This is a genomic window from Polaromonas sp. P4_F4 (genome assembly GCF_056401355.1).
The window spans coordinates 1-57,671 of sequence record NZ_JBFUJO010000024.1 but is presented as its reverse complement, the minus strand read 5'-3'; the positions used below and the strand labels follow the sequence as shown (position 1 = coordinate 57,671).

The 57,671-nt window shown below is 59.4% G+C and carries 49 protein-coding genes and 1 pseudogene (1 of these 50 running past the window's edge); 19 read left to right on the top strand and 31 right to left on the bottom strand.

Annotated elements, in window-relative coordinates:
* Positions 1-1,163, bottom strand: the 5' portion of a protein-coding gene (locus AC1DUR_RS20960) for an ABC transporter permease (RefSeq protein WP_477720008.1). 235 nt of this gene lie to the left of the window's left edge; 1,163 of the gene's 1,398 nt are visible here — the first part of the coding sequence; its start codon is at positions 1,161-1,163; its stop codon lies off the left edge, out of view.
* Complete coding sequence (locus tag AC1DUR_RS20955) at positions 1,160-1,819, bottom strand: ABC transporter ATP-binding protein (RefSeq protein WP_477720051.1); 660 nt, start codon at positions 1,817-1,819, stop codon at positions 1,160-1,162. Before AC1DUR_RS20955 ends, AC1DUR_RS20960 begins: the two co-directional genes overlap by 4 nt.
* Positions 1,820-2,190: 371 nt before the next feature.
* On the opposite strand from AC1DUR_RS20955, the gene AC1DUR_RS20950 reads away from it, so the two are divergent.
* On the top strand, positions 2,191-2,661 hold the full coding sequence (locus AC1DUR_RS20950) for a low molecular weight protein-tyrosine-phosphatase (RefSeq protein WP_477720009.1): 471 nt from the start codon (positions 2,191-2,193) through the stop codon (positions 2,659-2,661).
* Here AC1DUR_RS20950 and AC1DUR_RS20945 read toward each other — a convergent pair.
* Positions 2,649-3,656: an NAD-dependent epimerase gene (locus AC1DUR_RS20945; RefSeq protein ID WP_477720052.1), complete on the bottom strand. Its 1,008-nt coding sequence runs from the start codon at positions 3,654-3,656 to the stop codon at positions 2,649-2,651. The genes AC1DUR_RS20950 and AC1DUR_RS20945 overlap by 13 nt on opposite strands.
* A 431-nt stretch (positions 3,657-4,087) precedes the next feature.
* Here AC1DUR_RS20945 and galE point away from each other — a divergent pair, with 431 nt between their 5' ends.
* The 3 genes from galE to AC1DUR_RS20930 all read left to right on the top strand — a co-directional run bounded on the left by galE (position 4,088) and on the right by AC1DUR_RS20930 (position 7,353).
* A complete protein-coding gene (gene galE, locus AC1DUR_RS20940; RefSeq protein ID WP_477722079.1) occupies positions 4,088-5,107 on the top strand; it encodes a UDP-glucose 4-epimerase GalE in 1,020 nt (339 codons plus the stop codon).
* 176 nt (positions 5,108-5,283) lie between these two features.
* Entirely contained in the window at positions 5,284-6,192 is a 909-nt protein-coding gene (locus tag AC1DUR_RS20935) for a transglycosylase SLT domain-containing protein (protein WP_477720011.1), read from the top strand.
* 210 nt (positions 6,193-6,402) lie between these two features.
* Positions 6,403-7,353 (top strand): hypothetical protein, encoded by a 951-nt coding sequence (locus tag AC1DUR_RS20930; protein ID WP_477720012.1) that lies wholly within the window; start codon positions 6,403-6,405, stop codon positions 7,351-7,353.
* 550 nt (positions 7,354-7,903) lie between these two features.
* Here the strand turns inward: AC1DUR_RS20930 and AC1DUR_RS20925 are convergent.
* The gene (locus AC1DUR_RS20925) at positions 7,904-8,341 is read right to left on the bottom strand and encodes a response regulator (protein WP_477720013.1); all 438 of its coding nucleotides are present in this window, start codon (positions 8,339-8,341) and stop codon (positions 7,904-7,906) included.
* 401 nt (positions 8,342-8,742) lie between these two features.
* Between AC1DUR_RS20925 and AC1DUR_RS20920 the strand changes: the two genes are divergently transcribed.
* Positions 8,743-9,012 carry a hypothetical protein gene (locus AC1DUR_RS20920; RefSeq protein ID WP_477720014.1) on the top strand — a complete coding sequence of 90 codons (270 nt, stop codon included), beginning with the start codon at positions 8,743-8,745 and terminating at the stop codon, positions 9,010-9,012.
* A 116-nt stretch (positions 9,013-9,128) separates the two neighbouring features.
* Positions 9,129-11,303, top strand: coding sequence for a catalase (locus tag AC1DUR_RS20915; protein WP_477720015.1), 2,175 nt, complete (start codon positions 9,129-9,131; stop codon positions 11,301-11,303).
* Positions 11,304-11,370: 67 nt separating this feature from the next.
* On the opposite strand, the gene AC1DUR_RS20910 is transcribed toward AC1DUR_RS20915, so the two are convergent.
* The 3 genes from AC1DUR_RS20910 to AC1DUR_RS20900 form a co-directional block, all read right to left on the bottom strand.
* Complete coding sequence (locus tag AC1DUR_RS20910) at positions 11,371-13,938, bottom strand: penicillin acylase family protein (protein ID WP_477720016.1); 2,568 nt, start codon at positions 13,936-13,938, stop codon at positions 11,371-11,373.
* Between the two features lie 135 nt (positions 13,939-14,073).
* Positions 14,074-15,000, bottom strand: coding sequence for an adenylate/guanylate cyclase domain-containing protein (locus AC1DUR_RS20905; RefSeq protein ID WP_477720017.1), 927 nt, complete (start codon positions 14,998-15,000; stop codon positions 14,074-14,076).
* A 103-nt stretch (positions 15,001-15,103) separates the two neighbouring features.
* Positions 15,104-16,543 (bottom strand): aldehyde dehydrogenase family protein, encoded by a 1,440-nt coding sequence (locus AC1DUR_RS20900; RefSeq protein WP_477720018.1) that lies wholly within the window; start codon positions 16,541-16,543, stop codon positions 15,104-15,106.
* 260 nt (positions 16,544-16,803) lie between these two features.
* Between AC1DUR_RS20900 and AC1DUR_RS20895 the strand changes: the two genes are divergently transcribed.
* Positions 16,804-17,193 carry a hypothetical protein gene (locus tag AC1DUR_RS20895; RefSeq protein ID WP_477720019.1) on the top strand — a complete coding sequence of 130 codons (390 nt, stop codon included), beginning with the start codon at positions 16,804-16,806 and terminating at the stop codon, positions 17,191-17,193.
* A 106-nt stretch (positions 17,194-17,299) separates the two neighbouring features.
* Here AC1DUR_RS20895 and AC1DUR_RS20890 read toward each other — a convergent pair whose 3' ends face one another.
* From AC1DUR_RS20890 to guaB, 7 genes are all read right to left on the bottom strand, one after another.
* On the bottom strand, positions 17,300-18,280 hold the full coding sequence (locus AC1DUR_RS20890; protein ID WP_477720020.1) for an LD-carboxypeptidase: 981 nt from the start codon (positions 18,278-18,280) through the stop codon (positions 17,300-17,302).
* 17 nt (positions 18,281-18,297) lie between these two features.
* On the bottom strand, positions 18,298-19,683 hold the full coding sequence (gene tadA, locus AC1DUR_RS20885) for a tRNA adenosine(34) deaminase TadA (protein WP_477720021.1): 1,386 nt from the start codon (positions 19,681-19,683) through the stop codon (positions 18,298-18,300).
* 65 nt (positions 19,684-19,748) lie between these two features.
* On the bottom strand, positions 19,749-20,006 hold the full coding sequence (locus AC1DUR_RS20880; RefSeq protein WP_477720022.1) for a hypothetical protein: 258 nt from the start codon (positions 20,004-20,006) through the stop codon (positions 19,749-19,751).
* A gap of 1 nt (position 20,007) precedes the next feature.
* A complete protein-coding gene (locus AC1DUR_RS20875) occupies positions 20,008-20,646 on the bottom strand; it encodes an FMN-binding negative transcriptional regulator (protein WP_477720023.1) in 639 nt (212 codons plus the stop codon).
* 100 nt (positions 20,647-20,746) lie between these two features.
* On the bottom strand, positions 20,747-21,337 hold the full coding sequence (locus AC1DUR_RS20870; RefSeq protein ID WP_477720024.1) for a 2'-5' RNA ligase family protein: 591 nt from the start codon (positions 21,335-21,337) through the stop codon (positions 20,747-20,749).
* Between the two features lie 12 nt (positions 21,338-21,349).
* Positions 21,350-22,969: a glutamine-hydrolyzing GMP synthase gene (gene guaA, locus AC1DUR_RS20865; protein WP_477720025.1), complete on the bottom strand. Its 1,620-nt coding sequence runs from the start codon at positions 22,967-22,969 to the stop codon at positions 21,350-21,352.
* 144 nt (positions 22,970-23,113) lie between these two features.
* Entirely contained in the window at positions 23,114-24,583 is a 1,470-nt protein-coding gene (gene guaB / locus AC1DUR_RS20860; RefSeq protein WP_477720026.1) for an IMP dehydrogenase, read from the bottom strand.
* Positions 24,584-24,728: 145 nt separating this feature from the next.
* Between guaB and AC1DUR_RS20855 the strand changes: the two genes are divergently transcribed.
* On the top strand, positions 24,729-25,268 hold the full coding sequence (locus AC1DUR_RS20855; RefSeq protein ID WP_477720027.1) for a DUF4124 domain-containing protein: 540 nt from the start codon (positions 24,729-24,731) through the stop codon (positions 25,266-25,268).
* A gap of 87 nt (positions 25,269-25,355) precedes the next feature.
* On the opposite strand, the gene AC1DUR_RS20850 is transcribed toward AC1DUR_RS20855, so the two are convergent.
* Together AC1DUR_RS20850 and AC1DUR_RS20845 are read right to left on the bottom strand one after the other, a co-directional pair.
* Positions 25,356-25,685, bottom strand: coding sequence for an RnfH family protein (locus AC1DUR_RS20850; protein ID WP_477720028.1), 330 nt, complete (start codon positions 25,683-25,685; stop codon positions 25,356-25,358).
* Between the two features lie 53 nt (positions 25,686-25,738).
* On the bottom strand, positions 25,739-26,185 hold the full coding sequence (locus AC1DUR_RS20845) for a type II toxin-antitoxin system RatA family toxin (protein WP_477720029.1): 447 nt from the start codon (positions 26,183-26,185) through the stop codon (positions 25,739-25,741).
* Between the two features lie 56 nt (positions 26,186-26,241).
* Between AC1DUR_RS20845 and smpB the strand changes: the two genes are divergently transcribed.
* Entirely contained in the window at positions 26,242-26,790 is a 549-nt protein-coding gene (gene smpB / locus AC1DUR_RS20840) for an SsrA-binding protein SmpB (RefSeq protein WP_477720030.1), read from the top strand.
* A gap of 241 nt (positions 26,791-27,031) precedes the next feature.
* On the opposite strand, the gene AC1DUR_RS20835 is transcribed toward smpB, so the two are convergent.
* The gene (locus AC1DUR_RS20835; protein WP_477720031.1) at positions 27,032-27,517 is read right to left on the bottom strand and encodes a hypothetical protein; all 486 of its coding nucleotides are present in this window, start codon (positions 27,515-27,517) and stop codon (positions 27,032-27,034) included.
* A 762-nt stretch (positions 27,518-28,279) separates the two neighbouring features.
* On the opposite strand from AC1DUR_RS20835, the gene AC1DUR_RS20830 reads away from it, so the two are divergent.
* From AC1DUR_RS20830 to AC1DUR_RS20820, 3 genes are all read left to right on the top strand, one after another.
* Positions 28,280-29,974 carry a hypothetical protein gene (locus AC1DUR_RS20830; RefSeq protein ID WP_477720032.1) on the top strand — a complete coding sequence of 565 codons (1,695 nt, stop codon included), beginning with the start codon at positions 28,280-28,282 and terminating at the stop codon, positions 29,972-29,974.
* 109 nt (positions 29,975-30,083) lie between these two features.
* The gene (locus AC1DUR_RS20825; RefSeq protein WP_477720033.1) at positions 30,084-30,614 is read left to right on the top strand and encodes a hypothetical protein; all 531 of its coding nucleotides are present in this window, start codon (positions 30,084-30,086) and stop codon (positions 30,612-30,614) included.
* 234 nt (positions 30,615-30,848) lie between these two features.
* On the top strand, positions 30,849-31,511 hold the full coding sequence (locus AC1DUR_RS20820) for a response regulator transcription factor (RefSeq protein WP_477720034.1): 663 nt from the start codon (positions 30,849-30,851) through the stop codon (positions 31,509-31,511).
* A gap of 183 nt (positions 31,512-31,694) precedes the next feature.
* On the opposite strand, the gene AC1DUR_RS20815 is transcribed toward AC1DUR_RS20820, so the two are convergent.
* The 12 genes from AC1DUR_RS20815 to AC1DUR_RS20760 all read right to left on the bottom strand — a co-directional run bounded on the left by AC1DUR_RS20815 (position 31,695) and on the right by AC1DUR_RS20760 (position 48,467).
* Entirely contained in the window at positions 31,695-32,843 is a 1,149-nt protein-coding gene (locus tag AC1DUR_RS20815) for an enoyl-CoA hydratase/isomerase family protein (protein ID WP_477720053.1), read from the bottom strand.
* Positions 32,844-32,884: 41 nt separating this feature from the next.
* A complete protein-coding gene (locus tag AC1DUR_RS20810) occupies positions 32,885-33,760 on the bottom strand; it encodes a DMT family transporter (protein WP_477720035.1) in 876 nt (291 codons plus the stop codon).
* 123 nt (positions 33,761-33,883) lie between these two features.
* The gene (typA, locus tag AC1DUR_RS20805; protein ID WP_477720036.1) at positions 33,884-35,707 is read right to left on the bottom strand and encodes a translational GTPase TypA; all 1,824 of its coding nucleotides are present in this window, start codon (positions 35,705-35,707) and stop codon (positions 33,884-33,886) included.
* 33 nt (positions 35,708-35,740) lie between these two features.
* A complete protein-coding gene (gene truB / locus AC1DUR_RS20800) occupies positions 35,741-36,754 on the bottom strand; it encodes a tRNA pseudouridine(55) synthase TruB (protein WP_477720037.1) in 1,014 nt (337 codons plus the stop codon).
* A gap of 92 nt (positions 36,755-36,846) precedes the next feature.
* Positions 36,847-37,215, bottom strand: coding sequence for a 30S ribosome-binding factor RbfA (rbfA, locus tag AC1DUR_RS20795; protein ID WP_477720038.1), 369 nt, complete (start codon positions 37,213-37,215; stop codon positions 36,847-36,849).
* A gap of 77 nt (positions 37,216-37,292) precedes the next feature.
* Complete coding sequence (gene infB / locus AC1DUR_RS20790; RefSeq protein ID WP_477722078.1) at positions 37,293-40,190, bottom strand: translation initiation factor IF-2; 2,898 nt, start codon at positions 40,188-40,190, stop codon at positions 37,293-37,295.
* Between the two features lie 28 nt (positions 40,191-40,218).
* Positions 40,219-41,739 carry a transcription termination factor NusA gene (gene nusA / locus AC1DUR_RS20785; RefSeq protein WP_477720040.1) on the bottom strand — a complete coding sequence of 507 codons (1,521 nt, stop codon included), beginning with the start codon at positions 41,737-41,739 and terminating at the stop codon, positions 40,219-40,221.
* Between the two features lie 22 nt (positions 41,740-41,761).
* On the bottom strand, positions 41,762-42,364 hold the full coding sequence (gene rimP, locus AC1DUR_RS20780; protein WP_477720041.1) for a ribosome maturation factor RimP: 603 nt from the start codon (positions 42,362-42,364) through the stop codon (positions 41,762-41,764).
* 398 nt (positions 42,365-42,762) lie between these two features.
* Positions 42,763-44,454, bottom strand: coding sequence for an ABC transporter ATP-binding protein (locus AC1DUR_RS20775; protein WP_477720042.1), 1,692 nt, complete (start codon positions 44,452-44,454; stop codon positions 42,763-42,765).
* Positions 44,451-45,530 carry an ABC transporter permease gene (locus AC1DUR_RS20770; protein WP_477720054.1) on the bottom strand — a complete coding sequence of 360 codons (1,080 nt, stop codon included), beginning with the start codon at positions 45,528-45,530 and terminating at the stop codon, positions 44,451-44,453. Before AC1DUR_RS20770 ends, AC1DUR_RS20775 begins: the two co-directional genes overlap by 4 nt.
* A 46-nt stretch (positions 45,531-45,576) precedes the next feature.
* Positions 45,577-46,611, bottom strand: a complete 1,035-nt coding sequence (locus AC1DUR_RS20765) for a microcin C ABC transporter permease YejB (RefSeq protein WP_477720043.1) — start codon at positions 46,609-46,611, stop codon at positions 45,577-45,579.
* Positions 46,612-46,637: 26 nt separating this feature from the next.
* Positions 46,638-48,467 carry an extracellular solute-binding protein gene (locus tag AC1DUR_RS20760; protein WP_477720055.1) on the bottom strand — a complete coding sequence of 610 codons (1,830 nt, stop codon included), beginning with the start codon at positions 48,465-48,467 and terminating at the stop codon, positions 46,638-46,640.
* A 162-nt stretch (positions 48,468-48,629) separates the two neighbouring features.
* Between AC1DUR_RS20760 and fabI the strand changes: the two genes are divergently transcribed.
* Both fabI and AC1DUR_RS20750 read left to right on the top strand, forming a co-directional pair.
* Positions 48,630-49,427 (top strand): enoyl-ACP reductase FabI, encoded by a 798-nt coding sequence (gene fabI / locus AC1DUR_RS20755; protein ID WP_477720044.1) that lies wholly within the window; start codon positions 48,630-48,632, stop codon positions 49,425-49,427.
* A 342-nt stretch (positions 49,428-49,769) separates the two neighbouring features.
* Positions 49,770-51,215: a DUF3943 domain-containing protein gene (locus AC1DUR_RS20750; protein ID WP_477720045.1), complete on the top strand. Its 1,446-nt coding sequence runs from the start codon at positions 49,770-49,772 to the stop codon at positions 51,213-51,215.
* Positions 51,216-51,264: 49 nt separating this feature from the next.
* Here AC1DUR_RS20750 and AC1DUR_RS20745 read toward each other — a convergent pair whose 3' ends face one another.
* On the bottom strand, positions 51,265-52,014 hold the full coding sequence (locus AC1DUR_RS20745) for a GNAT family N-acetyltransferase (RefSeq protein ID WP_477720046.1): 750 nt from the start codon (positions 52,012-52,014) through the stop codon (positions 51,265-51,267).
* Positions 52,015-52,252: 238 nt separating this feature from the next.
* Here AC1DUR_RS20745 and AC1DUR_RS20740 point away from each other — a divergent pair, with 238 nt between their 5' ends.
* A complete protein-coding gene (locus AC1DUR_RS20740; RefSeq protein WP_477720056.1) occupies positions 52,253-53,116 on the top strand; it encodes a DNA ligase in 864 nt (287 codons plus the stop codon).
* A gap of 104 nt (positions 53,117-53,220) precedes the next feature.
* Here AC1DUR_RS20740 and AC1DUR_RS20735 read toward each other — a convergent pair whose 3' ends face one another.
* Positions 53,221-55,518, bottom strand: a complete 2,298-nt coding sequence (locus AC1DUR_RS20735) for an Orn/Lys/Arg family decarboxylase (protein WP_477720047.1) — start codon at positions 55,516-55,518, stop codon at positions 53,221-53,223.
* A 194-nt stretch (positions 55,519-55,712) separates the two neighbouring features.
* On the opposite strand from AC1DUR_RS20735, the gene AC1DUR_RS20730 reads away from it, so the two are divergent.
* The 4 genes and pseudogenes from AC1DUR_RS20730 to AC1DUR_RS20715 form a co-directional block, all read left to right on the top strand.
* On the top strand, positions 55,713-56,141 hold the full coding sequence (locus AC1DUR_RS20730) for an NfeD family protein (RefSeq protein ID WP_477720048.1): 429 nt from the start codon (positions 55,713-55,715) through the stop codon (positions 56,139-56,141).
* A 130-nt stretch (positions 56,142-56,271) separates the two neighbouring features.
* Positions 56,272-57,183: an SPFH domain-containing protein gene (locus AC1DUR_RS20725; protein ID WP_477720049.1), complete on the top strand. Its 912-nt coding sequence runs from the start codon at positions 56,272-56,274 to the stop codon at positions 57,181-57,183.
* 25 nt (positions 57,184-57,208) lie between these two features.
* Positions 57,209-57,424, top strand: a pseudogene (locus AC1DUR_RS20720) (DUF2237 family protein); the annotation flags it as partial.
* Positions 57,425-57,478: 54 nt separating this feature from the next.
* On the top strand, positions 57,479-57,671 hold a 193-nt coding region (locus AC1DUR_RS20715), incomplete at its 3' end, for a helix-turn-helix domain-containing protein (RefSeq protein ID WP_477722077.1).

Below are 57,671 nucleotides of genomic sequence, written 5' to 3'. Positions count from 1 at the left end.
GCGCCGAATAAGCCAAGCAGTGCGCCTTCGGTCACGAACAGCCTGAGAATACCGGAACGTCTCAAGCCCATCGCACGCAGGGTACCAATCTCGACGGTGCGTTCGACAACCGTGGTATTCATGGTGTTGCTGACAGTGAACAGGACGATACCCCCAATCAGCACAAAAACAAAACCAAATATGGTGTCGAACATCAGCATGGTCTGGACATAAAAAGGATTCAGCGCCCGGAAGTCCAGCATGGCCAGCGGTTGCTTGGTGGAAAAACTGGCCAGGATAGGCGCCAGACGCGCCTTTGCCGCAGGAATCTGGTCGGAGTGCCGCAGCTGGAGCATGATCGAAGTTGCTTTGGGCGGTGTTTGCCCATAGATCAACTGTTGTAGCTGCGCAAGACGCATCATGAGGGAGACTTCATCAAGCTCCTTGATGCCCTGGTCTTCTGCACGAATTACCTCCAGGGAGGTGACATTCGGTGCGCCTCGAGCGTTGACGACCAGCACTTCGATCCTGCGTGGATTGGCCCTGGTGGCGCTGGTCGCAGCAGGTGTTTCCTGCAGGCTGAGTTGAGCGATGTCATCGGGAAGCGCCAGGCTGTCGGCCTTCCGCTCCTTTTCGGGCTTGGGACACCGCTCAATTTTCAATGCGTCGCATAACTGCAGTACCCTGGCCACGCCGGTACCGACGACGGCAGCATCTGCGGCCGCCCCCTCCAGCGCGGACAGCGGAGCCTTGGTGCGCAGATCAAAGTCGTTCCAGTGCCGCATACGGTTGATGTCTTCTGCGACGAACCCGGTCCCCATGATGGTCCGGGACACACCTGCCGGGTAATTCCCGGCAATACCGCTGAACTGCAAGGTCGGTGTCGCTACCAGCACCATTTTTTGCAATGCTTCATCGCTTTGAATGGCCGCCAGGATGCTGGTGTAGTCGGCAATGCCATAGGCTGTCGGGTTTCCGCTACCGTAAAGATAAAAATCCCGATGCTGAATCTGCAGATGTCCACCCTTTTGCACGTGTCTCGTGTGCAACTCGTAATTGACATTGGTGCTGAAGCCGCCGAACAAGAGTATCGAGGTGGCGCCAATCGCCATAGCCAGCAAGGTGGCCAACGAGCGGCGACGGTTACGCAAAAGATTTCGCACCGCCAGGGTCAAGGTCATCATGGCACGTCATCCGCGCCTTTGCGACGAACCCCGCGAATCGTTCCGTCGGTCAGGAAAATCGTGTCGTCTGCGGCATTGATCACATGGGGGTCATGAGACGAGAAAATAAAAGAAACTTCATAACGCTCGACCATCCTGCGCATCAAGGCCAAAATGGCAGCCCCGGTCTGGCTGTCCAGATTGGCCGTCGGTTCGTCGGCGATAACCAACTTTGGCTTTCGGGCCAAGGCACGGGCTATTGCAACCCGCTGGCGTTGCCCGCCAGACAATTGACCTGGAAAATTCTTTGCCTTGTCGCCCAAGCCCACTGCATCCAGCAATTTAAGGACCCGTTCACTCCGTTTTTTTGCCGAGGCGCCCGCCAGCAACAAAGGGTATTCGATATTTTCGTATGCACTCAGGACCGGCAGCAGGTTGAAGTTCTGAAAAATGAACCCGATGTTTTTGGCACGGAAGTCCGACAGCGCGTCGTCTGTCAAATTGCCTACCTTGCAGTCGGCCACGATGACTTCGCCTTTGTCAGGCTTGTCAATACATCCGATCATGTTGAGCAGGGTCGTCTTGCCGCTGCCGGATGGGCCCATCAGCACAGTGAAACATGCACGGCGCACCACAATATCGACCCCGTTGATCACCGGGACGCGTACTGAATCCATGTGATAGGTTTTTTCGACCTGCGTGAGAATAGCCACAGGTCGGTGATTTCCCGTTTGTTCCGCTGAAATTTCCAGCACCTCTCGCCCCTATTCATGCACCTGACGGCTGCTGCCTGTCTACAGGCCTGGTTCACGCGAATCTCCAGTGCCGCCGAGTTAAATATTACGGCATTCCAGGCTGTGGAGAACAAATCATTTATCCGATTCTGCAACAGGCTATCGGCCCGGTTCTTGAGGAAGTTCCATGGAGTACCTGCAATGAGCTGCAAGAATGTGATTGGAAAAAACAGGCTCATGTCATTTGAAGAAATCGGCCAACCCTGGCGAGCAAAGCTGGCGAGCAAGGCTGGCAACTACCTAGAATCTTCACCATGATGAAGATTTTGATGGTCTGCATGGCCAATATCTGCCGTTCTCCCATGGCGCAGGCCGTGGCGAGGCAGGTGACACACGACGCAGGGCGATCGCAAGAGCTTGAGTTCGACTCGGCGGGATTACTTGCGCAACATGCCGGCGAGCTAACGGACGCCCGGGCCAGATTCGTCCTTTTAAGCCGGGATTACGAGCCCGGAAATACGCGAGCGCGCTGCGTGAATGATCAGGACTTCGAGCACTTTGACTTGATTTTGGCCATGGATCGGCCCAATCTGGCAGCGCTGCAGCGCCTTTGCCCGCCACAGCATCTCGGCAAACTGCACCTGCTGCTGGAGTTTGCTCCCTCGGCTGGTGTGGACGAGGTGCCCGACCCCTATTACGGCAACCTGGCCGGCTTCGAGCGGGTGCTGGATCTATGCGAGGCCGGCGCGCGGGGCCTCATCAAGGCGCAGGCTCAGATTTTGTAGTAACCGCGGAACCAGGCCACGAATCGGCCAACACCCTGCTGGACCGTGGTACCAGGTACAAAACCCACCCATTCCTGCAGCGCGTCAGTATTGGCATAGGTAACAGGCACATCACCATCCTGCAAGGGCAACAGGCGCTTTTCTGCCTTCTTGCCCAAGGCCTCTTCAATGCAGCCAATGAAGTCAAGCAGGGCAACCGGATTGTTGTTGCCGATGTTGAACACGCGGTAAGGTACGTTGCTGGTGGCCGGGTCAGCCAGAACTGAGTCATAGGCCGGGTTGGAGACGGCCGCGCGGTCAAGCACCCGGATGACGCCTTCGACGATATCGTCCACATAGGTGAAGTCGCGTTTCATATCGCCGTGATTGAACACATCGATAGCACGTCCTTCCAGGATAGCTTTAGTGAACAGGAATAGCGCCATGTCGGGCCGACCCCAGGGACCGTACACCGTGAAGAAGCGCAAGCCGGTGGTTGGCAGACCATAGAGATGGCTATAGGTATGGGCCATCAGTTCGTTGGTTTTCTTGGTGGCGGCGTACAGGCTGACTGGGTGGTCCACGGTGTCATGCTCGGAAAACGGCATTTTGGTGTTGCCGCCATACACGCTGGAGCTTGACGCGTATACCAGGTGCTGCACTTTGGCGTGGCGGCAACCTTCAAGGATATTCACAAAACCCACGATATTGCTATCGACATAGGCATGCGGGTTTTGCAGGGAATAGCGAACACCCGCTTGGGCGGCAAGGTGGATGACACGATCAAATTTTTCAGCTGCGAAAAGCAAAGCCATGCCGTGCCGATCAGCCACATCCATTTTGACAAAGCGAAAACCTGCGTGTGGTGTCAGCTGATTGAGACGGCTTTCTTTCAGGGTGACGTCGTAGTAGTCGTTGAGGTTGTCCAACCCCACCACTTCGTCCCCGCGCGCCAGAAGGCGCAACGCTGTGCTCATGCCAATGAAGCCCGCCGCTCCGGTCAATAGTATTTTCATGGTCCGAGGTTCGACACGACGTTGATTTGACTTGATCTTAACTTGGGCGTGAATCCATAAAAAAGAACTTATGAGACCGAAATCCGGACAACGCCTGGAACACGCCTTACGCAGGGCATCGGTTATCAAGCTGCTTCATATGTGGGCGTGCATGCTCCGGCCCACGAACTGCCAGTTGAACGGGTTAATGACGCCTGCCAAGTACAGCCATCCCTCGGAGGTGGCGATGTAGGGGATATGGCCCGTCTGCATCAGATGTCTAGTCTTGGGTGGGAGCGCTGACAGTGAAATGGCGTTGCAGCAATCCGTTTCGTGTGTCCGACCACAAAATAGCATTTTTTGAACCAGCCCCTTTTTCGGCCATCCACTTCAGCTCTTGTTCTCCGTATCGCCTTAAACTTGTAGCAACATCACAACCCAGGCAACAGACCATGATTCTTGTCACTGGTGGAGCCGGCTATATTGGTAGCCACACCTGCGTTGAACTGCTCAACGCGGGCTTTGATGTCACTATTTTTGACAATTTTTGCAACAGCCACCCCGAGGCAGCGGTGCGGATGAAACGCATCACCGGTAAAAAGCCGGAGATGATCCAGGGTGACGTACGCGATCGCCCTGCGCTGGTAGCAGCCCTCAGGGAAAGCAAGGCCTCTGCCGTCATCCATTTTGCGGGACTCAAGGCGGTAGGTGAGTCGGTGGACAAGCCACTGATTTATTACGACAACAATGTTGTTGGCACCGTTCGCCTGCTTGAGGCGATGCGCGAATGCGGTGTCAACACGCTTGTGTTCAGTTCTTCAGCCACAGTCTACGGCGACCCACAGCGGCTGCCGTTGACTGAAGATCACCCGCTTTCCGCCACCAATCCCTACGGACGAAGCAAGCTTGTCATTGAGGAGATGTTGTGGGATGTCTATCGAAGTGATCCTGCATGGCGGATTGGCATCCTGCGCTACTTCAACCCGGCAGGCGCACACGCCAGCGGCTTGATTGGAGAAGACCCGCAAGGCATCCCCAACAACCTCATGCCCTCTATTGCCCAGGTCGCGGCTGGACGCCGTGATTTTTTGAACGTATGGGGTAACGACTACCCTACGCCGGATGGTACCGGCGTACGTGACTACATCCATGTGGTCGATCTGGCGCTGGGTCATCTCAAAGCGCTGGAACGCCTGCAGGGCCTCCCCGGTTGTCTGACGGTTAATTTAGGCACCGGGACCGGCTACAGTGTGCTGGAAATGGTGCGCGCTTTCGAGAAGGCCAGCGGCAAGCGTGTGGCGTACCAGATCGCCGAGCGGCGGCCCGGTGACATTGCTTCTTGCTATGCGGATCCCGCCCGGGCATTTGAATTGCTGGGATGGCGCGCCGAAATGGATTTGGATGCCATGTGCGCGGACACTTGGCGCTGGCTGCGCAGCAACCCAAGAGGCTATTTGTCAAATGAAGACTAATTCTGTTCGGGACACCTTTTCTTGCTGATGAGGCCTTCGCAAGCGCCCTGACATGCGGCAATAAGCGTTGGCTGCAATGACAGGCCAGGCTCAATCCCACCACGTCGGATAAAGCTGCAGCAGTAGCGTGACAGACATGCGAAAAGCGAAGATACTGGCATTTATTGCTGGCATTTATGCGCTTGCGCTTTTTACCCCTGCTGCCGATGGCGACATTCTGTGTTGCGGGGGCGGTGCAGGGGCAAGACGTCTCGCCCGAGACGTCCGCTGACAGCAGCCTGGTTTCCAAGCTGCGCCTGGAGGCCATCGCCTACGAGCATGGCGAAGGCGTGCCGCGCAACCCTGTTCTGGCTGCAAGCCTTTACTGCAAGGCCGCACGCTTGGGCGACGCGGAGGCGCAATACAACCTGGGATGGATGCACGCCAACGGGCGCGGGGTGGAACGCAGCGACCCGCTGGCTGCTTTCTTTTTTCATGCGGCCGCGGAGCAGGGGCTCGAAGCCGCCCAGCGCATGTTGAAAGTGGTGGGCGTTCCCTCCGCCGAAGTACCCGACTGTATGCGCGATCCTGCACCGCCACCCTCTTCGCCCGGGGCGGTGGGGACGAGCGTGGACTATCGGGCGATTGCCCCACGGAAAATTTTCGATCTGGTGATGAAAATGGCGCCTCAGTATCAGGTAGAGCCGCAGCTGGCGCTGGCAATCATTGCCGCAGAATCTAACTTCAACAGTCTGGCGGTGTCACCCAAAAAGGCCCAAGGACTGATGCAACTTATCCCGCAGACCAGCGTACGCTTCAATGTGAAGGATCCCCACGACCCAGTCCAGAATATTCGGGGTGGCCTGACCTATTTGCGCTGGTTGCTGGCCTATTTTGAGGGCGATGTGGCGCTGGTGGCCGCCGCCTACAATTCGGGCGAACGCACGGTCGAGCGTTACCGGGGTGTTCCGCCGTATCTGGAAACCCGGGCCTATGTGCAACGCATACTCAAGTCGGTTGGCGCCTCGGCCCACCCGTTTGACGGCACTGTGGCCAAGCCCTCCCCCTCACTGCCGCTCATCCGCTTAGCTTGGCGCATGAAATGATGGCCTGCACCGCCTGGCTCTAGCTGCCAGCGCGGCTTCCATGTCGCGCGCCAGGTACAGCGGGCGGGGTTGCGTGCCGTTGAAGACAATTTTGTTCACCATGGGAAGGCCGACGCCATAGCTGAGCTGGCATAGGAGGTTCCCATTGACACCTGTAGGACGATATAGTCTCTTGCCAGAATCTCATTTGTTTGCGTGCAAACTAGGCAAATGGAAAAGATTAAAACCTTTCTCTTGAAACTCGCACTGCCCGCTGCATGGTCTTTGTTGTTGGCGGTTTTGGCTGCGGCTGATCCGGCGCTTGGTGCCAGCGACAACGCCTTGGCGCCAGGCACATCAGAGATGCCTGCCGAATCGCGAGCTGCTACGCTACTTAACAAGCACGCGGCACTGGCTGGGCAATTGGCTAGTAACCCCTACGGCAGGCCGCTGTTTCTGCAGTCCTCCGAGACCACCAACATGGTCAGCGGCGATGCCTACGCCGTGCTGGAATCGCCTTTTGCCACATTCAGCGCCACCTTCAAAAGCCCCAGTCACTGGTGTGAAGTGCTGATCCTGCACATCAATACCAAGTACTGCCGCGCAGGTGCAGACACCAGCCCAAGCACGCTGAAGATGAGGATCGGAAAAAAAACCGCACAGGAACTCCATGATGCTTTTGCACTTGAATTTACCTACCAGTTGGTGGCTGCCTCACCCAACTACATCGTCGCACACCTCAACGCTCCCGAAGGGCCTCTAGGCACAAGCAATTACCGTATCGAGCTTCAGGCTGTCCCTCTTGGAGAGGGCAAAACCTTCATGCATTTGCGCTACTCCTATGGGTATGGCGTGGCTGGCCGGCTGGCCATGCAGGGTTATCTGGCAACGGTGGGAAGCGGAAAGATCGGCTTTACTCAAATTAATGAGGGCCAAAAATCCCGATACGTGGGGGGCATGCGAGGCACTGTTGAGCGAAACACCATGCGCTACTACCTGGCCATCGAGGCTTTTCTCGCCTCGCTGGGCCACCCCACGGCACAGCAACTCGACAAGCGCCTGCAGTACTGGTTTGATGCCACTGAAGAGTATCGCCCGCAGTTGCATGAAGTGGATCGGGATAGTTACCTGACCATGAAAAAGGCCGAATACCAGCGTCAGAAGAGTTCTTCTTCAAGCTGATCGACATAGACATGGGGGTCTCGGGCCACCCGGCGGCACGATCAGCGGCGGAATTTCATTGGGTACATAAATTCCGGGGCCTGGCTGCGGGACGGTGGCAGCGGTGGCGGCACTCATGGAGTCCCCAGGGAAATGGGTAGAACCCGGTATCAGCGTGTGCGAGGGCCCCACTTCACCGCCCTGCGGCCGTGGCGCCAACCTGTATGCAGTGCCAGCGCAACCAAGGCACCGGCCACCGCGGCCAGCAAGGCCGACTGATACGGTTGAGCCGCCACGTACCGCCTCACTGTATCCTCGTAGTGGGACGGGAGGTTTTGATGATAGCGGTCACCAACGGTTTCAGGGACAGTTCGCGAGGCGGAAAAGTCTTCCGGTTCCACCGCGCCAGCTTCGACAAGGACAGCCTCTTCTGCCGACTGGAGCACCTCATCTTTGAGTTGCCTGGGAGCGTCTGCCGTAGCCGAAAAGGCAGAGCCGCCTGGGTTGGCGGAGTTGGTGGAGTCAGTGGAGTAAGTGGGAAAAGGCATTGAAAAATAGAATTCGAAGGGTTTCACGCCTTTTGGAATCTGGAGGAACGCTGATAGCCCTGGTTGCCCCTGCTCGCGGCCACGTCGAGGTTTTCGCTTTGGGCCACGCAGTAATCCAGCAAGGCGTCGATTTCTGTTGACTTGTCAAAGACAGCATCCACGCCCAGCTGGATACACCGCAGGCGCATTTCACGGCTTGTGTAGTTGCTGAAGACCACCATTTTTTGCAGCGTGCCCCGGGTGCGGCAAGCTTCAAGCACCCCCAGTCCACTGCCACTTTTGAGAAACACGTCAACGATGGCAAGGTCCCATTGGGCATCGTGACCCGTGAGCCAGGCGGTGCCCTCCTCTTCAGTATCTGCCGTACCCACGGTTTCAACCGGCGCGAGCTCTTCCAGCGTGCTGATCAGGTTTTCTCGAATGGTCGGGTTGTCTTCGACCAGGTAGGTTTTCATCTTCATTTTTAGGACTAAGCGCGGGCGCCCGGCGGGAATTAACCAAAGTAACCCCGCCAATCTAAGTGACGACCGGCCACTCAACTGCCGGAGTTGCCAGCGAGTGCGTGTAGGAGAAAGCGCCATTGCCGTTCGAAAGTCGATAAGCGACAGGCGAGAGGTAAAAGGCAAAAGGCCGGCCTCGCGGCCCTGCGTGGACTTGCTCGATGCAAGGCCCGAACTCCTTTTTCCAAACCCAACCGGGATGGTTGCGATGGCCTTGTCCAGTAAGCGACGTCTTACGCCAGAAAAAGACAGGCCTTACACACAACACGGATGTCCGGCTACCAACATGTGCGCTGCAGGCTTGTATGGTGTTCTGTAGGGCCTTGTGTTGCCCCCTTATGTTGACCTCAACAGGAATTGCCATGAAATCTGGAGCGGGACTTTTGAACAGCCTGGCGGCGGGAATGCTGACGGTGTGGAGAATTCACGCCAACCCTAAACAGACAGATTTTCTACATATCTTTCTGACGGTGCTTGTCTGGGCAGCAGGACTGTTCCTGATGTCGCTGCTTTTGCCCGACGATTTGGCCGAGGGCACCCAGGAGTTCATAGGCTGGTGTCTGGCCGGCACGGTTGCAACGCTGGCACTTTTGGCGAGCGTGAAGATGCTAGAAGGGCTGCTCGATTCATAAATTCCCCAACAGCGTTGTTTCTGCCTTGGCCGCACAAGGCGGTTTTCCAGGCCGCTGAGGCGGGTCTTCTTTTTTTCCTCGTTTTAATTCTCAAGCCCTAAAAATAAGGAATTTACATGCCGCCACCCAAGCGCAAAGCCGCTGGCCCCATCCGGCCCGCGGAGGGCGCCCGAGACAAGCAAACCCAGCTTGATGCTTTTACTCCCGGCACAGCCAGTGTTTTGACGACCAACCAGGGGCTACAGATTCCGGACAACCACAACTCCCTCAGGAGTGGTGTTCGCGGCCCGACCTTGCTGGAGGACTTCATCCTCCGCGAAAAAATCACGCATTTTGACCACGAACGTATTCCCGAGCGCGTCGTCCACGCCCGGGGGGCGGGTGCGCACGGCTATTTCAAGCCTTACAAGTCGATGGTGCAGTACACCCGCGCGGCCTTCTTGCAGGACCCTGCCATTGAAACACCTGTGTTTGTGAGATTTTCGACAGTGGCAGGATCCAGAGGATCGGCAGACACGGTGCGTGATGTCCGCGGATTCGCGGTCAAGTTCTACACCACCGAAGGTAACTACGACCTGGTGGGCAATAACATTCCGGTTTTCTTTATCCAGGACGCGATCAAATTTCCTGACCTTATCCACGCCGTCAAGCCCGAACCACACCATGAGATGCCGCAAGCGGCGAGTGCCCACGACACGTTCTGGGATTTCGCATCCCTGATGCCAGAGTCCACCCACATGTTGATGTGGACGATGTCAGATCGCGCATTGCCGCGCAGCTTTCGGATGATGGAAGGGTTTGGCATCCACGCCTTCCGCTTTATCAATGCCCAGGGAGATTCTCACTTTGTGAAGTTTCACTGGAAACCCAAACTCGGGGTGCACGGCCTGGTGTGGGATGAGGCGCAAAAGATTGCCGGCAAGGACCCTGACTTTCACCGTCGCGACTTGTGGGAGGCCATTGAGAGCGGTCATTTTCCCGAGTGGGAGTTGGGTGTTCAGATCGTGAACGAAGGCCAGGAGACCGAGCTTGGCTTTGACATCCTGGACGCCACCAAACTTATTCCGGAGGAGCAGGTTCCCGTCCAGATCATCGGCAAGCTGGTGCTCAACCGCAATCCGGATAATTTTTTCGCGGAAACCGAGCAAGTAGCATTTCACCCGGGCCACCTTGTACCGGGTATTGATTTTTCAAACGACCCCCTTTTGCAGGGACGGCTCTTCTCGTACACCGATACCCAGCTGTCCAGATTGGGTGGTGCCAACTTCCATGAAATTCCCATCAACCGGAGCGTGTGCCCGATGCATAACTTCCAGCGGGATGGAATGCACCGCCAGACCATCAGCAAGGGACGCGTGGCTTACGAGCCCAATACACTGGGCAGTGGCGCGGAATACCGGGTGGATGGCGCTGCGCAAGGTTTCCAGTCCTACCCCGAACAGCTGGGGTCACCTAAAATCCGCCAGCGCAGCCCCTCGTTTGACGATCATTTCTCGCAGGCCACCCTGTTTTGGAACAGCCAGAGCGTTGCCGAGAAAGACCATATCGTCGCAGCGTTCAGGTTTGAGCTGTCCAAAGTGGACGTGCCTGAAATCCGGCAGCGCATCGTGGACAACCTGGCGCATGTGGACCTGAAACTTGCCAGCCGGATTGCCGCGCCATTGGGCATCGCCGCCCCGGACCCCAAAGCCGCGGCGGGCCGGCTAGGCTTTCGGGATTATCGAATCACCAACAAGGTCGATGAAGATCCCGCCTTGCGCATGGCCGGAAGGCCTGGCGGCGGGGTGAAGACCCGCAAGGTGGCCATTTTGGTGGCGGATGGCGTCGAGGCCGCCACCGTCAGGCGCATCCAGCACGATTTGACGGAAGCAGGCGCCTTGTGCAAACTGGTTGCACCGCACTTGGGCACGGTAAGCACCGCCAGCGGCCGTCAGCTAGCGGTCGACCATACCTTTGCGAATATGCCGTCCGTCATGTTTGATGCCGTTCTGATCCCCGGTGGTGCGTCCAGCGCCGCAGCATTGAGCGGGCTTGGCGAGGCGGTTCACTTTGTGCTGGAGGCTTACAAACACTGCAAAACCATTTGCGCGGTGAACGATGGGGTGCAGTTGCTCGGCACGCTGGGTTTCGGCCACGGGAAAAATCTCGAGTTGATAACAGTGCCCACGGCCGGTGTTCTGATTGCCGATGGGCGCAAGGTGCTGGATGGACAGGTGTCGCAAGACTTCATGGCCGCCATCGCATTGCACCGCCATTGGGATCGCCTCAACGTCGACGCCATTCCGGCTTGACGCTTGACACCCGGTAATGGGGACTCGATATGGTGTCCTCCGCACAGCGAGCCTCGAGCCTCGGGGATCAGGGGGACAACGTCAACTGGTGTGCAAATCCCGCCGGGTTCATTTGCAAAGGCCGGTACTCTACCTGCGCCCAGCTGTCACGCATGTCGCGATAACGGCTTGAAAACACCAGCCCGCTCTGGCCGGTCTGGTAGATAAATCGGGAATTTTCCAGATCTGCCAGGTCGTACACGGTCCGCAGCGACGCGGCCTGCCGGTTGGCAAAAGGCGTTTTGTCTCCGTTGGGCCAGTACTGGCCCACATTGACCGTGAAGGTATCGCCACCCGTGGGAGCCCGGACATCGAAAAACGGCGCCAGCCATGGAACATTGCCAAAGGGCTTGTGCGCCGACAGCGCGTAGTGCGCCCTGCCCCACGCCCACTGGCTGACGTCGTCACCATAGGCGGCCTGCAGGCGCGTGAGGGCCCGGTCCAGCGCGGCGGCGGATTGCGCCGTGCATCCTGCGCTGCCGCACCAGCTGGCGTCATTGCTTTCCAGAATGTTCTCGAGGGTGCTTCTGAAATGGCGTTTGCCATAGAGCGCTGCGAATGTCCTCTCGCCGAGTCTTGCGCCAATGACGCCCCGCGTGAGTTCGTCCGCCCACGCCGCAAAAATGAGCGGCGCCGCCCTGTCAGCCTGCATGATGCCGTCAAAGCCTTCCATGACGCGCCGGGCGGCACCGGCCAATGGGTGCGCGGAAGATTGCGACAGTGCTTTTTGTATGAAGGGCAGTAGCCGAACCGTGGCTGCCGACATTTGGTCGCCCTGTATTTTCTGCATCGAATCCACGTCGTGTGTTGGCTTGGCGGCCAGCAACTGCTCAATGCGGTCATAGCGGTAGGGAACGGTCCAATCCTGCCCCATGAAGATGGGGTAGCCTGGCGGGGTGATGCGCTGGTTGGCCGTAGACCACCAGCCTTTGGCGGCAATGGCGGCATGGTTTGTTTGAGGTGTTTGCGCGTAAGGCACCCAGCCGGCCCAGTCGTAACGGGCGTCCCATCCTGGTGAAGGCGCTATTCCCAGAATGTCGTTGTCGGGCTTGCGCAGCGGTATCTTGCCGACAGCCTTGAAGGCCGTACGGCCTGCCATATCGGCCGCCACAACGTTTTGCATGGGGGAGTGATAGGCCGAATACGCCGCAATCAGATCATCAACCGACTGCGCCCGATTTGCCCGCAGTCCCGCGAGTACGGTCTGATTGTCTGCGTCGAGGGCGCTCCAGCGCAGTGCAATCACGTATTTTCGGGTGTCCACAAGATCGGCATGCGACTTTTGAACATCGCTGAGCACGGGACCGTGACGGCTTTCTCGCACCCTCAAGCGCAGATCCGGTTCTCCTTTGACCAGGATGGTTTCCTCATGGACGGTGAAGTCCTCCCAGCGCGTCCCACTGCCGGTATCGCCCGTCCCCGGCACCCTGTATTGCCGGGGATTGGCAGGGTTGAGCTGCTCGAGGTACAAATCCTGTACGTCTGGCGCGGTGTTGGTAAAGCCCCAGGCCACCTCGCCGGTGCGGCCCAGCACCACGAACGGCAAGCCTGGCAAGGTCGCACCCACGACGTCCATACCGGCGGTGGCCTGGCTGTCCGGTGCCTGCAGCCGCGCGAAGTACCAGGTGGCCGGCGCCGACAATCCCAAATGGGGATCATTGGCGAGCAGCGGCTTGCCGCTGCTGCTGTGCTTGCCTGCCACCACCCAGTTGTTGGACCCCTTGCCATCGACCTGGCCCAGCGACTCCATCCAGTCACCGATGCCTGGCGACAGGGCGAATATCTTTTTTGCGGCGAGTCCAGTATCAAAAAAAGTACCAACTTCCGACGTACGAACAGCTGGAGCTATTATTTTAGGAGCATCCGCCGAGCCCGTCCGGTACACCCCCAACCCGGCGTACAGCCTGGAGAGGTCGACCCGGGAGGCCGGTTTCTCGCCGGGATAAGGTGGGAACAACTCCCACAGCTGGCGGGTGTCCAACACCCTGGCGGCAGCCAGACGTGCAAATTCGGTTCCCCAGTTGCCACCCAGGTCGAGGGCCATCATCAGCGACCAGCCCAGGCTGTCTACCGGCGACCAGGCCTTGCCGGAGGCACCACCAGGCTGGACCCCCAGCATGTGGAATTCGGGTGAGAGTGCCTGCGATGAACTCGCATAAAAAGCATTGACGCCATCGCTGTAGGACTGCAGCGCCACCCGCCCCTCTTCCGGCAGGCTTTGCCATTGCCGCGCCGCGGCTCGCACAATCCCCAGTGTGCGCATCAGCTTGTCGGTGTCCACAGTTGACGGGCCAAACACTTCTGACAACTCGCCATGCATCAGCCGGCGGTTGAACTCCATTTGCCAGCCTCGCTCCTGCGCATGTACATAGCCCAACGAGAACCACACGTCATGCGGCGACTGGGCCCGTATGTGCGTTACATCGGCTTGGTCTCGCGCCACGGTCACCCGGCTGCGCAGGCCAGGGACCTGCAACTCGCCATCCAGATCAGGAAAAGCCCGGTAGACATAAAAGCCTGCGGCAGCAAGGAGCAGTACAAGCGCCACCACCAGTAACCGGGCCAACGCCGCAAAAACAAGTTTGAACCAGATCAAGGTTGGTGCCCGCTGAAGGATAAGGTGTTGTCGCCGGCAGTCCCAAGCCTCGTTGGCGGCCAGGGGGCCAAGGTCTGGATTCGATATCCCGAGGATACGCCGGACGCCCGGCCCGGCGCGCAGATCCGATGGTCTTTAAGCCCCCGGCTGATCGGCAGAGAATTTGAAACGGACAGAAGGAATCGTGGCATCCTCGAAAGACGCACCCAACGCAATTTCGCCGTCGACCAGCAACGCACATTCCTGCCGGCGCAGGGACACGGCAGCCGCGCTGTCGGTGAACCGTACCCAGGTTCCGTAACTGCTGAAATCCTCAAGATAAAACTTGCCGGCCCGCCACTCGATTTTGGCGTGCATGCGGGACACCCGCGGATCCGGCACGACAAATTGCGCCTCAAGATCGCGGCCGATAAAAATTGGCAACTGTGTCGAGCTAAAAGTTGAATTCGCCTGCCTCCAGGACAGTTCGATGGCACCCGCGGGCGCCACCGGCTCGGCAACATGAGGTGGACCCAGATTGTCTGCCACGGTAAAAAACTCGGACAGCAATTCGTTTTGCCATTCGATCCGATGCACCGTGCAAGCCTGGCTGCGTCCCCGGATCTCCATGGCGCCCAGGTTACGGGACCGCACGGTGCTGCCCGGCGCCAGCTGGCTGATCACCGTCTCGGTGGCAAAAATCTGGCCCGGCCCGGACAAATCACTGAGCCGGGAGGCCACATTGACCGCATCGCCAAAGCAGTCGCCGTCCTGCTCCACGATTTCGCCGTGTGCCATGCCAACCTGCAGCCGCATTTTGAGCAGTTCAGGCCAGTTACGAATGCGTTCCCGGTGCACTCGCTGCAGTTCTGTGACGGCCTCAATGGCGTCATTGTTCTCGGGAAACACAATGAGCACGCCATCGCCGAGGTATTTCACGACGCGCCCACTGTGGGCATTACAGACCTTGCCGATCCAGTGAGTCAGGCGCGTAATGGCGCGGGTAGCTTTTTCATTACCCAGTGATTCGAAAACTCCAGTGCTTCCTGCGAGATCGGCAAAAACGACGGTGACTTCTGCCATAGTTATTTTTGGTATTTTGTAGTTGTTTTGGGTTACTCAATCATACGCACACAGCTTGAAATTACAAATAGGCACAACTGAAAGCAACCGTCTTGCCGTTACATCAGCTTGTACCAGATTTGAATTGCAGCGCCTTGAATTCCAGAAACTCCTCAAACCCATAGACGCCATTCTCCCGCCCATTGCCCGACTGCTTGTAACCTCCAAAAGGCGCACTGCCATTGAAGGGGCCGCCATTGATATCCACCTGGCCGGTGCGAATACGGCGGGCCACTTTCATGGCATGTTCGTCGTTACCACTCCAGACGGCGCCCCCGAGGCCGTAGATGGTGCTGTTGGCTATCGCCACGGCCTCTTCCTCATCTTGATAAGGAATGACAACCAGCACGGGGCCAAATATCTCTTCCCGCGCCAGTGTGTCGGTGGCCTTGATGCCCAAAATGGTGGGCTGCACAAAATAGCCCTTGTCCATTGCAGGCGCTTCGGCGCCACCGGCAATCACCTCGGCACCTTCTTCGATACCGGTGCGGATAAACGCGAGCACGCGGTCGCGTTGCGCCGCGCTGACCAAGGGCCCCAATTTGCTGGTGCCATCCAGGCTGGGACCAATATTGAACCTGGCGATGGCCGCTTGCGCCAGTGCCTTCGCTTCATCATAACGATGGGCCGGCACGAGCATGCGGGTATGAGCCGAGCAGGTCTGGCCACTGTTGAGCATGCAGGCTGACACCGTGCCTTTGACGGCGGCTTCCAGATTGGCATCGTCCAGTATGACGCTCGCCGACTTGCCACCCAGCTCCAGCGCCACGCGTTTGACAGTCTGGCTGGCCAGCTCGCTCACCCGCTTGCCGGCGCGGGTCGAGCCGGTGAAGCTCACCATGTCGACTTCAGGATGTGTGGCCAGCACCTCACCCACGACCGGCCCCATGCCATTGACCAGATTAAAAACACCGGGCGGCAGGCCGGCTTCGTGAATGATCTCGGCCAGGATCATGGCATTGACAGGTGCAATTTCGCTGGGTTTGAGCACCACGGTGCAACCGGCCGCCATGGCCGGGGCAATCTTGAGCGTGATCTGGCTGAGCGGGAAATTCCACGGCGTGATGCAGCCCACGACGCCCACTGCTTCGCGCACGACGAGGGAGTTGCCGACTTTCTTCTCCCACTCAAAGCTGCGCGCGACTCTGGCAAAGTTGCCCCAATGCCAGGCCGGGCCACCGACTTGCACAGCCCGCGCCATTTTCAGCGGCATGCCCACTTCGCGGGCAATGGCGAGCGCCAGGTCTTCCGTGCGCGCCTTGACGCCGGCCGCGACCTTGTCGAGGTAAGCCGCGCGGGCTTCCACCGGCAGCGTGGACCAGCCGTCAAAAGCGGCACGTGCCGCCAGCACGGCAGCTTCAGCTTCGGCGGCGGTGCCGCTGGGCACCGTCGCCATCAGGGCTTCGGTGCTCGAGTCGTACACCGGCAGGGTTTCCGAAGACCTGGCGGTGACCCACTGGCCGTTGATGTAGTGGGCTGGATAGGCAATCATGGGCATGGTCATGTCGGTCTTGAACGGCGGGGAAATGCAGAGGAAATTCAGGGGAAATGTGGGGAAATGTAATTAAGCGGACGGGGGAACTTTTAGTTACGCGCGGGGTACGGCTGTAGTGCTAAAGAGTTAGATAGTGTTTAAAACCAGAATCGACTTGACATTTGGTTACTAACTCCTTGATTCATTTGTTGTTTTGCATAACCATTTCGCGCGAAAAAACTTGCGCTAAAGCTGTAGCGCTCTTAATCTACCAGAACAAGTGATCAGACGTGAACGTAGGCACAACCCGGATAACCCGGCAGAAAGTTTCGAACTCCATGGATTGGTTAAAAACCCATTTGAAAAGCAGTTTGATGGTCTTGCTCGGCTCTGGCGAGGTTTCACCGTCTCTGCTGGAAGACCGTACCGAGGATATTCGCCAGTTCATTCTGGATGAGCTGGGTGATTTCGGCGAGCAACACTATCCCAAAATTACACGCCGAATACGGTATGCCCAGGATCCGCAGGGCCTGTGGTACGCGCGCGGTGACGTGATGGCTGTGCTGGCCGCCATCCACGGAGAAACCATTGCGCGCGAAAAAATCAATCGTATCAACGACAAATTCAAAGGCCTGTTGCCGCGCGGCCTGAGTTCACGGCCGAGCTCCCTCACTGCCTGACACCTGACACCATCAACCAGCCTTGTGCTGGTTTATTTTTGGGTATTTTGGGGTTTTCTCGCGGGTAGCATGGCCTCAGTGGCGGTTGACCACCAACCTCATCAATCTAATGCTGGTGGCCCCACAACAAAAATGCATCCCTGTCCTCAACAGCCAGCGTGGTTTTACAACCCACTGGCAGCAGCACTTTGGTCGCCACGTGGCCAAACGGCAATCCGGTCAGCACCGGCGCCTTGATCTGGCTCTGTAGCCAGGCTGCCACCGAAGGTAATTTGAAACCCTTGTCATGCGGCACCAGCCTGTAATTGGTGAACTGCCCAAAAATGACCGCCTTTTGCTGTGCCAGCACACCCGCATACAGCAGTTGCGTGAACATGCGCTCCACCCGGTAGGGATGTTCGCCAACATCTTCGACAAACAAAATACCGCCCTTGACGATGGGCAGATAGGGCGTTCCCACCAATGACGACAAAATCGCCAGGTTGCCTCCCCACAGCACGGCATTCTTGATGCTGAATTGAGTTTCAGCCCCCTTCAAACCCGGGTTGTCGGCTATTGAATTCATGGCGGATTTCGGGAGTTGCCAGCCGGTGCCCTCGCCCTGACCCGTGATCAGGTCGTCAAAACAGGCTTCCATGATGTCGTCGGGAGGGACTTCGGTACCAAAGTCTTCGCCCAGCGCCGGCCCCGCCCAGGTGACCGCGCCGGTTTTGGCCAGCACAGCCGACTGAAACGCCGTGAAGTCACTGAGGCCCACAAATTGCGTGCCCTTGTCGATGGCCTTGGCCACAGCCTTGTAGTTGATGCCCGGCAGGATGCGCGTAAGGCCGTAGCCGCCACGGGTAATGAGGGCCACATCGGCGCCGCTGGCAGCCGCGCGGTGGATGGCCGCCAGCCGGGTTTCGTCATCGCCGGCAAAACGCTGGTGCCTGGCCAGCGCAGCCTCGTCAATTTCAACCTCGTGGCCCAGCGCCGTCAGGCGCCGCACGCCGCGTTTGAAGCTCGCTTTGTCCCGCACGGCGCTGGAAGGCGAGTAAATGTAGATATGTTTTTTCACAGGCAGGAGTATCCCATTGCTGATCTGCATCCATGCGGGGTTTCAGGTCACCGTTTGAAGAAGCCGACCGCATGCCTGGCAATTGGCTCACCGTGCTCCTGCACGAAATGCCCAGCCTGCTCCAGCACCATGGGTGCGTCGCAGCCGCGAATAATGCCTTGCAACGCCTGCATGACCGGCAGGCCGAGGACTGGGTCCTGGGCGCCGACAGCCATGAAGGTCTGCCCCGTCCAGCGGTTCTGCCAAAACTCGCGCGCCTCCCTGGAGATGGCTGCGCCATCGGCGTCTTCGGATTCCGGCACCATCAGCGGAAAGGCGCGCAAGGCGGCACGATGGCCTTTATCCGGGAAGGGGGTGTTGTAGGCCGCGCATTCTTCAGGACTCATCTGCGGGTTGCCACGGGCAAACAGGCGAGCCACATCGAAGTCCGGGTTTTTGGCACACATCTCGCGCCAGGCTCTGAAACCAGGTGACAGCGGCACATCACCGGTAGCCAGCATGGTGTTCATGACCAGCAGGCCCTTGTAGCGCAACGGAGCAACCATTGGCAATGTCAGGCCAAGCAACCCGCCCCAGTCCTGTAAGACGAGCACGACGTTTTGCAGGTCTAGCCGATCCACCAGTTCCAGGAGGATCTGGCGATGGACGCCAAAGCTGTGAAAGCTGTCTTTCTTGGGTTTGTCGCTTTTGCCAAAACCGATCAGGTCAGGCGCGACCACCCTATGGCCTGCCTGCAAAAAGACCGGGATCATTTTCCGGTACAGGTAGCTCCAGGCGGGATTGCCGTGCAAGCACAAATAGGTCAAGCCCCCCGGGCCGCCCTCGCCTTCGTCAAGGTAGTGCATGCGCAGCCCGTCCAGCGCCGGCAGGTCGCTGACATAGCGGGGCGGCCACGGATAGCCCGGCAAATCATCGAAAGCCGCATCGGGCGTGCGCAGCGCATCGTCACGCAGTGGATGATTCAACCGGGACTCTTCGCGCTTGTCGGCCCGGCGCCGGCGAAAAAACGCCTGCAGCAACTCGCCGCATTCCCCCGCCAATACGCCACCTTGCCACCCGGTTTGATGGTTCAGCCGGGATTCTGCAAACAGGTTGATGACCGAGCCTGCCGCACCAGTTTTGGGGTCGGTCGCGCCGAACACCACGCGCTGGAGCCGGGCGTGCAGCATCGCGCCGCTGCACATGGCGCAGGGCTCCAGCGTGACAAACAGTTCGCACTCATCCAGCCGGTAGTTGCCCAACGCCTGCGCTGCCGCGCGCAGGGCGATGATCTCGGCATGTGCCGTCGGGTCATTCGCGTCAACCGGCGCGTTGCGACCCGTGGCAATGACCTCGCCATGTCGCACCACCACAGCACCCACCGGCACTTCCCCCACCGCCGCGGCTTCACGGGCCTGCGCCAGCGCGAGTTGCATAAAGAAGGCGTCATCCATGATTGCTATGATTTTAATAGCTGCATGAGCCTGTCCTGCGTGGGCAGGTCATGTTTTTTAACTGCTTACTTGTCATCGGGCATGGGGCGGGCCTGCTGCAGGGTGCCCTCCACCGTTTGCAGGACCTGCTGCTGGATCTGCTGGCTCTGCGCCTGGGGTGTCGCACCCGGAGGTGGCACCGGCACGGACGCCATTGGGTCAATAGCCATCGGCGACTGTGCTCTGGTGGGGGCGGCCGACAAGCCGCTCATCTGCTTTTTCGCCAGCAATCCGACCGTAGCCAGCACGATCACCAGGCTCAAAATTCCAAGGGCAATACGCATTTCAATCTTTCAGGGGCTGGAGGGTGTCGGCGTTCATACCCAGCTGATCCATCCAGCGGGCCAGGGCCCGCTCATTTTCATTGCCAGAGGCATAGATCGCTTTCATCGCGGCATGCGCTTCGGGCCTGTGCTGGTTGATTTTCAGCTTGCACTGCACGTCGGTCACCTGCAGCTCGAACGCCACAATACCGGCCAGCATTTTCTGGGCAAACTCGTCACCCAGGCCGCGCCACTGTTCGGCATAAGGCGGCTCATGGTCACCGATCAGCTTTTTTAGCAGGCGGTCTTTGCCCTCGGGCTCTTCAATCAGGCTTGACTGGACGGTGCAGTGCACGGCGAGGTAGTTCCAGGTCGGTACACGCGCCAGGTCGGGGTAGACCTTGGGCGACATGTATGCGTGCGGACCGAGAAACGTTGCCACAGCCTGCGGGCGGGCCTGCAGGTAACGCCAATGCTGATTCGGCTTGGCCACATGGCCCAGCAACACCAACTGGCCGTTTCGCTCTTCCAGATGCAGCGGCAAATGGGTGACGTAAGGAAGACCCGTGTCATCCACGCTGATCAGGCTGGCGAAGGGATGGTCCTTGATCAGCGCCGCGGCCTGCGCGCGGTCGCCCTTGAATTGGGGGGACAAGTACATGTCCCAAAGCATAGGCGAAAAATGGCAGCGTGGCTTGTCACACCGAGAAGGCCTGAACCTTGGCTCATCCCTCCGGTGGGGAGCTCTTGCCTGTGATCCGTCAGCCGTGCAACGGCCAGCGTGCGAGGGCCACATGCCGGGTTTTACCGAGCAGGCTGTGCACGAGGACGAACTCGCGCGCGGTCCAGTTGATCGTCTCGACGGCCTGCTCGGCGACACAGTGGTCATCGTAAAGCAAGGTCACGTGTGGCGTGTAACCCGGTTTGGCCCAGCGCCCGAGCCCGGCCTTGTTCATTGCCATCCCCAGCGCCTGCTGGAATTCCATCAATGCGGCGAGGCCATCGCCCCCGCGCAACACGAAGGGCCGGTTGCGCGGGGCGCTGGAGAAGCTCGCCGTGCGGTCGAACGCGACCTCGAACGGCGCCATGCTGGTGACGGCCGTTGCCGCTTTGTCCGCCATGGCGACGACGTCACGCGGCACACCCAGGTAATCGCCAAGGTGATGCAAGGTGACATGGAAACGCTCCGGCGCGAGCGGCCGGCCATGTAATTCATGCTCGCCGCGCAGCTGCTGCGCAAGCTGTGCGATGCGCGCGGAGGCGTTCGCGTCGGGGAAGATGGCAAAGAACAGCCTGTCCGTCGGCTGCTGCGGCACGGCATCGAACCCCGGTAATGACGATTGCTCGGGCATGGGGTCAGCCCTTTATTCCCACTCGATCGTTGCGGGCGGCTTGCTGCTCACGTCGTAAGTGACGCGATTGATGCCGCGCACTTCATTGATGATGCGGCTGGAGACCTTTTTGAGCAAGGCGTAAGGCAGTTCCGCCCAGTCGGCTGTCATGAAGTCGCTGGTCTGCACAGCGCGCAGCGCCACCACATAGTCGTAAGTGCGGCCGTCGCCCATCACGCCCACGCTTTTCACCGGCAAGAAGACGGTAAAGGCCTGGCTGGTCAGGTCGTACCAGGTCTTGCCGGACTCGGCATCCTTGAAGTTGCGCAGTTCTTCGATAAAGATGGCATCGGCCCGGCGCAGCAGGTCAGCGTACTCTTTTTTGACTTCGCCCAGAATGCGCACACCGAGGCCCGGCCCGGGGAAAGGATGGCGATACACCATGTCGTGCGGCAGGCCCAAGGCCACGCCCAGCTCACGCACTTCGTCCTTGAACAGCTCACGCAGCGGCTCGAGCAGCTTCAGGCCCAGCTGCTCGGGCAGGCCACCGACGTTGTGGTGGCTTTTGATGGTGACGGCTTTTTTGCTCTTGGCGCCGCCGGACTCGATCACATCGGGGTAAATCGTGCCCTGAGCCAGCCATTTGGCACCTTTGTGCCCGCCGTCGCCGGCCTTGAGCCTGGCCGCCTCGGCCTTGAACACTTCGACAAACTCGCGGCCGATGATCTTGCGCTTGGCCTCCGGCTCGCTGACACCGGCGAGATGCCCCAGAAACTGGTCGCTGGCATCCACCCGGATGACCCTGGCGTGCAGCTTGCCGACAAACATGTCCATGACCATGTCGCCCTCGTTCAGCCGCAGCAGGCCGTGGTCGACAAAGACACAGGTCAGCTGGTCGCCGATGGCGCGGTGAATCAGGGCCGCCGCGACGGATGAGTCGACGCCGCCCGACAGGCCGAGGATGACTTCCTCATCGCCGACCTGCTGGCGGATCTTCTCGACGGCTTCGCTGATGTAGTCGCCCATGACCCAGTCCTGCCGGGTGCCGCAGATGTCGAGCACAAAGCGCTTGAGGATGGCATTACCCTGCTTGGTATGCGTGACTTCGGGGTGGAACTGCACTGCGTAGAAACGGCGGTCTTCATCGGCCATGCCGGCGATCGGGCATGAATCGGTGGAAGCCATGAGCTTGAAGCCTGACGGCATTTCGGTGACCTTGTCGCCGTGGCTCATCCAGACGTCGAGCATGCCCTGGCCTTCGGGCGTGGTGTAGTCGGCGATGTCCTTGAGCAGCGCCGTGTGGCCGCGAGCCCGCACGTCAGCCGAGCCGAATTCGCGCTTGTGCCCGCCTTCGACCTTGCCGCCCAGCTGGTGCGCCATGGCCTGCATGCCGTAGCAAATGCCCAGCACGGGGATGCCCAGCTCGAAGACCGACTGGGGCGCCTTGTCGGTGGTTTCTTCGTAGATGCTGGCATGGCTGCCAGAGAGGATCACGCCTTTGAGCGCGCCGTCTTTGGCGTAGTTACGGACCCATTCGTCGCTGACGTCGCAAGGGTGGACTTCACAGAACACATGAGCGTCGCGTACACGGCGGGCAATCAGCTGGGTGACCTGGGAGCCGAAATCGAGGATGAGGATTTTCTGGTGTTGCATTTGATTGAGTCAGTTGCTACGGACAAGGGCAAACCTGGGGAAACGTGAAAGCCAACTGCGGCCGCCGCGCCGGGCCGCCCCAAGCAAGGCCAGCCCCCTCGGGGGGCAGAGAGCTACACGAAGTGAGCGAACGTGGGGGTCACATCAATCGGCCCGATAGTTCGGCGCTTCCTTGGTGATCTGCACGTCGTGGACATGGCTCTCGCGAATGCCCGCGGAGGTGATTTCCACAAATTCGGCCTTGTTGCGCATGTCGTCAATGGTGGCGCAGCCGCAGTAGCCCATGCTGGCACGCAGGCCACCGGCCATCTGGAAAACGATGGCGACCATGGAGCCTTTGTAAGGCACGCGGCCTTCGATGCCCTCGGGCACCAGCTTGTCGGCATTGGGGTTGCCTGTGCTGGATTCCTGGAAATAGCGGTCCGCACTGCCCTGCTGCATGGCTCCAATGCTGCCCATGCCGCGGTAGCTCTTGTAGCTGCGCCCCTGGTACAGGATGACTTCGCCCGGCGCCTCTTCGGTACCTGCGAACATGCCGCCCATCATGACGGTATTGGCGCCCGCGGCAATGGCTTTGGCGATGTCGCCGCTGTAGCGGATGCCGCCATCCCCAATCAGGGGAACGCCGGTGCCCCGCAAGGCCATTGCCACGTTGTCGATTGCCATGATCTGCGGCACCCCGACACCGGCAACGATGCGGGTGGTACAGATGCTGCCGGGGCCAATACCCACCTTGACGCCATCCGCACCGGCTTCTGCCAGCGCCAGCGCGGCGGCGCCGGTGGCGATATTGCCGCCAATGACATCAACCTGGGGGTAGTTCCGCTTGACCCAGCGCACGCGGTCGATCACGCCCTTGCTATGCCCATGGGCGGTATCCACCACGATGGCGTCCACCCCAGCCTTGACCAGCGCTTCAACGCGCTCTTCGGTGCCCTCACCCACCCCGACGGCGGCGCCCACGCGCAACTGGCCATGCGCATCGCGCGCGGCATTGGGGAAAGTGGTTTGTTTGGTGATGTCCTTGACGGTAATCAGGCCCTTGAGCTCGAAGTTGTCATTGACCAGCAGCACGCGCTCCAGGCGGTGCTTGTTCAAAAGCGCCTTGGCATCGGCCAGCGAGGCGGTTTCGGAGATGGTGATCAGGCGCTCGCGCGGCGTCATGATGGTGCTGACCGGCACATCCATACGGGATTCGAAGCGCATGTCGCGCCCCGTCACAATGCCGACAACCCTGCCGCCATCGATCACGGGGAAGCCGGAAATGCCGAGCTGCTCGCTCAGGGCCATGACCTGCCGTACGGTGTGGGTTGGGGTGATGACCACCGGGTCACGTAGCACACCGCTCTCGTAGCGCTTGACTTTTGCCACTTCTGCGGCCTGCTGCTGGGGCGTCAGGTTTTTATGGACGATGCCGATGCCGCCCTCCTGCGCGATGGCAATGGCTAGCCGGGCTTCGGTGACCGTGTCCATGGCCGCCGACACGAGCGGCAGGTTCAGGCGGATGTTGCGGGAGAACTGGGTGGAAAGTGAAGTGTCCTTGGGCAGGACCTGGGAGAACGCTGGCACCAACAATACGTCGTCGAAGGTGAGCGCTTTGCCGAGTAGGCGCATAGGGATAGCTCCAAAAACACGATTGTACCCTTGTCCCAAAAGCCCTCGGTACTAACCCTTGTGCCCATTTTTTGCCCAAGTTGCAAAAATACAGCATGCTTGGCAAACATGTGGAAACCGCACCCGGCAGCGCTACACTGACCGGATGGACTTCAAACTTGCTTCAAAAACCCTGATTTTGGCGCTTGCCGGCGCATCATTTGCGCTCACGGCGGCGGCCCAATGGCAATGGATCGACAAGGACGGCCGCAAAGTCTTTAGCGACCGCTCGCCGCCAGCCGACATCAAGGAAAAAGATATTTTGAAACGGCCTGGCAGCAGCACGCGAATGGCCGCCACAACAGTCCCTGCCCCCGCGGCCGAGGCGGCCGTGTCGCCCGCTGCGGCAGCGTCGGCAGCAGGCAAGGCCGGCGCACCCCAGCTGTCAGGCAAGGATGCTCAGCTGGAGGCCAGGAGAAAGCAGGCGGAAGACGAACAAGCCGCCAAAAAGAAGGCTGAAGAAGAGAAACTCGCCAAGGTCAAGGCTGAAAACTGCGATCGGGCCAAGCGTGGCCTTGTTACCTTCGATTCAGGTGTCCGGGTATCCATCACCAATGCAAAAGGTGAACGGGAATTCATGGATGACAAGGCCCGCGCTGCTGAGACCAAACGGCTGCAGGACATCACTGCTGCCGATTGCAAATAAGGCGAAGTTTATGGACCTGCGGGCCAAGCGCGGTAAACACATGCCATCCCCGCAAGAATCCTCCTGTCGGGATCACATTTTCCCCCGTCAGTAACCTGCTTTACCGCCAGTGCGGGTTTTGACAAACAGGCCCGCCGTCCTGGCCCCCTGCCGTTTAAACCGCTCGCGCCGTGCCACTTTGGGATCTACCTGCAGACCGCGGTAGATTTCCAGCCGGTCTGAGTCGCGCAAGGTGTGGCCCAGGCTGGTTTTTCGACCCCAGATCCCCAGCACGAGGCGGACATTCCGCAGCGATGGAAATTCTTCAAAAATGCCGCAGGCCGCCAGCGCCTGCGCTACGGTGGTGCCCGTCGCAAGCTCAAGAACCCATTCGCGGACCTGCCGGGGGCCAGGTGAATAAACAAGCCAGATTTTCATGCCATTCTTGACGCCCACTCGGCCCGTCACGTCAGGTCGCGCCACGCAATGGTTCAGACCTCACCGTAGACATCGGCAGCCCGTTTGACAAAAGCGTCCACCAAGCTGCCGGCAATCTTGTCGAATACCGGGCCCACCAGCGCCGCCAGCGCGGCATTGTCAAAGTCGTAGCGCAAGGTGAAATCGACTTTGCAGGCACGCTGGCTGCCGTTACCCAGCGGGTGAAAGTCCCAATGGCCATCCAGTTTTGAAAAAGGCCCGTCTACCAGCTTGAGGCTGACCTTGCGGTCTTTTTCGTGGGTATTGCGCGTCGTGAAGCTCTGCGACAGGCCGGCGATGGAAATGCCCACCTTGGCGGTCATGCCGTCCTCGGTTTCATCAAGTACCGCGGCCTGGTCGCACCAGGGCAAAAACCGGGGATAGCTGGCGACGTCGGTGACCAATGCAAACATTTCGGCTGCGCTGTACCAGATCAGAACGGACTTGTGAACAGTTTTCATACAATCAAAGGCTGGGCGCAATTGTATTAGCCGATGGCGCCCCTACCTTTTTAGCCATGGCCACCAAAGAAGCACCCTCCTCCAAAAAAACAGCCGCGGCGTCATCCTCCGGAAAGTCCGACTCCAAAGCGTCCGCCAAGGCAGCAGCGGCCGCAGTGCGTATTGCCGACAACAAGAAAGCTATTTTCAACTACCACATCGAAGAGCGCTTTGAGGCCGGCATGGTGCTCGAAGGCTGGGAGGTGAAGTCTGTGCGCGAGGGCAAGGTGCAGCTCACCGATGGCTATGTGGTGATTCGCGGCGGGGAGCTCTTCATCATCGGCTGCCAGATCAACCCGCTGGGGACGGCATCCACCCATGTTCGCCCCGATTCAGTGCGGACCAAAAAGCTGCTGATGCACAAGGACGAGATTCGCCGTCTGGTCGGCAAGGTCGAACAGAAAGGCTTCACCCTGGTACCGCTGAACATGCACTGGAAAGCGGGCAAGGTGAAGTGCGAGATCGGCCTGGCCAAGGGCAAGGGCGAGCACGACAAGCGGGACACCATCAAGGACCGCGAAGGCAAGCGCGAGGTGGAGCGCGCGATGAAGTCCAGAAGCCGATAAGCGGTCAGTGCCGGGTAAATAAGTCTTGGTCAGGCTGCTGCTTCCTGACAAGCTATTTGGTAGCAAATGGCAGAAAATTTGGCGGCAAGCAGGAGCAACGCGGCCATGTGGCGATTCATCTTCAACACGCGTGGCCTGCAGCAATTTGAAATCTGGAAATTTGAAATCTGAAAATGCGGGATACAAAAATATCCCGCATTCACTTATGGCACCCGATGTGACACCCGGTTTGGCACCTGGGTCATAGAGTGGAGCATTGCTGCAAAGAGGCACGGAAAATTCTTGCGAAAGTTCCTGTGATTTCATCTGGACTGACCTGATTGGTCGTGTCTGTCAGCACCACGTTCGTGTATTTGACGCAGGCTAACACCATGTCCTGGCCAGAGGGGCAGGAGAACGTTCCAGATGACGGAGGGCCAGCCAGAAGACTGCCTTGGACGCGTCCATTTTTGGCCTTGAATGTGCCCTCTGCAACATCCAGGGCCGATGGGCCCACCTTGTTGGTCGCTGAAGGGTTCTTCCCGCCCTTGTTAAAGCAAGCGTACACAGCAGCACCATTTGCAGACAGTGTGTAGTTCACATTTCCGTTACCGAGGCCAGTCTCATCGAAAGACACCACAAGGGCGCCGTCGCTGTTGACACTGGCTTCTGCACTCATGAAATGGGCGGCTGCCAGAGCAGAAGCAGCAACGACAGCAAGCGCCGTTGCTAGTAACAATTTTCTCATTTCAACCTCCACGTAATAAGCATTTACTACATTGAAAAACTTACCTTTATCTTCCCTTTATCCTTCGCACGAAGACCACTTCTGCCACGCTCACATCCTGTGAGTTTTTGACAGCTTGTGTCCATGCAGCGAAGAACAATCCAATCCTAGAATTCGAACTTTTGGCTCGCAATACTCCGAATCGAGTATTGAAAGATCTTGCCCGCCAAGCTCCGCTAACCCGCATATTTCACGCGGCTCCCCAAGGTAGGCTGGAACCCGATTTTGCGGGGGATGAGGTCATCGCTCGGGCCACAAAGATGCGGACAAGCATTTGTTTGTTTTTGTGTTTGGCGTAAGTCGCAATCGCCTCAACCTCGGCCTGGATTGCAGGCCATTTTTGGTGTCAACGCGCGGGCCTGGCACTTGCCGGGAGTTCAGGGTGAGCAAAGTGGGCTCACGGCGTGCGCGAAGATGTCAGTGCCAGACCGTTGGAGGCCAGGCGGCCGCTCCCTGGCCCAGCTCTGCGCCGCATCCGCGGCCGTCCTGGGCGTGCTCCCGATTTCCCGAGAATTTCCGTCGCAGATCAATCACAAAAGCTATCGCGCGGGTGCGACGGATTGTGTCCTCTGCAACAAGCTGTACTCCGAACGGATGATAGCGCATCACCCCCCCCTGTTACTACCATTTCATTAATGCAGGAGTCTTTTGAGTCCTGTGTTGCCCGGGCGCAATGCCAGGCTGAGATTTGTAACTTTACTAACTGTAGCAAGGAGGAAGGTCATGAATACACTTTCGGTTACCCATGTCTGTCGCCGGCTATTCGGTGCTATCGCCGGCGTGCTTATTGCTGTGGCGCTGGGAATAACGCCGGCGCATGCAGTTCTGAATGATGGCTTCTTTGAGCTGGACGGTAACACCGCGGATCCGTCGGGCGCCAGCCTGCCGGACGACTGGAACAGCTTTCCTGCCGGCCAGGGACACACAACGCGAATTACGAATCCAGACCTGAGCTTGGGTCCATTCCTCGGAATCATCAACGATACCAATCCGGCGGTGTTCCGCAACGGTTCCAAGGATATCCAGGACATCAGCGCCTGGCGGTATGACCTGGGCTCTTCGCCGCCCAAAGACGACATGCTCCACGCCTACGCGGCCGCATATACCGCCACCACCACCACCGCCACCACCACGGCCGGTGACCTGCTGATTTACTTCGGCGCCGACCGCTCCAAGTTTAGCGGCACGGCAAGCCTGGGCTTCTGGTTCTTCAAAAATCCGGTGGCAAGGAATGACGCGACAGGCAGCTTCATCAACCCCATCACCAACGGGCCAGCGACGCATGGGGAAGGAGATGTACTGCTGGCTTTCGAGTACACCAATGGCGGCGCAGTAACTGATGTCCATTGGTATAAATGGACCTCCGGTGCTCTGCTGGATATGGGAACGATCGGGGTTTCGCAAACCAACGTCGCCGGGGTGTCCTGCGACTCGAACGACAAGCTCTGCGGCTCCACCAACGGCGGAAACCTGACCGTTCCCTGGAACGGCACGATACAGGCGGGGCAGTTCTTCGAAGGCGGTGTGAATATCCAGAAACTGTTGCCAGGCAGCGACTCCTGCTTTTCTGCGTTCATGGCAACCAGCCGGTCGTCGGATCAGCCCAATTCTGCGATCAAGAACTTTCTCCTGTCGAGCTTCCCGGTGTGCCATTTGGCAGTGACCAAGGTGTGCTTGGGCGCCGAGTTCCAGTCGGCTACCAATACGATATTGAATACCGTCGGAGGCAGTGTCGTGAATGATGGCGGCGGGCCCCTGACGAACATCACGGTGGGCGACAACCCCGCGTTCGATGCAGGCACCTTTGGATTCTTCACCTGCAACAATGGTTTGCCGACCGCAACACCCCAGAACCCCGCCACGCTGGCAGCCGGTGCTTCGATATGCTACAAGGGTCAACACACTTCCAATACCGTGTCAACACTTGACACGGTGACCGCAAGTGCATCGACTGGTTCTGGCACGGTGTCAGGCACGGCAAGTACCACCTGCACCGCAACACCTCCCAACGCAGGCCTGTCCGTGACGAAGATCTGCGACGTGGACCTGGAGCTTGTGAGCGGCAAACTTGCGCTGAAAGTCAACTACAGTGGTTCAGTGACCAATGGCGACCTTGCCTTGACCGGGGTGGAGGTTTGCGAGGCTCATGAGCAGACCTATACAGGGACTCAAACGCCGTGCGATGTTACCCACACCACGCATACCATCGGCAACCTGGCTGCGGGTGCGTCGGCCCCTTACAGTGGGTCTTACTACCCAACGCAGGCGTTGACAGCGGGAGGCCTGTCGACACTGGCCGATCCGGAACTGACCGTGTTCAAAGACCAGGTCATGGCCCGTGGAACCAAGCCGGCAATTCTTGGCGGAGGCATCCAAAACTCAGCGCCAAACGAGGCCACATGCCCGCTGTGCAAGTAATTTCATAGCGATTTGGCATTGATCCAAGCCAACCGGGGATGGCGACTGAAGAAGTCGCCATCCCCATTTGGTCAACTTGTTGAACGCATTGGATTGAAGAGGTATCGCCATGGATCACAAGTCAGGCTGGAAACCTTTTACAGCACTGTTGGTAGCGCTGACCATCATCGGTGGGTCGTCATGGTATGTGACCAGGCAGAACGCCGGGAGCACCAGCCATGAAGTCCCGGCAGTGGTTTCGAATGGGCAGGCTCCTGCTGACACAGGGGGAGAAAAATCCGCCATGCTGGCGTCGCCTTTTGGCCTGCAGGGGCAAAAGACAGAAACGGCTGGCGTCACCGGTCGCTGGATCGGTGGGCTGGATGTTGGCGGTGGAAACAGGGTGCAAGTCAGCTTTAACCTGCGGGCGACAGACGGCCAACTGACCGGAACGGCCACTTTTCCGGTCGGTGAAGGCAGCATCGAGGACGGCAAAATCATGGGCAACCAGTTGTCGTTTTCCACGCGTCACCGGCTGCAGTCGACGGGGCAAATCCTGGTCACCAGATTCGCAGGCGAAATGTCCGACGGCACGATAGCCCTCCGGATGCATACGGAAGGCGGTGAAAGCCGGTTCACCATCAATCAGGTTTCACGTTAATGCGGAATCGATGGTCGACCGCGTGTGAGAGGCATGAATGGCGTGCGCTTCATTGCATGGAAATTGTGCCCTTTATCACAAAATGTCTATATTTTTTCAAAAATATGTAACCATTTTCGCCTGGATATGGTAACGAAATCTATTCGGGACTAGAGTTCAAAAGTGAAGGAAAAAGAGAGGGATCGGCTCCAAAGTCACCCGCCGGGTCCGATTTTGGATAGCGATCAACACATCATGTCCACCATCACCGTACTGAATATCAGCGACGACATCGTCCTTCATGAGTCCTGGCGAACTGCGTTGGCCCCCCACGCCGACCTTAACCTGATGGACGGAGTCAGAAATACCCTGCAGCTCCTGCGCGTCACGCGAAGCGTGACACCGGACGTTTTTCTACTGGATTGGCGCTTTCAATTCGACGACGGATCGCCACTCCTGCCTCGAATACACATGATCAGCCCGGAAACAAAAACCATCCTGTTTTGTGACGTGATGGGCCACCGCGAGGTTGTTGATGCCGCGGCACATGGCGTCAAAGGTCTGGTCCCCAAAAAATCACCGCCGGAGCAGTGGCTGAAGGCCATTCGGGTCGTCCATGGTGGAGATATCTGGATCAATCGCAAACTGATGGCAGAAGCGCTGGAGGTGCTGTCGCATCGACCCGGCCACCACAACTTGTTGGCTGAACTGGAGCCCGGGATTCTGACGAAAAGGGAATGGGAAGTCGTTCATTGGGTCGGCATGGGCATGACCAACAAGGAAATCGCCCGGGCGATGACCATCAGTGATAACACGGTGAAAACCCACCTGCAGCATGTCTTCGGCAAGCTGAAAGTCGGACGGCGCCTGCGTTTGCCGATAGACGACGCCGACCCGGTTTTGGCCTCTACTTACTGATGTGGGCCGGCGGGCAGGCTGGCGGCTGAGTCGGCCTCGAGCCTGCTTATTCCCGCGGTGGTTTCCTCGCCGTTTTCCCTGCCTGGCGCACGGAAGTCGCAACCGGCCGGTAGCATCCCTTCGCCTTCGCCTTCGCCTTCGCCTTCGCCGGACCCAGGCGCAAAGCCTGGGCGAGCGGACGACTCAGCAAAGATCGCGTAGCGGGTGCAGTTCTGCACTCCAGGGGCTGGCAAAAAAGGCATCTGTCATGCCCGGCTTCACGTCCTCAATGCGTGGCGGACTCCAGCGGGGCTTGTAGTCCTTGTCGATGGCCAGTGCGCGTATGCCCTCCACCGTCTCGCTTTGTGCGCCCGGATGCAGGTGAAAGCAGTGATGCACCATGTCCCGCTCCATGCGTAAATCGTCGGCCAGGTTCATACCGCGTGCCTTGCGAATCTGTTCCAGCGTCACATGCAGCATCAAGGGCGATCGCATGCGCAGCTTTGCCGCGGTTTTCGCCGCCCAAGGATCGTCGGCCGCCTCCAGCGCGTCAATGATGTGCTTCACGCGGGGCAAGGAAAAATAGGCATCGATTTTGTTATCGGCCATTATGGGATGAACATTTTCTGCTACTAATTCAGCAGCAATCCACTCCTCTGCATCAGTGGCCGAGGTGAAGACCCGGCTGCCCAGATCGTTCCACAGGTCTGGCAGCCGGGCGGCATTGCACTTGATGTCCGCCAGGCCAAAGGCTATCGCTTCGTCGGCGCCGATCACTTCACCGGTCAGCGCCAGGTACTCGCCGGCATGGCCCGGGCAGCGACTCAGGAAGTAGCCGCCCCCGACGTCCGGAAACAGGCCGATCTGGGTCTCGGGCATGGCCATTTTGGTTTTCTCGGTCACGATACGGACTTTCGCGCCTTGACTGATGCCCATGCCGCCGCCCATCACAATGCCATCCATGAAGGCGATGTAGGGCTTGGGATAGGTATGAATCAAGTGATTGAGGGCGTATTCCTCGGTAAAAAAATCGTCCAGGGCCGGATCCCCTGCCAGCGCAACCTGGTGAAAAAACCGGATATCGCCGCCAGCACAAAAACCGCCAAAGAGGCTTTCCGGGCTGCCCGGCCGGCCAATCTTGTTGGTGCCGCGGATCGCCACCAGCAGAACAGACGGGTCGTCCCGCCAGGCCCGCAGGATGCCTGAAAGATCCCTGACCATTTGCAGCGACAAGGCGTTGAGCGCCTTGGGCCGATTCAGGGTGATAAGCCCGGCGCTTCCGCGCCGCTCCACAAGAATGTCACTTTTCACTTCTGCGCCTGCCGGCCCTGTTATCACGCCCTTCTCGCCCATGTGTCCCTCACTCACGTGCCCCTCACCGCTGTTCTTTTCACTCATGCTCTTTGCCTCCATCCAACCAGTTCATTGATGACCAGCGCAGCGATCACCAGCGCCCCACCCGTCAGTACGCTGGCGCCGGGCACTTCATTGGCGCCGATCCAGGCCAGAAGAATGCCAAAAATCACTTCCAGCAAGGCCAGCAAGGCCACTTCCGGGGCTTTGAGTACACCGGCGCACAGTACTGACAGCACGCAGGGAATAGCCAACTGAACCAGCCCCAGCAGTGCCAGCAAGCCCATGTCATGCGGGGTGGCGGATAAAGGAAATGACAACGGCAGGGTCACGACCGAGGAAATCACCGCCCCCAAGAGCACAGCGGGGACCAGGTCAATTTTCTGGCCATGCGCATAGCTGTGTTGCACAACGGTCCAGTTGCTGGCACCGGCCAGTGGCACCAGCAGCGCCACCAGGGTTCCGCCGAGATGACTGGCCAGGTCCATTTGCCCCCCGTACATCCAGGCAATGCCGGCGCCGGCCATGGCTATGGCGAACCATGTCCGCGGGGGGATGCGATGGCCGATAAAGATGCGGGCCAGCAGCGCCGTCAGGAATGGGCCAATCGCCATGGTCACCAGCACATTGGCCACGGTGGTCAGCGTGAGCGCCACCATGAAGGCCGTGAACATCACGCTCCAGCAAATACCCGAGAGCCAGAACGTGAAGCCGCCCTGGCGGATCTTTGAAAACACGGCCCTGCCCTGAAAGACAGGCAGGATCACCAGCAGCGAGATCACGGTGAAAAAGCTGCGCCAGAAGGTGATTTCAAAGCTGCGGGCGGATTCCAGGTGGCGGGTAACAACCCCGGCGATGGACCACATCAGGGTCACACCAACCATCAGCACAACAGCGCGGGAATGCGTGAGTTTCATGAATGCCATTAGCCAGTGAGCCCGTGATATGGATGCAAAGATAGAAGAGCCGCTGTCATGCAGCGGCTCTTTTACGTTGCCGATTCAATGCCCTGTCAAGGCCGCCGCAGCGGCAGCCTGGCCTTAGCGGCCTGCGCGCTTGCGATCGCTTTCCTTCAGGTGGCGCTTGCGCAGGCGGACGGACTTGGGCGTGATTTCAACCAGTTCGTCATCCTCGATGAACTCGACACCGTATTCCAGCGTCAGCTCAATCGGTGGCGTGATCTTGATGGCATCTTCCTTGCCGGACACGCGGAAGTTGGTCAACTGCTTGGTGCGTGTGGCGTTCACCACCAGGTCGTTGTCGCGGCTGTGAATGCCAACGATCATGCCCTCATACACCGGGTCGTTGGCCCTGACGAACATGCGGCCGCGGTCATCCAGCTTGCCAAGGGCGTAGGTGAAGATTTCGCCGTCGTCCATGGAGATCAGCACGCCGTTTTTACGGCCGCCGATGTCGCCCTTGTGCGGCTCGTAGCTGTCGAAGATGTTGGAGATCAGGCCAGTGCCGCGCGTCAGGTTCAGGAATTCATTGGTGAAACCGATCAGGCCACGCGCCGGGATGCGGTATTCCAGACGCACACGGCCACGGCCGTCCGGCTCCATGTTGACCAGTTCACCCTTGCGCTCACCCAAGGCTTGCATCACGCCACCCTGGTGCTGGTCTTCGATGTCGGCGGTCACCATTTCGATGGGCTCGTGGCGCACGCCATCCACATCCTTGAACACCACGCGCGGCTTGGACACAGCCAGTTCGAAGCCTTCGCGGCGCATATTTTCCAGCAAAATGGTCAGGTGCAGTTCGCCGCGACCCATGACTTCAAAGATACCTTCTTCGTCGGTTTCCTTGACGCGCAGGGCCACGTTGTGCTGCAGTTCTTTTTGCAGGCGGTCCCAAATCTGGCGGCTGGTGACGTACTTGCCCTCACGGCCGGCCAGCGGGCTGGTGTTGACGCAGAAGTTCATGGTCAGGGTCGGTTCATCGACCTTGAGCATGGGCAGAGGCGCCGGATTGGCCGGGTCGGTGATGGTCACGCCAATGCCGATGTCAGTGAGGCCGTTGATCAACACAATTTCGCCTGGACCGGCGTCCGTGGCCTGCACGCGCTCCAGTCCCTGGAAGGTCAACACCTGGTTGATCCGGCCCTTGACGGCCTTGCCATCCGGGCCTTCCATCACCACGACGTCCATCATGGGCTTGATCGTGCCCTGGCTAATGCGGCCTACGCCAATTCGCCCCACGAAGGTCGAAAAGTCGAGCGCAGAAATTTGCAACTGCAGCGGCGCTGCTGGATCGCCTTCCTGGTGAGGCACATGCTTGAGGATGGTATTGAACAGGGCCGACATGTCGGGCCCCCACTGTTCGTTTGGCGGACCCTCTTCCAGCGAAGACCAGCCATTGATGCCCGAAGCGTAGACCACGGGAAAATCCAGCTGCTCATCGGTGGCGCCTAGCTTGTCGAACAGGTCGAATGCGGCATTGACCACGTAATCGGGGCGCGCACCGGGCTTGTCCACCTTGTTCACCACCAGGATGGGCTTCAGGCCCAGGGCCAGCGCTTTCTTGGTCACAAAACGAGTCTGGGGCATGGGGCCTTCCTGCGCATCGATCAGCAGCACCACACCGTCAACCATGGACAAGGCGCGCTCCACTTCGCCACCGAAGTCCGCGTGGCCGGGGGTGTCCACGATGTTGATGTGCGTACCTTCCCAGGTCACGGCGCAGTTCTTGGCCAGAATGGTGATGCCACGCTCTTTTTCGATGGCGTTGTTGTCCATCACGGTGTCGACCACTTTTTCATGCTCGGCAAAGGTGCCGGACTGACGCAGCAATTGGTCAACCATGGTGGTTTTGCCGTGGTCAACGTGGGCGATGATGGCGATGTTGCGGATTTGCTTATGACTCATGGTTCGCTTTCTAAAAACTTCTAATCGGTGGCACTAAACCGTTGCGGCGCTTGCCGCAGGGTTGGAAATAACAGGCGGACTCGGGGCCAGCATGTCCTGGATTTCAATCGGGCTGAGCAAGCGCCCCGGAATCAACTCGTCGGCCGTGACGTGGGCCGAGCCGAGAAAAGCCGCCGGGTCGCTACCGTACACCTGCACCAACGCCGCGTCCGGACCCCATTGGCCGGGGCTGCCGCGACGGCGCAGGCCGCTCAAAAAGCGCCCTGCATTATCGGCATCGAGTGTGACAACCGGATAGTTGGCGACGAGCGACTGAACTGGCAGCAGGCAGGCTTCGCGCTGCTGCTCGCTCATGGCTTCCAGCGCCGGCAGGCCCACGCACTGCGAAGCGACGTAGCCGCCGGTCTCCAGCCGCCTCAGGGACCCGAGGTGAGCGCCGCAGCCGATCGCCTCGCCGATGTCTTCACCAAGCGTGCGAATGTAGGTGCCCTTGCTGCACGTCACTGTGATTTTGATAGCTGCCGGCGCCCGCTCGTCATGGGTCAGAGCCATATCCAGCTTGTAAATCGTGATGTGGCGCGCTTCCCGCTCCACGTCTTCGCCTTTGCGCGCGTATTCGTACAGTGCCTTGCCGTCTTTCTTGAGCGCGGAATACATGGGCGGAATCTGCGCCAGCGGGCCGGTAAAACGCCGGGTCAGGGTTGCGAGCAGTTCGGGCGTGATCTCGGGAACGGGGCGCGTCTCGATGACGTCGCCCTCGGCATCGGCCGTCGTGGTTTTCCGGCCCAACAGGAGCACGGCTTCATACGTCTTGTCGGCGTCCAGCTGGATCTGGCTGAATTTGGTCGCTGCCCCAAAGCACAGCGGCAGCACGCCAGTGGCCAGCGGATCCAGCGTACCGGTATGCCCGGCCTTGTCGGCGCGCAACAGCCATTTGGCTTTTTGCAGCGCCTGGTTGCTCGACAGGCCCAGCGGCTTGTCGAGCAGCAACACGCCGTGCACGGGACGTCGCTGAATTTTCTGGCGATGAGTAGAGGTTTGCGTCATAAAGTTTCGACAGGCTCAGCGAACGGGACTCACCCGAGCGCTCCGTTGGCACCGTTGTCCCTGAACCTGTCATCAAGGGGAACGGCGCGAACTCAGTCGTCTTGTGCGCGGGAAGAAACCGCCTTGGCAATCAAGGCGTTCATGTCTGCCGCACGTTCAGTGGTGCGGTCAAAGTGGAAATGCAGGGTGGGCACCGTGTGCGTCATCAGGCGCTTGAACAGGCCGTTGCGCAGAAAGCCGGCGGCCTGATTGAGCGCTTCTTCGCACGCTTTGGGATCGCCGACCAGCACACTGAAAAACACCTTGGCGTGCGCATAGTCGGGCGTGACTTCAACCGCCTGAATGGTCACCATCCCGACCCGCGGGTCTTTCAGCTCGCGCGCGATCAGCTCCGTCAGATCCCGCTGGATCTGATCGGCAACGCGGAAGCCGCGGTTGGGGGTGGATGACTTTTTACGCATGGAACAAAGGTCTGGACTTGCAATGATCAATCAGGGCGCCCGCCAGCCCCAAAGGGCCGGCCGACTGCCTGTTTTTCTTACAAGGTACGTGCCACTTCCTTGATCTCGAAGAACTCCAGAATATCGCCTTCCTGGATGTCGTTGTAGTTCTTGATGTTCAAGCCGCACTCGAAGCTTTCCTTGACTTCCTTGACATCGTCCTTGAAACGCTTGAGCGAGTCGAGTTCACCGGTGAAGATGACCACGTTATCGCGCAGCAGGCGCAATCTGGCCGTGCGACGAACAATGCCCGCGGTGACCATACAGCCGGCAATCGAGCCGATCTTGCTGACCTTGAACACCTGACGGATCTCGGCGGTACCGATGACTTCTTCCTTCTTGTCGGGCGTCAGCATGCCGGACATGGCGGCCTTGAGTTCGTCCACAGCGTCATAAATGATGTTGTAGTAGCGAATATCAATGCCGTTGTTCTCGGCTTGTTTACGCGCCAGCGCATCGGCACGGGTGTTGAACCCGATCAGCACGGCTTTCGACGCAATGGCCAGGTTCACGTCGGATTCGGAAATAYCGCCGACGCCGGAGTAAACCAGCTGAACCTTGACCTCATCGGTCGAGAGCTTGAGCAGCGACTGCGCGAGCGCCTCCTGCGAACCCTGCACATCGGCCTTGATGATGATGGGCAGCATCTTGACCTCGCCGGCCGAGATGTCGGAGAACATGTTTTCCAGTTTGGAAGCCTGCTGCTTGGCCAGCTTGGTATTGCGGAACTTGCCGGCGCGGTAGGTGGCAATTTCGCGGGCGCGGCGCTCGTCCGTCATCACCATGAATTCATCACCGGCCTGCGGCACTTCGGTCAGACCCTGAATCTCCACCGGAATGGAAGGACCCGCGGTCTTGATCGATTTGCCATTCTCGTCGAGCATGGCACGCACGCGGCCATAGGTCGAGCCGGCCAGCACCACGTCACCGGTTTTCAATGTGCCGGACTGAATCAGCACGGTAGCGACCGGACCCCGGCCCTTGTCGAGCTGGGCTTCAATGACCAGGCCCTTGGCCAGTGCCTCCACCGGTGCGCGGAGTTCTAGCACCTCAGCCTGCAGCAGCACCTGCTCCAGCAGCGTGTCGACACCTTCGCCGGTACGGGCTGATACGCCCACGAATGGAGATTCGCCGCCAAACTCTTCCGGAATGACTTCTTCGGTGACCAGTTCGCCCTTGACCCGGTCCATGTTGGCATCAGCCTTGTCGATCTTGTTGATCGCCACCACGATGGGAACGCCGGCTGCCTTGGCGTGCTTGATAGCCTCCTTGGTTTGCGGCATCACACCATCATCAGCGGCCACCACCAGAATCACGATATCGGTCGCCTGCGCGCCACGGGCACGCATGGCGGTGAACGCCTCGTGACCCGGCGTGTCCAGGAAGGAAATCATGCCGCGTGGCGTTTCCACGTGGTACGCACCAATGTGCTGGGTAATGCCGCCGGCTTCACCCGCAGCCACTTTGGCACGGCGGATGTAGTCGAGCAGCGAGGTTTTTCCGTGGTCCACGTGACCCATGACAGTCACCACAGGCGCGCGCGGCAGCGCTTCTGCCTGCTGGCCCTGCATGTCGTCATCGGTGAACGCTTCCGGATCATCCAGCGCGGCGGTAATCGCCTTGTGGCCCATTTCCTCCACCACAATCATGGCGGTATCCTGGTCCAGCGGCTGGTTGATGGTGACCATCTGGCCGAGCTTCATCAGGTGCTTGATCACCTCGGACGACTTGACGCTCATCTTGTGCGCCAGTTCTGCCACGGTGATGGTTTCGGGCACGTGAACCTCGATCACCTTGAACTCTGTCGGCGCGACGAAGGTGGACTCGGGACGGGCATCACGATCGTTGCTGCGGCGGCCACGCGGACCGCTGCGGAAATTGCCGCGTCCGGGAACCACCGGTGCCCCACGACTCGGAATGCCCTTTTTCTTGGCTGCGTCGTCTTTCCAGGTCGAAGAGAGATTCTCCGACTTGACTTCCTTTTTACCGGCCGCACCGGGCGCGGCGGGTGCCCCTGCAGTTGCAGCGGGCTTGGCGGCACCTGGCACAACAGCCGGCTTGTGCAAGGTGCCCTTCATGGCGACCTTGGGATCCACATGGGGAACCAGCACGCGCTTGGGCGCAGACATCATCGCCCGGATACCCGCGGCTTCTGCCTCGGCCTTGCGGCGGCGCTCCTGCAGGTCCTGGACCTTGGCGGCATCCGCCTGAAATTCTGCCGTGGCCTTGGCTTTGGCTACAGCTTGCACAGCTGCCGTATCGGCAGCTTTGGTCGCCTCTTCTGCCGCGGCCGTCTCGGCGGCCCGGGAAGCTTCGGCACTGGCCGGCTGGACCACTTCTTTGGCTTTTCCGGTCGCGGGCTTGGCTTTTCGGGCGGCCTCTGCCGCTTCGGCGGCAGCCTTTGCGTTTTGCGCCTCTACCTGGCGTTCCAGTTCGCGGGCGGCCTCTTTGGCATCCTGCTCTTCACGCAGCCGGCGCTTTTCCGCCAGTTCTTCTTCCTGGCGGCGCAGCAGCTCGGCATGGCGGCTGGCTTCTTCTTCGCGGCGAACCAGTTCGGCGTCATCGATCACGGGTGCCTGCGGAGCAGCAACCACTTCAGGCTGAACTTCCTCGGCAGGCAGGTCGGAGCCGTCCTCGCGCTTGACGAACGTGCGTTTTTTGCGCACTTCCACCTGGATGGTACGGGCCTTGCCGGTGGCGTCAGCCTGCTTGATCTCCGTGGTGGATTTCTTCACCAGCGTGATTTTTTTGCGTTCGGCCGTCACGGTGCCATGGCTGGCCTGCAGGTAGCCGAGCAGTTTTTGCTTGTCAGCTTCAGACAGGTGGTCGCCGGCCTGCGCCTTGGCGACGCCCGCGCTGGTCAATTGCTCGATCAGGGTGGCGGTGGATTTATTCAATTCAGCTGCGAATTCAGCGACGGTAGTGGTACTGGACATATTTGGTTTTCCTGGCTGGCCTCCATGATCATTGCTCTTGGGCCGTTGCAGGTGCAGCGGTGTCACCTGCGTCATTGGTAAACCAATGGGCACGTGCAGTCATGATCAGGGCCTTGGCTTCGTCCGCAGACTGGCCGGTGATATCGGTGAGTTCGTCCACAGCCAGATCGGCCAGGTCGTCGCGGGTATGGATACCCGCTTCAGTAAGTTTGGCGATCAGCTCGGGCGTAATGCCTTCAACGTCACGCAGGTTTTGCGAAACACCTTCGGCATTTTCTTCCTTGGCGATTTCCATCGTCAGCAATGCATCTTTGGCGCGGGTGCGCAACTCATTGACCGTGTCTTCATCAAACGACTCGATCTCGAGCATTTCCTGCAGCGGCACATACGCGACTTCTTCCAGGCTGGTGAAGCCTTCGGAGATCAGGATGTCGGCGATTTCCTCGTCCACATCGAGCTTTTCCATGAAGAGCTTGCGGCTGGTGTCGGTTTCGGTAGCCTGCTTCTGGGCCGACTCGTCGGCCGTCATGATGTTGATCTTCCAGCCTGTCAGCTCTGCGGCCAGGCGCACGTTCTGGCCACCGCGGCCGATCGAAATGGCCAGGTTTTCTTCATCGACCACGACGTCCATGGCGTGACGCTCTTCGTCCACCACGATGGACGATACATTGGCCGGCGCCAGTGCGCCAATCACGAACTGGGCCGGGTCTTCGCTCCACAGCACGATATCAACGCGTTCGCCGGCGAGCTCATTGGTCACGCCATTGACACGGGTGCCACGAACCCCGACACAGGTGCCAATGGGATCCACCCGCTTGTCGTGCGACAGCACGGCGATCTTGGCGCGCGAACCGGGGTCACGGGCGCAGGACTTGATCTCGAGCAGGCCCTGCTCAATCTCAGGCACTTCCTGGCGGAACAGCTCGATCATGTACTCCGGGGCGGTACGCGACAGGATGATGGGGGCACCGCGCAGGGTGGTGTCGACTTCCATGATCATGGCGCGGACCCGGTCGCCGGCGCGCAGGTTTTCCTTGGGGATCATGTCGCTGCGGCGCAACCGCCCCTCGACACGGCCAGATTCAACAATGATGTCGCCCTTGTCCATGCGCTTGACGGTGCCGACAAAAATCTTGTCGCCGCGCGACATGAAGTCGTTGAGCAGCATTTCGCGTTCAGCATCGCGGATTTTTTGCAGGATGACCTGCTTGGCGGCTTGTGCGCCGATGCGCCCAATAGGCAGGCTTTCCACCGGTTTTTCGATGTAGTCGCCTTCTTCAATGTCGGGAATTTCTTCGCGAGCGTCGCTCACCAGCTCTTCAGCTTCCGGATTTTGCAGGCCGGCTTCGTCAGGCACCACCAGCCAGCGGCGGAAAGTCTCGTAATTGCCGCTGTCACGGTCGACCACCACACGGATGTCCACGCCGTCTTCGTACACCTTTTTGGTAGCCGACGCGAGCGCAAGCTCGACGGCCCCAAAAACGACGTCACGTTCAACATTTTTCTCACGCGAGATGGCATCAACCAACATCAACAGTTCGCGATTCATTTCACAAGCCTGCCTTTCTAAATTATTTCTCTGTAGATTTATCCGCACTGGGGACAATTTTGGGTTTCCGGCCCTTGAAATCAACCACCGGCGCCAGACGCGCCTGCTGAATCTCGTCGAGCGTGAAACCCAGCGCCTGCAGGGGTGCGGGGACCTTCTTTTTGCTGACTTTCTGGCCGGGTTTGACGGCGGGCTCATCGCTCCACACAATCTGCCACCCGGTCATGCCATCCTTGGGTTCGGCCCGCTCCAGCGTGCCGCGGAATTTCTTGCGGTTGGCCGACACGACCGAACCGGCGCTGGCTGCCACACCAATCGGCGCCTTGAGGGTGATGTCAACCAACTCACCGGCAAAACGCTCAAAATCTTTTTCGTTGCGCAGAGGCCTGTCAATACCCGGCGAGCTGACTTCCAGCCGCGAATAATCGGCGCCCTCGACTTCCAGCACGAACTGCAACTGGCGCGTGACCTTCTCACAGTCTTCCGCATTGATGAACTGCTCGGCACCGGAAACGTAGGGCATGTCAATCGTGACACGCAGCAAACCACCGCCGGTACGCTCGACTTCCACCAGCTCGTAACCCAGTCCCGTAACAGTTTGCTCAATCGTTTCTTGCAAGGCCATTCAGTTGTCTTAAAACCAGTCTGTAAAAACAAACGCCCAAAAAAAATGGGCGGTGAAAACCCGCCCATTTGGTCGTGAAGGACATATTGTAACTCTTACCGTCCTTCCATGCAAACAAATTTCGTGCCTGGATTGATCGGGACAACCCCTTATGCTGGGTGACGGTCAAAACAAGGCAATGGGCTGTTCGGGCTATTCGCAGTAGTTCCACTTGCCTTGGACATCGTCCCCGCGTCCGGCTTGCCATTTACCAATCCCTGTTTGCCCGGTCAGCCCTCGCGCCGCTGGCGCATAAAGAGGTCCTATGGAAAAGATTCCATCAAGTCATTTTGTTCATGAATTTCTATAAATATCAATTAGTTATTTCGTATATTTAAAGTAATTTATCAAGATATATTTCAGGCTTGCGCCACCAGCACGCGAGTGTAGGGGTGACGGGGGGCATCCAGAACCTCACGGACCGTGCCGGACTCCACCACCTCGCCGTCTTTCATCACCATCACCTCATGGGCCATCGCGCGGATCACATCAACGTCATGGGTAATCAAGAGATAGCTCAGCCCCCGTTCGCGCTGCAGCCGCTGTAGCAGCGACAAAACCTGTTTCTGGATGGTCACGTCCAGCGCGCTGGTCGGCTCGTCCAGCACCAGCAGGCCCGGATTGATGATCAGCGCCCGTGCAATCGCCAGCCGCTGTCGCTGCCCGCCCGAAAACTCATGTGGGTAGCGCTGCAGCAATCCCGGAAACTGCGTCTCGCTCATGCCCACGTCCGCCAGGGATTGCGACGCGCGCGCCTGCACTTCAACCTCACTCAACGAGGGTTCATGGACCCGCAGGCCCTCCTCCACGATCGCGCCTACCGTCATGCGCGGGGACAGGGAGGAAAACGGGTCCTGAAAAACCACCTGCACTGCGCGGCGAATCGCCTTGTTGCTGGCGGCATTGCGGCTCCAGGACTGGCCTGCTGCCTGCAACGTCCCGGAAAAGGGCAGCAAACCCAGGCTGGCCAGGGCCAAGGTTGATTTGCCGGAACCTGATTCGCCTATGACGCCCAGCGTCTGGCCCGGCGGAATATCGAAAGTGGCATCTTTCACGGCCACAAACCCACCGCTTTTGAACCAGCCCCTGAAGCCTGGAATGGCCACCGGGTAGGTAACCGATACACGGCTGGCCCGCATCATGAAAGCCCCGCCCGGACTGGACCCCATGCCCTCAACCACGTCGCGCGCCGGTCTGCTGTCGATCAATTTGCGGGTGTAGGCGTGCTGCGGGTCGGCAAACACCTTGGTGACCGTGCCCTCCTCCACCAGATATCCGTTTTCCATGACCGCCACCCGGTCCGCAAAGCGGCGCACAAGATTGAGGTCGTGTGTGATGAGGAGCACCGCCATGCCGTTTCGCTGCTGCAACTCGCTGAGCAGATCCAGAATCTGGCTGCGCAAGGTGACGTCCAGCGCTGTGGTTGGCTCGTCAGCCAGTAGCAGCTTGGGCTGGCAGGCCAGCGCCATCGCAATCATGGCCCGCTGGCGTTGCCCACCGGAGAGCTGGTGGGGAAATGAGCGCGCCCGCCTGTCAGGCTCCGGAATGCCGGTGTCTGCCAGCAATTTGATGGCCATCGTCACAGACTCTGCAGGGGTCAGGCCGCGTTTTAGCTGTACAACCTCGGCAATCTGGTCCCCAACGTTGAACAGGGGATTTAGGGCCGTCATCGGCTCCTGGAAGATCATGGCGATGTCCCGGCCGCGAATGCCGCGCAACTCGGCTTCGGGAAGGGACAGCAGATTCACCGGCCCTTGCAGACCCTCTGTTGCCGCAAACCGGGCCTGCCCGCTGATGCTGGCGTTTTGCACCAGCCGCAGCAGGCTCAGGGCCGTCACCGTCTTGCCCGAACCGGACTCTCCTACCAGCGCCAGTTTTTCTCCGGGTGCGATGGAAAAATCAATCCCATGCACGACTCTTTTGCCGGCAAAGGAAACGCTGAGGCCGTCGACTTTCAGCAGCGGATGGGCAGGCGCGGAAGATCCGCCACCCGTCGCGAAGCCCCCATCGGGCGGCAGCGCCGGATGCGCAGCGACGGGTGTGGGAGTCATAGCTCGGCCTTTCGGGGGTCCAGGGCATCGCGCAGGGCGTCGCCCATGAAGGTCAGCAGCAACAGCGTGACGACCAGTACGGCAAATGTCGATATCGAAATCCACCAGGCGTCAATGTTCGCCTTGCCCTGGTTGAGCAACTCGCCCAGCGAGGGCGTTCCCGGGGGCACGCCCAGACCCAGAAAATCCAGCGAGGTCAGCGCCAAAATCGCCGCGCTCATGCGAAAGGGCAAAAACGTCACCACAGGCGTCATGCTGTTGGGCAGGATATGCCGCCACATGATCTGCAGATTGCTCACGCCCAAGGCCCTGGCGGCGCGCACATAGTCCATCTGGCGATTGCGCAAAAATTCGGCACGCACATAGTCGGACAAGCCCATCCAGCCAAACAGGCTGAGCAAAAACAACAGCAGCGCCACGCTGGGTGCAAAAACCGCGCTGAAGATGATCAGCAGGTAAAGCTCGGGCATGGAGCCCCAGATTTCCATGAACCGCTGGAATGCAAGGTCTGTTTTGCCACCCGCATACCCTTGAATGGCGCCGGTGATCACGCCGATCACCACACCGATCACCGTCAGCGCTAAGCCGAACAGCACGCTCAATCGAAAACCATAGATCAACTGCGCCAACAGATCGCGCCCCCGGTCGTCCGTGCCCAGCAGGTTGTCGCGTGAAGGCGCCGAAGGGTTGGGTTCTTTTGCGAAATAGTTGATCGTGCGCGGACCATAGGGATTGGGGGGATACAGCGCCCAGTTGCCCCCCTGCCCCAGCTTGTCGCGGATGAAAGGGTCCAGGTAGTCGGTGGGCGTTTCAAAATCGCCGTCAAAGGTCTTTTCCGAATAGTCTTTGAGCAGCGGAAAGTAATACTCGCCCTTGTAGCGGGCCACCAGCGGCGTGTCGTTGGACAGCACCTCGGCGAAGAGGCTGAGCACCACCAGGGTCGAAAACAGGATCAGGCTGTAAAACCCAAGCTTGTTGCGGCGAAAACGCTTCCACGCCCGCCGACCCGGACTAAGACTGACCACAGAACGGTTTTCACCAAGGCCGCCGCGGATCGGGCTCCGCCCGTCCGCCAGCGGCGCCCCCTCGGGGGGGAGGCGGCCAGAGGGCGCTTCAGGGGGGTTAATCAAACTTGACACGCGGGTCTACCCAGACATAACAGAGATCACTGATCAGCTTGGTCACCAGCCCAATCAGCGTGAAGAGGTAGAGCGTGCCCAAGACCACGGGGTAGTCCCGCCGGATCACGCTCTCATAGCTGAGCAGCCCCAGGCCGTCCAGCGAAAACAGGGTCTCAATCAGCAGCGAACCGGTGAAGAAGGCTCCAATAAACGCAGCTGGAAACCCGGTGATGATGGGGATCAGCGCATTGCGAAACACATGCTTCCAGAGCACCTGCCGTTCGCTGAGTCCCTTGGCCCGGGCTGTCAGGACGTACTGCTTGCGAATTTCTTCCAGGAAGGAGTTCTTGGTCAGCACCGCCGTCACGGCAAAACTGCCCAGCACCATCGCGATGATGGGCAGGGTGATGTGCCAGAGGTAGTCGGTGATCCGCGCGCCCCACCCCAGGGATTCCCAGTTGGGCGAGGTCAGCCCGCGCAACGGAAACCATTGCAATTGCCCGCCGAATACCACCAGCAGCGCCACGCCAAGCACAAAGCCCGGTATGGCGTAGCCGACCAGCACGATGAGCGTGGTGACAAAGTCAAAGCGCGAACCCGCCCGCACGGCCTTGGCCACGCCCAGCGGCACGGCAATCAGGTAACTGATGAAAAAAGTCCACAAGCCCAGGCTGACGGAGACCGGCAGCTTTTCCTTGACCAGTTGCCAGACATCCTTGTGCTGGTAAAAGCTGTTGCCCAGGTCAAAGCGCGCAAAACGCCCCAGCATCTGGAAAAAGCGCTCATGCACCGGTTTGTCAAATCCGTACAGTGCCTTGATTTCTTCAATGCGCTGCGCATCGACGCCCTGCCGCCCGCGGTAGCCGGCGCCCGATGTGGCAGCGCGCTCGCCACCTGAGTCACGGCCCTGCAACTGCGCCACCATTTGCTCCACCGGCCCACCGGGCACGAACTGCACCATGACGAAGGTCAAAAGCAGCACGCCCAACAGGGTGGGAATCATCAGCAGCAGGCGCTTGAGAATGTAGCTGGCCATCGGTATGTCTGCCTGTTCTTCGGTTCTTATTTGCTGGAGGATAAATTGGCCGGCGAGGCCCACCAGGTGCTCATGGCCCAGGTGTCCGCCTGGTAATACGGCGGAATTGTCTGCGGCAGAACAAAGCGGCCCGGGCGGTAGCCGATCAGGAACGCATCGCCGTAGTACTGCGGCACCGAGTAGTAGCCATGGGTCAGCACGCGGTCCAGCGCGCGCATCGCGGAGCCGAGTTCAGGCCGGGTCTTGGCCGTCACGACTTTTTGCAGCAGGGCGTCGACCGCCGGATCGGCAATCCCCCAAACGTTCGAGGAACCCGGCGTTTGCGCGGCCCGGGAGCCGAACAGCTCCAGCAACTCACCGCCCGGTGCGGTACTGCCGGGCAGACGCAGCGTGGTGACTTCGAAGTCAAAAGCATCCATCTTCTGTTTGGACAACGAAAAGTCCACGACCCGATAAGTCATGGTGATGCCCAGCTTTTCCAGTGCCTTCTGGAAAGGCCCGACGATACGAATCAATGAGGGCTGGTCATTCAAAAATTCCATCGTGAAAGCCTCGTCCCTGGCGTTGCGCAGCGCACCATCCCGGTAAGTCCAGCCGGCCTCGCGCAGCAGCGCCTGGGCCTGGCGCAGGTTCTCGCGCAGGCTGCCGGGCGGCGTGGTGCTGGGCGACACGGGCACCGCGCCGAACACCTCTGGCTTGAACTGGGCGCGCAAAGGCTCCAGCAAGGCCAGTTCATCGGGTTTGGGCAGGCCTTCCGCATGAAACTCGCTGTTGGGAAAGTAGCCGTTCACGCGTTTATAAATGCCGTAAAACAGCTGGCGGTTCATCCACTCGAAATCCAGGGCCAGGCCGATTGCCTTGCGCACCCGGGCATCCTGGAACTTCGGGTTACGGATATTGAGTACATAGCCCTGGAAGTCGCCGGGGTTGCGGTTTGGAAAGGCGCGCTTGACCAGTTCACCCGAGGTGAACTGCTTGCCGGTGTACTGGCGCGCCCAGTTGCGCGAGATGAACTCGCGCAGGAAATCGAATTCACCGGCCTTCAGGCCCTCGAAGCGGGAGGTTTCATCCAGATAAATCTTGAAGCTGATGCGGTCAAAGTTGAACTGCCCCTTGCGTGTCGGCAAATCCGCACCCCAATAGGCCGGATCCCGCACATAGGTGATGTCACGGCCCATGGCCGGGTTGGCGATTTTGTAGGGCCCGGAGCCTATGGGTATTTCCGAAACGATCTGGTCGAAAGGCTTGCTGGCCCCGTTGACCTTGCCTCCTTCCCGGCCCCAGCCCCGGCTGAACACCGGCATTCCACCGACAACCAGCGGCAGTTCGGGATTTGGCGTCAGGAACTCAAAGCGCACGACGCGCTCCGAAACCACAGTCACCCCCTTGACTTCAGCGTAAATCGTGCGGTACTGGGGCGCGGCAAGTTTGCTGATGAGCTGGGTGTACGAATGCAGCACATCGGCTGCCAGCACGGGCGTGCCATCGTGAAAACGCGCCTTGATGTTGATGCGAAAGGTCGCCGACAGTTTGTCGGCGGCAACCTCCACGTCGTCGGCCAGCAAGCCGTAGGCCGTGGTGGGCTCTTCGGAGTTGCCTGTCAGCAGGCTTTCAATCAGCAGGCTTCCCAGGCCATAAGGTGCGGTGCCGCGCAGCGTGAAGGGGTTGAACTTGTCAAAGTTCGTGGGCCGGGTGGGCGGCACCATGCGAATCTCACCGCCCTTGGGCGCGACCGGATTTACATAATCAAAATGGGTGAAACCGGGCGGGTATTTGATGTCGCCAAACTGGGCGTATGCGTGTGCAGCCCAGGCGGGCGGTGCAAAAAAAGAAAGAATGGCCAGCAGGGTCGTCATCAAAGCAATCACCCGCACCCGCAAAAAAGACAAATCCCGCATGCGACAATTCTGCACTACTTCACGTCGGCAACGGTTGGCGGCCAGCGGGTACACCACCTGCTTCGTTCAACGCCACCAACCGCCATCAGCCGATTTATTCGTACACACTGGAGCACAAGCATGGGTTTTCTTACCGGCAAAAAACTGTTGATCACGGGCGTGTTGTCCAACCGGTCCATCGCCTACGGCATAGCCAAGGCCTGCCACGCACAAGGCGCCGAACTGGCTTTCAGCTATGTCGGTGAGCGCTTCAAGGACCGCATCACGGAATTCGCTGCTGATTTTGGCTCCAAACTCATCTTCGACTGTGACGTCGGCGATGACGCCCAGATCGAAAAGCTGTTTGCCGACCTGTCCAAAACCTGGCCGACGTTTGACGGCTTTGTGCACAGCATTGGCTACGCACCACGCGAGGCCATTGCTGGCGATTTCCTCGACGGCCTCTCGCGCGAGGGCTTCAAGATTGCCCACGACATCAGCGCCTACAGCTTTCCGGCCATGGCCAAGGCGGCGCTGCCCTACCTCAACAACAAGTCGGCGTTGCTGACCCTGACCTACCTGGGCGCGGTACGCACCGTGCCCAACTACAACACCATGGGACTGGCCAAGGCCAGCCTGGAGGCCTCGGTGCGCTACCTGGCCGAATCGCTGGGCCCCAAGGGCATGCGCGTCAACGGCATCAGCGCCGGCCCGATCAAGACCCTGGCCGCCAGCGGCATCAAGGGCTTCGGCAAGATTTTGAGCGTGGTCGCTGAGGCCTCGCCCATTCGCCGCAATGTAACGATTGAGGACGTCGGCAACGTGGCGGCCTTTTTGCTGAGCGACCTGGCAGCAGGGGTCAGCGCTGAAATCACCTACGTGGATGGCGGTTTCAGCCACGTGGTGGGCGGCATTGCCGAGCCAGCCGAAGCCGGCTGAGGCGGCGTCAGGTCAAGCGTGCGGGCCGCACGCTCTGCGCGGGCCGAAAACTCAGTGACAAATCCACCGCCAGTCCTTTATCGGCGGGCGCAGGCAGCTATCAAACAGGCGCTTCGACAGCTTCTACCCGCTCATGGCCGCCGCCAGGGGTCCTCTGGGCACGTCGGCGAAGACCGGCCTCAGAACAGGAAAATTGCCGATTGCCAAACCTGCCCATGATGGGATACTGGTTTCGAAAGCCTGAATTTCCTGTTTTTATCCTTGCTTTGACCATGTACTGCGCCCCCTGATACGGCGCCGTCGTTGCCTGCATCGCCTTTCTCACCAGCCAAGGACAGACGCATGAGAACTGCAGCCGCCCACCGCCGCGCCACACACTTCGCCGTTGTCCTTGCGGTGGTCTGCACGGCCGCAGGCAGGGCTTTCGCCCAGGAGCAGCCCGCCGAACCCGCCGCTGCCAAAAGCGCAGCGCCAGCTGTCGCCGCTGAATCCGCCGCGCAGCCCAGAAACTATGCGCTGCCGGCACTGGAAATCATTGGCTTCGACTTTCTGCTGAACCGCGTCAACCGGTATTACGGCAGCAGCCGCGACGATTACGACGTCAGCCTGGGGTCGATCCGGCGCAACCTGCGAAGCGGCTGGGGCGTGGACGACGACCCGTTCAAGACCAACCAGTTGGGCCATCCCTACCAAGGCTCGATGTACCACGGCTTCGCCCGCTCCGCCGGTTTCAACTACTGGGAGTCGCTGGGCTACACTTTCGCCGGCAGCGCTGCGTGGGAGGTCGCCGGCGAGAAAACACGACCCTCGCGCAACGACCAGATATCCTCGGGCATAGGTGGCACTTTTTTGGGCGAGGCCTTGTTCCGCATGGCCAACCTGGTGCTGGAAAAAGGCGATGGCGTTCCGCGCTTCTGGCGCGAAGCCGGCGCCGCGATGATCTCACCGTCCACCGGCTTCAACCGGCTGGTCCAGGGCCGCCGCCTGGACACGATCTTCGCCAGCAACAATCCGGCCTACTACAGCCGCGTGCAGTTCGGACTGATGGGCACGGTGCAAAACGTTCCGGGCACCTCGACCCAGGTCAAACGCAACGAGGCGCAGGTCGACTTCTCGCTGGACTACGGCCTGCCGGGAAAGGACGGCTATCAGTACCGCCGCCCCTTCGACTACTTTTCGTTCCAGGCCACGGCCTCCAGCGCCAATATGTTCGAGAACGTCATGACGCGGGGGCTGCTGCTGGGCAATGACTACGAGGTCGGCAAGAACTACCGCGGCCTGTGGGGCCTGTACGGTAGCTACGACTACATCTCGCCGCAGGCGTTCCGCATCTCGAGCACGGCGCTGTCGCTGGGCACCACCGGCCAGTGGCGGGCCAACGATTCGGTCGTGGTGCAGGGCACCGCCCTGGCCGGTGCGGGCTACGCGGCCGTGAGCACCATCAACGGCGCCTCCGACCGCGATTACCACTACGGCATGGCGCCACAGGCGCTGCTGGCCCTGCGAGTCATCTTCGGCGACCGCTCTTCGCTGGACCTGACCGGGCGCGAATACTTCGTGAGCGGCGTCGCCAGCGGCGGCCGCGGCGGGCACGACAACATCGTGCGCCTTGACCTGGCCTACACCTGGCGCATCCACAAGCAGCACGCCATCACCGTGAAGTACCTGTTGAACCGCCGCGACGCGACCTACCCCGATCTGGGCAACCGCACGCAATCCCGCGGCACGTTCGGCGTCTTCTACACGCTGCTAGGCCACGACCATTTCGGCGCCGTCGACTGGCGCTGAGGGCGCAGAGGTGCGCAAGAATCTCGAACTGGCTTGGGCTTCGGTGCTATCAAGCCCGTCGCCAATACTCATAACACCAGGCAGTTTCAAACCCGGCCCGCTGATAGAGTGCCCGGGCCGGCGCGTTGCCGGCCTCTACCTGCAAAAAAGTGCGCTCAAACCCTCTGTGCATCGCGGCGTCGGCCAGCCCGGCCAGCACACGCCCGGCCAGGCCCCGGCCTCTGAGGGCCTGATCGGTGCGCATGCCGTGCACGCTGGACCAGCCATGGCCGAAGGCAGCGGCACCAGCGGCCACGGTTTTCCCGTTCTCACGGACACTCGCATAGAGCGAATTACGTGCCCGGCTCAGCGTGTTGACGCGGCTGGCGCCATCGACGGGGTCAAAGCCCTCGCCCAAAAACAGGGCAGCCCACGCCTCATCAGGTGAATTGGCGGTTTCGGCGGGAATTTGAGTAGATACCTCGCGCATGGCTTTGGCCGTGCTCACCTGAACCAGCACCGGGCGCTCCGTCTTGTAGCCACACCGTTTCAGCTCTCGCCGCAAAAGTTCGAAGCAAGGTTCAGTCGCGACACGAAAGACCGCCGACATGCCGCGTGCCTCGTAACGCGCTTCAATCCTGCCCACCACGGCTTCATCGGTCGCTATGTGCCGAAGCGGGACCGCACTTTTGGCCCGGCTAACGGTTCCCCTGTCGAAAGGCAGGAGCCAGCCGTCCAGTTCCTCAAGGGCTTCGGGGGATACGGCCGCAATAGTGGCCCGCTCTATCGCTTCAATGTCGCTGGAGGTCATGGTTTGCATGTGAAAGGCCTTGGCGCCGGGACTGGTGGATGGAATATGCCGGCGACAGTCGCGCACATTTTCATGCACCTTTGAGCTTGGGCTTCAGGCCGCTTGAAGGGCATGGCGCTTGCGCCGCCGCATTTTGAAATATAAACTGTACATTTGTACAGTTAAAAGAAAATCCATGGCAATTCAAACCCTGACGCACACCCCGGCCCGCATGGCACTTTTTCGGTTGAAGACGCTGCACCTGCTGATGATTTTCGCGGGCCTGCTGGCGCCGGCTCCGCCCCTGTTGGCAGCGCCCGATGCTCCGCCGCTGATGCTGGCCAAGGTGTACCACGCCGGTGTTTCACTTCCGGACTACTGGGCCAGCGAAAAATATGACGGTGTGCGTGGCTACTGGGATGGCGAAAAGCTGCTGACCCGTGGCGGCGAGCGCGTTGCTGCGCCGGCATGGTTCACGGCGGGCTGGCCAAAAGTACCCATGGATGGTGAGCTCTGGGCTGGCCGCGGGCAGTTTGCCAAAGCGCTTTCGACGGTGCGACAGAAAACCCCGGACGATGCAGCGTGGCGCACGATGCATTTCATGGTGTTCGATTTACCCGCGCAAGGTGGCCCCTTTAACGAACGAATTCCGGCACTCAACGGCCTCGTGAGCCAGATTGACCAGCGCTGGGTACAAGGGGTGACACAGGTCAAGCTGGCAAACCAGCAGGCTTTGCAAAGCCTGCTGGTTAAAACCGTCAAACTTGGTGGCGAGGGCCTGATGCTGCATCGCGGCGCGTCACTTTACAAAGGCCAGCGCACCGACGACCTGCTCAAGGTGAAAACGCATGAAGACACGGAGGCCCGCGTGATTGCGCACATCCCGGGTCAGGGGAAATATGCGGGTGCGCTGGGAGCACTGCTGGTGGAACTGCCGGAAGCAGATGGCAAACCGGGCCAGCGTTTCAAGCTCGGTAGCGGTTTCAGCGATGCACAACGCCAGAACCCACCAGCGCCGGGCAGCATCGTCACTTTTCGCTATCGCGGCCTGAACGACAGCGGAATTCCCCGCTTTGCCAGCTTCATGCGGGTACACGAAGACATGCCAAAACATGCCGTAGCTAATCAATAAGCAAGATCAACCAGCAGGATAAAAGATAAGCAGCAGGGGGAAGCAACAGGGCTGGCAGCGGGTGCCCGCCACCGGGACGGAACACCCCACCAGGAGGGAACGCCCTATTTCTGATCTTTCTTCACGCAATCGGCGTAGTACCGCATTTTGCCTTTGGCATCAACCTGCTCCACGAGGCCGTGAATGTCGGTTTCGAAACCCGGGCATTGCGCATTGAACTCGCGGGCAAACTTGAGGTAATCAACGATTTTCTTGTTGAACACCTCGCCGGGAATCAGCAGCGGAATACCCGGCGGATAAGGCGTCACCAGTCCGACCGTGATGCGGCCTTCCAGCTGATCGATCTCGACTCGCTCTGTCGTGCGGTGGGCAATGTGGGCATAGGCGTCGCTGGGCTTCATGGCCGGCGCCAGGTCACTCAAATAGACCTCGGTCGTCAACCGTGCAATGTCGTATTTGGCGTAGAGGGCATGAATGTGCTGGCACAGGTCGGCCAGACCCATGCGCTCGTATTTCGGAAACTTCTGGCAGAACTCGGGCAGGATGCGCCACATCGGCTGGTTCTTGGCGTAGTCGTCCTTGAACTGCTGAAGCGCCGTCAGCAGGGTGTTCCAGCGGCCTTTGGTGATGCCGATGGTGAACATGATGAAGAAGCTGTAAAGCCCGGTTTTCTCCACGATCACGCCGTGCTCGGCCAAAAACTTGGTCACGATGCTGGCAGGAATACCGGTTTTGGCGAATTTGCCATTCAGATCCAGGCCTGGCGTGACGATGGTCGACTTGATCGGGTCCAGCATGTTGAAGCCCGTCGCCATCTGGCCAAAGCCATGCCAGTTATTGGCACCGTTCCTGGCTGTCTTGGCACTGCGCGACTCGCCCTTGATGATCCAGTCCTCGGCCAAGCCAATGCCTTCCTCCACAAGCTTGTCCGGCCCCCAGACCTTGAACCACCAGTCACTGCCGTATTCATCGTCGATCTTGCGCATGGCCCGGCGGAAGTCCAGCGCCTCGGCAATGCTCTCCTCGACCAGCGCGGTGCCGCCGGGCGGCTCCATCATGGCGGCGGCCACATCGCAACTGGCGATGATGCTGTACTGAGGCGACGTCGAGGTGTGCATCAGGTAGGCCTCATTGAAGAGGTGCCTGTCGAGTTTGGTGTTTTGCGAGTCCTGCACCAGCACATGGCTGGCCTGGCTGATGCCGGCGAGCAGCTTGTGAATCGACTGGGTTGCATACACCACGGCATTTTTCGGCCGGATGCGGTTTTTGCCCATGGCGTGGTAGCTGCCATAAAACGGGTGGAAGGCCGCATGAGGCAGCCAGGCTTCATCAAAATGCAGGTTGTCCACATAGCCATCGAGCATGCCCTTGATGGTTTCGGTGTTGTAAAGCACGCCGTCATAGGTCGATTGCGTGAGCGTCAGCACGCGTGGCTTGACGGTGTCCGCATCAACACCCTTGAGCAGCGGGTTGGCCCTGATCTTGGCCTTGATGGCCTCGGGCTCGAATTCGCTTTGCGGGATCGGGCCAATGATGCCGAAATGGTTTCGCGTGGGCTTCAAGAACACCGGAATTGCACCGGTCATGATGATGGCGTGCAGGATGGACTTGTGGCAGTTACGGTCCACCACCACCACATCGCCCGGCGCCACCGTGTGGTGCCACACCATCTTGTTGCTGGTGGAGGTGCCGTTGGTCACGAAGAAACAGTGGTCCGCGTTGAAGATACGCGCCGCATTGCGTTCGCTGGCGCCGATGGCGCCGTCGTGGTCAAGCAGCTGGCCCAACTCCTCGACCGCGTTGCACACGTCGGCACGCAGCATGTTTTCGCCGAAGAACTGGTGAAACATCTGCCCAACCGGGCTTTTCAGAAAGGCCACGCCACCCGAATGGCCGGGGCAGTGCCAGGAGTATGAACCGTCCTCGGCGTAGTCCAGCAGCGCCTTGAAGAAAGGCGGCTGCACACCTTCGAGGTAGCTCTTGGCCTCGCGCAGGATGTGGCGCGCCACAAACTCGGGTGTGTCCTCGAACATGTGAATGAAGCCGTGCAGCTCGCGCAGGATGTCGTTGGGAATATGGCGCGAGGTCTTGGTTTCACCGTAAACGTAAATCGGCACATCAAGATTTTTACGGCGCACCTCTTCAATGAAGTTGCGCAGGTTCAGCACGGCAGGATCCAGATCCGGGCCGGGCGTGAATTCCTCGTCGTCAATCGACAGGATAAAAGCGCTGGCACGGCTTTGCTGCTGGGCGAATTGCGACAGGTCGCCATAGCTGGTGACACCCAGCACCTCAAAGCCTTCGCTTTCAATGGCCTGGGCCAGCGCGCGAATACCCAGCCCCGAGGTGTTCTCGGAGCGGAAGTCTTCGTCAATGATCACAATCGGAAAGCGGAATTTCATGGGAATGGCTGCAGTTCATGGGCGCCCTGAACCTGTCGGAGGGCATGAGGGGAAACGCTCAAATGGGCATAGACAGGTTGAGCCCGAACGGTTTGGCTGGCGACTGCGAAGTGTAAGGAAATATTGTTGCTGTACGCTTGCGCAGCGGTCTATTTGCCCCAAAATGTAGCGCATCACCGACAAAAGGAAGAAACATGAGCGAATCGACCATCTGGTGGCTGCTGGCAGGTAGCGCGGTCGCGGTTGAACTGGTCACCGGAACTTTTTACCTGCTGATGCTGGCTGTGGGATTCGTCGCAGGCGCCATCGCCGCTCATTGGGGTTTTGCCATTATCGGCCAAATGGTGATCTCTGCTGCTGTAGGGGGTGGCGCAGTGGCCGCCTGGCACTGGTACCGCGGCAAAACCCCGGCCCCCCTGCCTGCAAATGCAAATCGGGATGTCAACCTGGATATTGGTGAGCCGGTACAGGTCGCGCAGTGGAATGCCGACGGAACCACTACCGTGAAATTTCGTGGCGCCCTCTGGACAGCCGTACCTGCCGACCTGGCCGAACCGGCCACCACTGGAAACTTTCGCATCAAGGAAATGCAGGGCAATCGCCTGGTGCTCGAAAAGCTGTAAAGCATCCCCGGCTATCCAGGATCTCGGGCTTTTCATTCCCTGCTGCCGATTCGCCAGCCTGGCAGGCCTTGCAAGCCTTGCAGGCACTCAACTCGCTAATTTGAACTAATCAACAATCAACGGAGGAACCATGGAAATAGCACTCGTCATCCTGATCGTGGCTGGCATCTTTATCGTACGCAGCATCAAGGTGGTGCCGCAACAAAATGCCTGGGTGATCGAGCGCTTGGGCAAATACCACGGCAGCCTGACGCCAGGCCTGAATTTCCTGGTGCCTTTTGTCGATCGGGTGGCCTATAAGCACAGCCTGAAAGAGATCCCGCTGGACGTGCCCAGCCAGGTGTGCATTACCCGAGACAACACACAGCTGCAGGTTGACGGCATTTTGTACTTTCAGGTCACCGACCCCATGCGTGCCAGCTACGGCTCATCCAACTACATCGTGGCCGTGACGCAGCTGGCCCAAACCTCGCTGCGCTCCGTGATCGGCAAGCTTGAGCTCGACAAGACCTTTGAAGAGCGCGACATCATCAACGCGCAAGTCGTGGCCGCCATTGACGAGGCCGCGCTCAACTGGGGCGTGAAGGTTTTGCGCTACGAGATCAAGGACCTGACGCCGCCCAAGGAAATTCTCCATGCCATGCAGTCGCAAATCACCGCCGAACGCGAAAAACGCGCGCTGATTGCCGCATCCGAGGGTCGCAAGCAGGAACAGATCAACATTGCCACCGGTGAACGCGAGGCCTTCATCGCCCGCTCGGAAGGTGAAAAACAGGCGGCCATCAACAATGCGCAGGGCGAGGCTTCAGCCATCATGGCCGTGGCAGAAGCCAATGCCAGAGCCATCGAGGTGGTTGCTGCGGCGATCCGCCAGCCCGGCGGTGAACAAGCCGTACAGTTGAAGGTCGCCGAAAAAGCCGTTGAGGCCTATTCCAGCGTAGCGGGCGACGCCACCACTACCCTGATCGTGCCAAGCAACATGACCGAGGTGTCGGCACTGATCGCGTCGGCCATGAAGATGGTGCAGTCCAGCAGGGCATGATCAATATCGCTTTATAGGTACAGCCATGAGTGCAAAAAATGTTCTGGGCGGCGAGCTGCTTCCGTGCTCTTACGACCCGCTCACGGGTTACTTCCGGGACGGCTGCTGCAACACCGATGCGTCCGATCTCGGCTCCCATCTGGTCTGCGTGCGGGTCACCCCGGAATTTCTCGCCTTCTCCAGCGCGCGCGGAAATGACCTCGTCACGCCGCAACCGCAACACCGGTTTGCCGGGCTCAAACTAGTGGACTGTAACGTTTAAAACGGAAGTATCATTGTGGCCATGGAGGTTGCGATGAAACTGACCAAAAGCGAACGCATGGAACTTCAACAGCAAGCTGCAGCGAGGAACGCCCGAGCCGATTCGGCGCGCCACGCCCGATTGATCCTGCTGCTGGCCGATGGGCTCACTTGGGCGGAGATTCGCACCAAGCTGGATTGCAGCGACAGCTACATCGATCGCTGGAGCAAGCGCTTTGAAAGTGATC

Excerpts from the sequence above, each read along its gene's own strand:
- AC1DUR_RS20905 (WP_477720017.1), bottom strand. The coding sequence starts at position 15,000 with ATGGCAGAAGTCACCGTCGTTTTTGCCGATCTCGCAGGAAGCACTGGA.
- AC1DUR_RS20915 (WP_477720015.1), top strand. The coding sequence starts at position 9,129 with ATGCCGCCACCCAAGCGCAAAGCCGCTGGCCCCATCCGGCCCGCGGAG.
- AC1DUR_RS20850 (WP_477720028.1), bottom strand. The coding sequence starts at position 25,685 with ATGAAAATCTGGCTTGTTTATTCACCTGGCCCCCGGCAGGTCCGCGAA.
- AC1DUR_RS20930 (WP_477720012.1), top strand. The coding sequence starts at position 6,403 with ATGGAAAAGATTAAAACCTTTCTCTTGAAACTCGCACTGCCCGCTGCA.
- AC1DUR_RS20845 (WP_477720029.1), bottom strand. The coding sequence starts at position 26,185 with ATGAAAACTGTTCACAAGTCCGTTCTGATCTGGTACAGCGCAGCCGAA.
- AC1DUR_RS20760 (WP_477720055.1), bottom strand. The coding sequence starts at position 48,467 with ATGACGACCCTGCTGGCCATTCTTTCTTTTTTTGCACCGCCCGCCTGG.
- truB (WP_477720037.1), bottom strand. The coding sequence starts at position 36,754 with ATGACGCAAACCTCTACTCATCGCCAGAAAATTCAGCGACGTCCCGTG.
- AC1DUR_RS20730 (WP_477720048.1), top strand. The coding sequence starts at position 55,713 with ATGAGCGAATCGACCATCTGGTGGCTGCTGGCAGGTAGCGCGGTCGCG.
- AC1DUR_RS20775 (WP_477720042.1), bottom strand. The coding sequence starts at position 44,454 with ATGACTCCCACACCCGTCGCTGCGCATCCGGCGCTGCCGCCCGATGGG.
- AC1DUR_RS20870 (WP_477720024.1), bottom strand. The coding sequence starts at position 21,337 with ATGCCCGAGCAATCGTCATTACCGGGGTTCGATGCCGTGCCGCAGCAG.
- AC1DUR_RS20725 (WP_477720049.1), top strand. The coding sequence starts at position 56,272 with ATGGAAATAGCACTCGTCATCCTGATCGTGGCTGGCATCTTTATCGTA.
- AC1DUR_RS20835 (WP_477720031.1), bottom strand. The coding sequence starts at position 27,517 with ATGAGAAAATTGTTACTAGCAACGGCGCTTGCTGTCGTTGCTGCTTCT.
- AC1DUR_RS20855 (WP_477720027.1), top strand. The coding sequence starts at position 24,729 with ATGGACTTCAAACTTGCTTCAAAAACCCTGATTTTGGCGCTTGCCGGC.
- typA (WP_477720036.1), bottom strand. The coding sequence starts at position 35,707 with ATGAGTCATAAGCAAATCCGCAACATCGCCATCATCGCCCACGTTGAC.
- AC1DUR_RS20950 (WP_477720009.1), top strand. The coding sequence starts at position 2,191 with ATGATGAAGATTTTGATGGTCTGCATGGCCAATATCTGCCGTTCTCCC.
- AC1DUR_RS20875 (WP_477720023.1), bottom strand. The coding sequence starts at position 20,646 with ATGTACTTGTCCCCCCAATTCAAGGGCGACCGCGCGCAGGCCGCGGCG.
- tadA (WP_477720021.1), bottom strand. The coding sequence starts at position 19,683 with ATGGATGACGCCTTCTTTATGCAACTCGCGCTGGCGCAGGCCCGTGAA.
- AC1DUR_RS20890 (WP_477720020.1), bottom strand. The coding sequence starts at position 18,280 with ATGCAGATCAGCAATGGGATACTCCTGCCTGTGAAAAAACATATCTAC.
- AC1DUR_RS20750 (WP_477720045.1), top strand. The coding sequence starts at position 49,770 with ATGAGAACTGCAGCCGCCCACCGCCGCGCCACACACTTCGCCGTTGTC.
- AC1DUR_RS20810 (WP_477720035.1), bottom strand. The coding sequence starts at position 33,760 with ATGAAACTCACGCATTCCCGCGCTGTTGTGCTGATGGTTGGTGTGACC.
- AC1DUR_RS20830 (WP_477720032.1), top strand. The coding sequence starts at position 28,280 with ATGAATACACTTTCGGTTACCCATGTCTGTCGCCGGCTATTCGGTGCT.
- AC1DUR_RS20745 (WP_477720046.1), bottom strand. The coding sequence starts at position 52,014 with ATGCAAACCATGACCTCCAGCGACATTGAAGCGATAGAGCGGGCCACT.
- guaA (WP_477720025.1), bottom strand. The coding sequence starts at position 22,969 with ATGCAACACCAGAAAATCCTCATCCTCGATTTCGGCTCCCAGGTCACC.
- rbfA (WP_477720038.1), bottom strand. The coding sequence starts at position 37,215 with ATGCGTAAAAAGTCATCCACCCCCAACCGCGGCTTCCGCGTTGCCGAT.
- AC1DUR_RS20880 (WP_477720022.1), bottom strand. The coding sequence starts at position 20,006 with ATGCGTATTGCCCTTGGAATTTTGAGCCTGGTGATCGTGCTGGCTACG.
- AC1DUR_RS20815 (WP_477720053.1), bottom strand. The coding sequence starts at position 32,843 with ATGGGCGAGAAGGGCGTGATAACAGGGCCGGCAGGCGCAGAAGTGAAA.
- AC1DUR_RS20820 (WP_477720034.1), top strand. The coding sequence starts at position 30,849 with ATGTCCACCATCACCGTACTGAATATCAGCGACGACATCGTCCTTCAT.
- guaB (WP_477720026.1), bottom strand. The coding sequence starts at position 24,583 with ATGCGCCTACTCGGCAAAGCGCTCACCTTCGACGACGTATTGTTGGTG.
- AC1DUR_RS20740 (WP_477720056.1), top strand. The coding sequence starts at position 52,253 with ATGATTTTCGCGGGCCTGCTGGCGCCGGCTCCGCCCCTGTTGGCAGCG.
- fabI (WP_477720044.1), top strand. The coding sequence starts at position 48,630 with ATGGGTTTTCTTACCGGCAAAAAACTGTTGATCACGGGCGTGTTGTCC.
- AC1DUR_RS20925 (WP_477720013.1), bottom strand. The coding sequence starts at position 8,341 with ATGAAGATGAAAACCTACCTGGTCGAAGACAACCCGACCATTCGAGAA.
- AC1DUR_RS20945 (WP_477720052.1), bottom strand. The coding sequence starts at position 3,656 with ATGAAAATACTATTGACCGGAGCGGCGGGCTTCATTGGCATGAGCACA.
- galE (WP_477722079.1), top strand. The coding sequence starts at position 4,088 with ATGATTCTTGTCACTGGTGGAGCCGGCTATATTGGTAGCCACACCTGC.
- AC1DUR_RS20825 (WP_477720033.1), top strand. The coding sequence starts at position 30,084 with ATGGATCACAAGTCAGGCTGGAAACCTTTTACAGCACTGTTGGTAGCG.
- nusA (WP_477720040.1), bottom strand. The coding sequence starts at position 41,739 with ATGAATCGCGAACTGTTGATGTTGGTTGATGCCATCTCGCGTGAGAAA.
- AC1DUR_RS20900 (WP_477720018.1), bottom strand. The coding sequence starts at position 16,543 with ATGACCATGCCCATGATTGCCTATCCAGCCCACTACATCAACGGCCAG.
- AC1DUR_RS20920 (WP_477720014.1), top strand. The coding sequence starts at position 8,743 with ATGAAATCTGGAGCGGGACTTTTGAACAGCCTGGCGGCGGGAATGCTG.
- AC1DUR_RS20735 (WP_477720047.1), bottom strand. The coding sequence starts at position 55,518 with ATGAAATTCCGCTTTCCGATTGTGATCATTGACGAAGACTTCCGCTCC.
- AC1DUR_RS20935 (WP_477720011.1), top strand. The coding sequence starts at position 5,284 with ATGCGCTTGCGCTTTTTACCCCTGCTGCCGATGGCGACATTCTGTGTT.
- rimP (WP_477720041.1), bottom strand. The coding sequence starts at position 42,364 with ATGGCCTTGCAAGAAACGATTGAGCAAACTGTTACGGGACTGGGTTAC.
- smpB (WP_477720030.1), top strand. The coding sequence starts at position 26,242 with ATGGCCACCAAAGAAGCACCCTCCTCCAAAAAAACAGCCGCGGCGTCA.
- AC1DUR_RS20765 (WP_477720043.1), bottom strand. The coding sequence starts at position 46,611 with ATGGCCAGCTACATTCTCAAGCGCCTGCTGCTGATGATTCCCACCCTG.
- AC1DUR_RS20955 (WP_477720051.1), bottom strand. The coding sequence starts at position 1,819 with ATGGATTCAGTACGCGTCCCGGTGATCAACGGGGTCGATATTGTGGTG.